The sequence below is a fragment of the Streptomyces sp. NPDC005070 genome (genome assembly GCF_053600395.1).
This window is the reverse complement of sequence record NZ_JBSFZS010000002.1, coordinates 1-57,671: the sequence shown is the minus strand read 5'-3', so window position 1 is coordinate 57,671 and position 57,671 is coordinate 1. Positions and strand designations below refer to the sequence as shown.

Sequence of the window (57,671 nt, the reverse complement as noted above, 5' to 3'; positions counted from 1 at the left end):
GCCGACTCCGTGATCCGCCGGGTGCGCTCGCGCAGGCCCGGAAGCCGGGTGGCGAGCGTGTTCCGGTCGGGCTCGGCCTCCAGACGCTTCAGCTCGGCGTCCAGCTCGTGCCCGTGGGTGCTGAGCCGCTCGAAGAGGCTCAGGGACTCCTTGAGGGACTCGTCCTCCGCGGCGCCCGCATCCAGCGCGTCCTGGGTGGCGCGCATCGATGTGCGCAGCGACAGTCTGAGCTGGGCGAGCTCGCCCTGGGGGCCGGGCTGGGCGAAGGTCTTCGCCCGCAGCGTGGTGTCCTCGACCGTGCGGCGGGCCTGCGAGATGGTGCGGTCCACACCGCGCTTGGCGGCGCCGATCACCTTCACCGTCGCATACGCGCCGAACACCACGAACAGCAGGAAGAGCAAGGCGATCACAGTGATCACGGTACCCATCACACTCCTCCTCCGACCGGCCGCGGCAGCTTTCGCCGCGCTCTCAACGGTAAACGCTGCGGGCAGGTTCGGGGTTCCGGAAGAACCCCGAACCTGCCCGTAGGGGACTACCCCGAGCCGCCGCGCGGCCCGGACCTGCGCGACTACGCCGTGACGATGTTGACCAGCTTCGGCGCGCGCACGATCACCTTGCGGATTCCCGCGCCGTCCAGCGCCGCGACGACCTTCTCGTCGGCCAGCGCCACCTTCTCCAGCTCCGCGTCGGTGATCGACGGGGAGACCTCCAGGCGGGCCTTGACCTTGCCCTTGATCTGCACGACGCAGGTCACGGCCTCGTCGACGACGTACGCCGGGTCGGCGACGGGGAAGTCCTGGTGGACGACCGAGTCGGCGTGGCCCAGCTTGCGCCACAGTTCCTCGGCGATGTGCGGGGCCAGCGGCGCGACCATCAGCACCAGCGCCTCGGCGACCGGGCGTGCCAGCGGCTCGCCCGTCTTGGTCAGGTGGTTGTTCAGCTCGGTGACCTTGGCGATGGCGGTGTTGAACCGCATGCCCTCCAGATCCTGGCGCACACCGTCGATCGCCTTGTGCAGGGCACGCAGCGTGTCCTCGTCCGGCTCGGAGCCGACGACCGTGACCTCGCCGGTCGTCTCGTCGACGACGTTGCGCCACAGCCGCTGCAGCAGGCGGTACTGGCCCACCACCGCGCGCGTGTCCCAGGGGCGGGACACGTCCAGGGGACCCATCGCCATCTCGTACAGGCGCAGGGTGTCCGCTCCGTACTCGGCGCAGATCTCGTCCGGGGTGACCGCGTTCTTCAGGGACTTGCCCATCTTGCCCAGCAGCCGGGAGACCTTCTCGCCCTGGTGGTAGTAGGCGCCGTCGCGCTCCTCCACCTCGGCGGCCGGTACGGCGATACCGCGGCCGTCGCGGTACACGTAGGCCTGGATCATGCCCTGGTTGAACAGCTTGTGGAACGGCTCGGCCGACGAGACGTGACCCAGGTCGAACAGGACCTTCGACCAGAAGCGCGCGTACAGCAGGTGCAGCACGGCGTGCTCGGCACCGCCGACGTACAGGTCGACGCCGCCCGTGGGCTGACCCTCGCGCGGACCCATCCAGTACTGCTCGATGGCCGGGTCGACCAGCTTCTCGTCGTTGTGCGGGTCCAGGTAGCGCAGCTCGTACCAGCAGGAACCGGCCCAGTTGGGCATGGTGTTGGTCTCGCGGCGGTACTTCTGCGGGCCACGGCCGTCGCCCAGGTCCAGGGTGACGTGGACCCAGTCGTCGTTGCGGGACAGCGGGGTCTCGGGGGACGTGTTCGCGTCGTCCGGGTCGAAGGTGCGCGGCGAGTAGTCCTCGACCTCCGGCAGCTCCAGGGGCAGCATCGACTCGGGCAGCGAGTGGGCGACGCCGTCCTCGTCGTAGACGATCGGGAACGGCTCGCCCCAGTAGCGCTGGCGGCTGAACAGCCAGTCGCGCAGACGGAAGTTGACGGTGCCCTCGCCGATGCCGCGGCGCTCCAGCCACTCCGTGATGCGCGCCTTGGCGTCGACGACGCCCAGGCCGTCCAGGGAGACGTCGTCGCCGGCGGAGTTGACGATCTTCGCCTCGTACGAGGCGAAGGCGTCGTCCCAGGTGGAGGCGTCGGTACCGCGGTCGTCCGAGGGTTCGACCACACAGCGCATGGGCAGCTCGAAGGCGCGCGCGAACGCGAAGTCGCGGCTGTCGTGCGCCGGGACGGCCATGATCGCGCCGGTGCCGTAGCCCATCAGCACGTAGTCGGCGATGAAGACCGGGACCTTCTCGCCGTTGACCGGGTTGGTGGCGAACACGCCGGTGAACACACCGGTCTTGTCCTTGGCCTCGGCCTGGCGCTCGACGTCGGACTTCGAGGCGGCCTGCGCGCGGTAGGCGGCGACGGCCTCGCCGGGCGTCGCGTGACCGCCGGTCCACACGTCGTGGGTGCCCTCGGGCCAGGCGGCCGGGGTGAACTTCTCGACCAGCGGGTGTTCCGGGGCCAGCACCATGTAGGTGGCGCCGAACAGGGTGTCCTGGCGGGTGGTGAAGACCGTGATCGCTTCGCCGTCGATCGGGAAGTCGACACGGGCGCCCTCGGAGCGGCCGATCCAGTTGCGCTGCTGCAGCTTGATGGCCTCGGGCCAGTCCAGCGCGTCCAGGTCGTCCAGCAGGCGGTCCGCGTAGGCGGTGATGCGCATGTTCCACTGGCGCAGTTTGGACTTGAAGACGGGGAAGTTGCCGCGCTCGGAACGGCCGTCCGAGGTGACCTCCTCGTTGGCCAGGACGGTGCCCAGGCCGGGGCACCAGTTGACCGGCGAGTCGGAGGCGTACGCCAGGCGGTAGCCGCTCAGGACGTCGGCGCGCTCGCCGGCGCTCAGTTCGTTCCACGCGCGCGAGGTGCCATCGACGGCGACGGCACGCTCACCGCTCTCGAACTGGGCGATCAGCGCGGAGATGGGGCGGGCCTTCGCGGCCTCGTCGTCGTACCAGGAGTTGAAGATCTGCAGGAAGATCCACTGGGTCCACTTGTAGTACTCCGGGTCGATCGTGGCGAACGACCGGCGCTTGTCGTGGCCCAGGCCCAGCGCGCGGAGCTGGACCTTCATGTTCTCCATGTTGGCCTCGGTGGACACGCGCGGGTGCGTGCCGGTCTGCACGGCGTACTGCTCGGCGGGCAGGCCGAAGGCGTCGAAGCCCAGGGTGTGCAGGACGTTGTGGCCCGTCATCCGCTGGAACCGGGCGTATACATCGGTGGCGATGTAGCCCAGGGGGTGGCCGACGTGCAGACCCGCACCCGAGGGGTACGGGAACATGTCCATGATGAACTTCTTGGGCCGGGCCGCCAGCTCGGGATCCCCGGCCAGGTCCCCGGTGGGGTTCGGAGCCTCGTACGTGCCCTCGGCGTCCCAGAAGTCCTGCCAGCGTGCCTCGATGTCGGCGGCCAGGGCGGCCGTGTAGCGGTGCGGCGCGGCCGACTCGGCGGTGGCGGCAGCGGTGTTCGTCTCGCTCATGTCCTCAAAGCTCCATCGATCGTCTCTGCCAGCAGAAATGAAAAAACCCCTCGCACAGGAGGGGACGCCGCGCTGATGCCGACCGCGATGCGTCAGCGGTCGGGACTGATCAGCGCGGCTCGCTAAGCAGAAGGCGTACGGCACGCATGGCGTCAGGGTACCGCAGCGCCCGCGCGAGCCGCGACGAACTTCCGGGCCCGCCGACGCCCCACGCCACCCCGGCAGGCAGGAAAAAGTTGTTGACCAATGTTCAAATTTTACTTCGCTTAACGGACGCTTGCGGACAACACAAAGACCTCATTGCCCTTTGGTAACAACGCAATAACTCAAACGTGGAGCTCGGCGCGTTTTCTCGACCTAGAGTGCGCCTTCGGGACCGCTTCCCCGAACCGTAGGGAGTACCCCTCATGAACCCTCGTCGTAACAACAGCTCGCTTCCCCGGGTGGGCCGTTCGGCCTACGGGACGGCCACGGCTGTCGTCCTGGTCCTCATACCGGTGTTCGTGCTGGTGGGAGGAAACGCAGTCCAGGACTTCCTGAACTTCGGCGCCGGCGTCCTGTCGCTGGTCTCCCTGTCCTGCTCGGTGATCTGGGGGCTGGTCGCGACCGACCGGATCTTCCTGAACACCCGCCAGCGGCTGGTGGCCCAGGCCGTGCACCGGACGACCGCCGTGTCCTCGGTCGCCTTCCTGTTGTTGCACATCACGGTGAAGATCGCGCTCGACCACACGAGCCTGCTCTCCGCCCTCGTCCCCTTCAGCCTCGGCGTCACGGGCATCGGCGGGCTCATCGGCCTCGGCTCCCTGGCCGGTCTGCTGATGATCTTCACGGCCGTCACCGGCGCCCTGCGCAGCGCCTTCGCCTCGCCGGCACCGGTCGCGGCCCGCTGGCGCGCGATGCACATGCTGGCCTACCCGGCCTGGTGCGCCGCGCTCGTCCACGGCCTCTACGCGGGTCGCGCGGCGAAGCCGATCTTCACGATCCTCTACAGCCTGTGCCTGCTCGCGGTCATGGGTGCCCTGGCTCTGCGGACCTCGCCGGCCCCCTTCAAGCACAAGGTCGCGGCGAAGGTCCTGGCGCTCATCGGCGGCGGCAACGCCCGCGGGTTCCGCGAGGACCTGGAGGCGTCCCGCGCCGCCGCGATGGAGTCCCCGCAGGGTCCGGGAGGCCGCTCCGACCGGCGTTCCGCGGGCGACGACGGCGTGCCGTCCCCGCGCACGGAGCGCAAGGAGTCCTCGTCCACGCTGTTCGGCGGCATGCAAGCCGGTGCGGACACGGCCGGCTTCGCGGCGGCCTACCGGACCGCCGCCGCGCCCGGCGACGCACCCGCGGCCTCCGGGACGCAGCAGTTCCAGATGCCCATGAACGCGCAGCCCACAGAGACGTTTCCCCGCGTCGGCAACGGCGGCGCGCAGAGCTGGCCCGTCCCTCAGTCGGCCCCCGTGGGCGAGGCCCCGGTATCGGCGTACGACCCGCTCAACGACACCGGATACACCACCCCCGTCTACGGCGCTCAGCCCGCCGGCGGCTACGGCACGAGTGATGTGTACAACACCGGTGAGACGAACACGTCCTACCGCACGTACAACACCAACGACACGTACGACAGCGGTCCCACGACTGACGTACTGCCGGGCGCCTTCGACGCTCCTGGCTCCGGTGAATCATGGAATGCCCCTTCCGGAGGCTTTTAGTGAACGAGGCCCTGCCCGACGTCCCGGAGGTCCGCGTAGTCGGACTTCCGCAGCTCACGTCGGGTTTCGACCTGGTTGAACGTCTTGATCTACCCATGCACCTCAAGGTGCACGGTCCGCTCGAACCGCTGGGCGGAGAAGAGCTCGCGAGCCTCGCCGAGGACATCAACCTGAAAGGCCGCGGCGGGGCGGGCTTCCCGTTCGGCAAGAAACTGCGCTCGGTGGCCGAATCGGCCATCAAGAAGGGCATCCGCCCGGTGGTGGTCGTCAACGGAAGCGAGGACGAACCGGCCTGCCGCAAGGACACGGTGCTCATCAACCGTGCCCCGCACCTCATCCTGGACGGCGCCCTGCTGGTCGCCGAGGCCATGGGCGCCCGCCAGCTCGTGATCGGCGTGACCCGTGAGTCGACCCAGCGCTCCATGGAGGCGGCGCTGGCCGAGCGGGGGCTGAGCAACCGGAGGGGATCACCCCTTCGCGCGCGCGTGCAGCGCAACCCGGTGCGGATGGTGACCGGCGCGGCCGCGTCGCTGATCCGCTCGATCGACGGCGGCCCGGCGGTGCCGCCCGGCCGCAAGGTCAGCGCCTCCCAGACGGGCGTCGGGGGCGCGCCCACCCTGCTGTCGAACGCCGAGACGTTCGCGCAGCTCGCCATCGCCGCCCGCATCGGCCCCGACCGCTACCGCAACACGGGCCTGTACGACGAGCCCGGCACCGTCCTGCTCACCGTCTCGGGCGCGGTCCCGCGCCCCATGGTGATCGAGGTCCCCACCGGCGTGCCCCTGCGCTACGTGCTGCAGCTCGCCGGCGCCCCCGCGATGCCCCAGGGCGTGCTGACCGGCGGCTACCACGGCAAGTGGCTGGACGCGGCGACGGTCAACGAAGCGATCGTCTCGCGGGACTCCCTGGCCGCAGTGGGCGGTGCGCTCGGCGCCGGCGCGATCCTGCCCATCACCCAGGAGACCTGCCCGCTGGGCGAGTCGCTGCGCGTGGCGCAGTGGCTGGCCGACGAGAGCGCCGGCCAGTGCGGCCCCTGCTTCCTCGGCCTGCCCGCCGCCGCGCGCGGCCTGGCCGACATCCTCAACGGCGGCGGCCCGGCCGCGCTGGAGGCCGTGAAGCAGGTCGCCAAGTCCGTGAAGCGGCGCGGCGCCTGTTCCCACCCGGACGGCTCGGCGATGTTCATCGAGTCGACCCTGAAGGCGTTCACGGACGACCTGGCCGCGCACGTCCTCGGAAACGGCTGCGGAAGGCCCGTGGAGGGCGTTCTGCCCCTCTTCGAGGACGGCCGGGTGCCCATGGGTGTCCTGAGCGGCCCGGGCGAGCAGGAGACGGGCACGAGCCGCCAGAAGATCTTCGTCGACTGGACGCTGTGCCGCGGGCACGGCCTGTGCGCCGACCTCCTTCCCGAGGTCTTCGAACTGGGCGCCGACGGCTTCCCCACCGTCGCGCAGGCTCCGGTGCCGCAGTTCGCCGAGGCGAAGGCCCTGCGCGCGGTGCGCCGCTGCCCGGCGCTCGCCCTGCGCATCGAGGAGGACACCCGGGGCTCCGCGCCCTCGCGCAACCTGCCGGTCCTCTCGCAGGGGCGTGGGCGCCGCGCGCTCGGCAGCGGCCGCTGACACGAAGGAGCGGGCCACCAGGAACCGGTGGCCCGCCTTCGGCATGTTCCGCGCGAGGCACCGGGAGAACGAAGAAGCGGACCACCCTGATCGGGTGGCCCGCTCTCAACGTCTGTGGAGCTAAGGAGAATTGAACTCCTGACCTCCTGCATGCCATGCAGGCGCTCTACCAACTGAGCTATAGCCCCTTGTGGCCACGCGGCGAGACCGCGTTTTCACCGTGTCCCCCGGTTTCCCCGGCGGCGACGCCAACATTACACGGTTCCCCTGGTGAACCACCAAATCGTTTCCCGTGTGTACCGATTCGGGCCTCATGTCGCATTTTTTCATGAGGTGTAGCCGCCGGCGGGCGACGGCCGAGGGTGCCTGCTGGACCACCGAGCCCTGGGGATCCCCGAACGCGGCCGGACGCGGCTCCTGGCGGGCTTCACGGGCCTCGTGACGGCCTCGTGGACCTCCGGGGCGCGAAGGGGGCGCGGAGGATGTGCGGAGGCCGTTCCGGGGCGGCCGCGGTGTCCCCGCTCGCGCGGACGCGCGGTGGCGGGGAGTCAGGCCGTGACGAACGAATAGAAGCGCTTGAGGGTGCAGAGTTCGTCGAGGAGCCGTGCGTAGATCGGCTCGCCCTCCAGCTCGCGGTACGTCTCGATCGGGTCGCCTTTTATGATCAGCGCCCGCGCGCATTCCTCGCACCAGTACTGGTAGTCGTGGTTGACCGGCTCCATGTCGCGGACGATCGGCGTACCACTGCCGCACCAATCGCATTTCCGCCTGTGCGCACCCATCAGTCAGCTCCAGCAGTGGCCGCAGGCCGTGCACACGTAAGAGATTCCACCGTTGTCACCGAGAACCTGGGCAACGTGGACCGATCCGCAGGAAGGGCAGTCAAGGAGGTTGGCTTTCATGCTGTTCGGTGCCGCTTCGAGGAGATCGTGGACCTCCTCGAGGATGCTGGCAGGCATCGCTACTCCCTCCCGTCGGGCCGCGCCCCCTTCCGGCCGTTTGATTCTGCCACGGCCGGAGCAATACGGTCAGCGACGCCTTCGTACCAGTCCGGACACGGGCCCACGGTGCGGCTCCGGCGACCGGCGCATACGAGCACGCCAGGAGCGCGTCCGCAAAGGTATACGCCCCAGAGACCCCAAGTGACTCAAGCGGGTTCGAGAAGAGTGTGCCCAAGACCACGGCACCCACGGGCCGGGAGAGGGCGCGCGGCTCCCGACGGCGTCACGGCCGCCGCCGTCTGCGACGCCTCCGGCGGGTCCACGACGCGGCTTTCGGCATCGATCCGCCCAACTGCGCCCGCTTCGGCACATTCTTCGGAGAAACGGCCCCAACTCGGCGATGAACAACGAAAAATCCCGCCCCCTTACGGGAACGGGATCTTTCATCACTCTGTCCGACAACTCGAGAGTGTCGATCTGTGGAGCTAAGGAGAATTGAACTCCTGACCTCCTGCATGCCATGCAGGCGCTCTACCAACTGAGCTATAGCCCCTTGCGTTCTTCCCGCCCTGCGGGCCGAACAAGAAGAACTTTAGCCTGCGACCAGCCGGAAAGTGAAATCCGGTCCCTCCAGGCCACCGCGGCCGGACGGAGAGCCGCCCGGCGCGCCTCAGTCGTCGTCGCCGAGGACCGGCTCCGGCAGCGTGCCGGCGTTGTGCTCCAGGAGCCGCCAGCCGCGCACGCCCTCGCCGACCACGGACCAGCAGCAGTTGGACAGGCCGCCGAGGCCCTCCCAGTGCCGTGATTCCAGACCGAGCAGCCGGCCGATGGTGGTGCGGATCGTGCCTCCGTGGCTGACGACGACGAGGGTGCCGTCGTCCGGGAGCTTGTCCGCGTGCCGCAGCACCACGGGGGCCGCGCGGTCGGCGACCTCGGTCTCCAGCTCGCCCCCGCCGCGCCGCACCGGCTCACCGCGCTTCCACGCGGCGTACTGCTCGCCGTGGCGGGCGATGATCTCCTCGTGCGTCAGCCCCTGCCAGACGCCCGCGTAGGTCTCGCGCAGGCCCTCGTCGTGGGTGACGTCGAGGCCGGTGAGGACGGCGAGCTCGGCGGCCGTGTCCGCGGCGCGCTTGAGGTCCGAGGCCACGATGGCGTCGGGCTTCAGGGAGGCGAGCAGCCGGGCGGCGCGTCGGGCCTGCCCGATGCCCGTCTCGGTCAGCTCGACGTCCGTGGAGCCCTGGAAGCGGCGGTCCACGTTCCAGGATGTCTGGCCGTGCCGCCACAGGATGACGCGACGGCCCCTGCCCGGCTTCGTCTCGGTCGCGCCGGCGGCCCCGCGGGCCTCGGCGGTCACCGCAGTTCCTCCACGCCGGCGGAGTCCTCCTCGGCCCGGAACTTGGCGTGCTCGGCGGCCTTGCCGCGGGTCGCCTTGGCCTCTTCGGGCAGGTCGAGCTCCGGGCAGTCCTTCCACAGCCGCTCCAGGGCGTAGAAGACGCGCTCCTCGCTGTGCTGGACGTGCACCACGATGTCGATGTAGTCGAGCAGCACCCAGCGGGCCTCGCGGTCGCCCTCGCGGCGCACCGGCTTGGCACCGAGCTCCTTGCTCAGGCGCTCCTCGATCTCGTCGACGATCGACTTGACCTGACGGTCGTTGGGCGCGGACGCCAGCAGGAAGGCGTCGGTGATGGAGAGCACATCGCTGACGTCGTAGGCGATGATGTCGTGCGCGAGCTTGTCTGCGGCCGCCTGTGCGGCGGTGTTGATGAGCTCGATGGAGCGGTCCGTGGCGGTCACTACGCGGCTTTCCGTCGGCGGTCGGTTACGACTCAAGGGTCTCACGGACCGCCGAGGACACCCCACGCGTTTCTCCGGCCACGCCCCGGGGACGGCCCCCGGGGCGTGATGCCGGTCACCCGCGGGTCACCCCGTCGAGCTGCTGGTGATCTTGTAATCCTGGCCGAGGACGACGGACACGTCCGCGTTGCCGTTGGCCTTGCCCTTCTTCACGCTGCTGGTGGGCAGTCCCAGGGTCTTGGCGACCTCGACCGCGTCCTCCTTCTTGGCGGCGTCACCGTAGGTGATCGAGGACACGCTCCGGGCGGCGGAGGTGCCGGAGTCCAGGAACGTGTAGCCGCCGTTGACCAGGGCGACTCGGGCCTGGCCGGTGGCCGCCTTCTGGCCGGTGGCGTTCTCGATGCCGACACGGACCGCGGAGCCCGCCTCGGGGCTCTTCGCCGTACCGCCCAGGACGTCCTTGATCACGCTGTTGGAGGTGCTCGCGGTCAGCGTGCCGTCCTGTTGCATGGGCAGCAGCGCGGTCTTGTAGTCGCCGCCCTTGGCGAGGTCGGCGAGTTTGGCGAGGAAAGCGCCGAGGTCCTGGTCGGTCAGGGACGGGTCGAGGATCTGGGCGAGGGTCTGCACGGTGGTGGTCGCGGCCTGCTTGTCCGAGGACAGCTTGCGCATCACGCCCTGCATGACCTGGCCGAACCGCTCGAGCTGCGCGTTCTGGGCCTCGTCCGGGGCGCGGTAGGTGGCGTAGGCGACGGCCGTCTTGCCGGTGAGGGTCTGGTCCTCGCCCTTCTTGACGAGCGGGGCCTCGCCCTTCTTCTTGGCGTCGGGGTCCGGCACGTCGGTGTCGGTGGTGACCTCGATGTTGCCGACGAGTTCGACGAGGTTGTTCAGGTAGGGGGTGTCGAGCCGCCAGGTGCCCTGGATGCTGGTGCCCAGCACGGTGTCGAGGGCGTCCCGCGTCCCGGAGGAACCGTCCGAGTCGACGGACTTGGCGAGGGTGGTCGTCGAGCCGTCGTCGTCGGTCAGGGCGAGGGAGTTGGGCAGCAGGACGGTGGTGCCCTGCTGGGTGGTGGTGTTGTCGACGAGCAGGGCGGTGGAGGTGCCGCCGCCCTTGGTGTTGTGCAGATGGACGACGATCACGTCGCGCTTCTGCGCGGCGACGGGCGTCGTGACCCCGGGCTTGGCGTCCGAGGCGGTGCCGGGCAGCTTGCCCGCGTACCAGAGGTAGCCCGCGCCACCGACCACCGCGAGCGCCATGACGACGACAAGGGCGACGATCCGACTGCGGGCGCGGCGCTTCGCCTCCTCACGGCGCTCGGTGCGGTTCTCGGTGAACGCCAGCCAGTCGATGACGTCCTCGGACTCGGTCTCCTGGTCCTCGACGAAGGCGAACTGCTCGGTGCGGTAGTCCCGGTCGGTCCCGGGGGCGTCGCCGTTCGCGGGCCCGGCCTGCTGCGGGATGCGCGGGGTCTGCTCGGCGACCCGGGGCTGCCGGCCGGTGCTCGCGGCGCCGGCCGTGTCGGCACTCCGCCCATAGCCGTCGTACGGCGCCTGGGTGGTACCGCTCCCGCCGGCCGGGGGCGTCTGGGTACCGAACGGGTCGAAGGAGTCGTACGAGGCGACGGAAGGCTGCTGACCGGTGTCGTAGGGCGACACGGGCTCCTGCCTGCCGGTGTCGTAGGGCGACACAGGCTGCTGGTGGCCCGTGTCATAGGGCTGGACGGGTTCCTGACGGCCCGTCGCGTAGGGGTCGTAGCCGTAGCCCTGCTGCTGCCGGGCGTCGTAGCCGTCGTACCCCTGGGCGGGCTGCTGCGGGACCTGCCGGTACACAGGCTGCCCGTACTCGTCGTAGCCGACGAGCTCGTACGGCTGGTCGCCGCCCGCGTATCCGTCGTATCGGTCGTTCACCGGGTGCCCCTCTCGGCTCACTGGCCGCGGTACAGCTCACGCTTGTCGATGTAGCGCACCACACCGTCCGGCACCAGGTACCAGACGGGGTCGCCCTTGGCGACTCTCGCACGGCAGTCTGTGGACGAGATGGCGAGTGCGGGAACCTCGACCAGCGAGACACCGCCCTCCGGGAGTCCCGGGTCGGTCAGGGTGTGACCGGGCCGGGTGACCCCGATGAAGTGCGCGAGGGAGAACAGTTCTTCCGTGTAGCGCCAGGTGAGGATCTGGCCGAGCGCGTCCGCGCCGGTGATGAAGAAGAGATCGGCGTCGGGGTTGAGCGCGCGCAGGTCGCGCAGGGTGTCCGTCGTGTAGGTCGGACCGCCGCGGTCGATGTCGATCCGGCTGACCGAGAACTGGGGGTTCTCGGCGGTCGCGATGACCGTCATCAGATAGCGGTCCTCGGCCGGGGTGACCGCGCGGTCGGTCTTCTGCCACGGCTGCCCGGTCGGCACGAACACCACCTCGTCGAGGTGGAACTGCGCGGCGACCTCGCTGGCCGCGACCAGGTGTCCGTGGTGGATCGGGTCGAAGGTGCCGCCCATGACGCCGAGCCTGCGCTTGCCCGGATTCGAGGGGCCCTTGCCGGGGCCCGTCACGGGGCGCTTCGCAGCACCGCCGGCCGCCGCGCCCGCACCGCCGGAGGCGTCGCCGACGGCGCCGCTCTCCGTGTCACTCGCCGGACCGGTAGGCATGTCCTGCTCTCCCATGCGTGCAGACCCTACCGGCCCGGTCGACGGGCTCCGGCCGACAGGGGCCCCGAGCGGGCCCTCGGGGCTCAGCGGTCGCGGTTGAAGCGCGTGGTGATCCACAGCAGCAGGAGCAGGATGAACAGGGCCCCGCCGCCGGTCAGGTACGGGCTGAGGCTCTCGTGGTTGCCCCCGTTCTCGCCCTCGGCGACGACGGTGACCATCTGTGCGGCGGTGTGCTGGAAGCTCATCTCGGCAGGACCTATCCAGTGTGTGCGGGATAAAGATGTCGGCCCATCGTATGCGGGCGCCCACACAGCGAACACGCCGACTCCGCCGTTGGGGACGGCACTCCGGCCGCCGCTCTCCCGCTGCGGCCGTCGCTCCCCCGCCGGTCGCGCGCGCCGGTCGTCAGGCGTCAGGGGTCAAGGTTCAGTCGTCGCGCTTGTAGCCGCGCAGCAGGAACCAGGCGGTCAGGACCACGCCGATGACCATGACGATCAGCACGACGCGGAGCAGATTGCCCGGACCCTGCTTGTCTGCGGCCGCTGCGGCCTCCGTGAGCCACGCGGCCGCGGGGATGTGCTCCATGTCGTACGACTCCTTCTCTGTACTGCCCGTCAACGGTATCTCCGCCTAGGCTGGGCTCTGCCTTGGGGGCACAAAGGGCACTCAGACGCACATGGGGGAACACATGTCCGATGGCGACCACCAGCGGAACGGACACGAGAACGGGCACGAGAACGTGCCGAGCAGGCAGCGCAGGCGCTTCGAGGGGATCTCGTCCCGGGCCTACGAGCACCCGGCGGACCGCTCGGCCCTGGTGGCCCTGCGCAAGCTCAGCGGTTTCGACACGGTCTTCAAGGCACTCAGCGGCCTGCTGCCCGAGCGCAGCCTGCGGCTGCTCTTCCTGTCCGACTCGGTGCGCGTCTCGGACGCCCAGTTCGCGCACCTCAACGCCATGCTGCGGGACGCCTGTTACATCCTGGACCTGGAGAAGGTCCCGCCGATGTACGTGAACCAGGACCCGCAGCCCAACGCGATGTGCATCGGCCTGGACGATCCGATCATCGTGGTGACGACCGGGCTCGTCGAGCTCCTCGACGAGGAGGAGATGCGGTCGGTCATCGGCCACGAGGTCGGCCACGCGCTGTCCGGGCACGCCGTCTACCGCACGATCCTGCTCTTCCTGACCAACCTCGCGGTCCGGGTCGCCTGGATCCCGCTGGGAAACCTCGCGATCATGGCGATCGTGACCGCGCTGCGCGAGTGGTTCCGCAAGTCGGAGCTGTCCGCGGACCGGGCCGGGCTGCTGGTCGGCCAGGACCTGCGGGCCTCGATGCGCGGCCTGATGAAGATCGCGGGCGGCAATCATCTGCACGAGATGAACGTTGACGCGTTCCTGGAGCAGGCCGAGGAGTACGAGTCGGCGGGCGACCTGCGGGACTCCGTGCTCAAGATCCTGAACGTGCTGCCGCGCACGCACCCCTTCACCGCGGTCCGCGCGGCCGAGCTGAAGAAGTGGGCGGAGTCCCGCGACCACCAGCGGATCATGGACGGCCACTACCCGCGGCGCGACGCGGACAAGGACACCTCGGTGTCGGACTCCTTCCGGCAGTCGGCGGCCAGCTACGCCAGTGACGTGAAGAACTCCAAGGACCCGCTGATGAAGCTGGTCAGCGACATCGCGGGCGGCGCCGGCGACCTCGGCGGCCGGGTGCGGCGCGGCTTCGGGGGCTTCGCGGGCGGCACGCCGGGCGGCACGCCCAAGGACGGCGCGGCCGGCCCGGCCGACGGGGACACCGGGGACGCGGGGGCCGGCGGCACCGGACAGACGCCGCGTGAGGACCGTCCCGAGGACAAGGGCACCGACGGCCGGGACTGACCGCCCCGCCGGGGGGCGCGCCGGGCACCATCGGACGGCCGGGCTCGCCCCACCACCCGATCGCCGGGGCGCGCCGCCCACCACCGGAGCGCCCGGGACCGCCGGGTGCCGCCGCCCACCGCCGGGCGGCGGCACCCGGCGGTCCTGTTACAGCTTCGGCTGCGCGCTCCCGGCCAGCGAACCGCAGACGGCGGTGGCGCTGCCGGTGGCGTACGGGTCGGTACCGGCCGGGCCGCCCGCCTTGGCCGTCTCCCCCGCGAGCAGCGGCCGCAGCCGGCTCACCGGGTCGTCGGAGCAGGACAGCGGGCCGGCCTGGACGTAGGACACCGTCATTTCGGCCTGGTGCATCCGCAGGTCGTCACGGTCGAAGCGGAAGGTCAGCTCGCGCCGGACGGTGAAAAGGGAGGCCTTGGCCTGGGCACTCGCGCCGGCCGGCTTCAGCGCGTAGACGAAGGTGTGGTCGGCGACGACCTCCAGGGTGTTCGCGTCGGTCTCGGCCGCCTGGAGGGTGCCCTGCACCCGGATCCCCTTGTCGGCGAGCTGCGTCCGGGTCGCGTCGAAGCGGATCAGCCAGCCGGTCGGGGCGTGCCGTCCGTCGGCAGCCGGGTGCTCGAAGCTCCGGTCGAACTGGTCGAGCTGCCGCGGGTCGAGCAGGATCCGTACGGGCCGGGTGGCGCCTCCGGTCAGGACGCTCGGGTCGAGGGACGACTCGACGAGGTAGTCCTTGGCGGTGGTCAGGGCGGTGACGACCTGGCTGTCGGAGAAGTGCGCGGTGCGCCGGACGGCGGGCAGGGTGATGCCGTCGGCTCCGGTGCGGAACTGGGCGGCGGGGCTGCCGGTGTACAGCGCATCGGTGCTGGCCGAGCCGGGGACGGCGGTCCGCGGGGCGAGCGGGATCACCGTCATGCGCAGCGGTTCGGCCGACCGGGTGGCGGGGGTCGTCGGGTACGGGTGGCGTACGCCCATGTAGATCGCGGTGCCGAAGGCCATGGCTATCAGCAGGACGAGGATCAGTGCCTGCCGGGACAGTCCGCGCTGCAGGGGCGGGCGGCGGCGTACGGCCGGGCTGTGGTCGGCCATGCGTTCCTGGGCGGAGAACTCCTGGAGGCGGGCAGCGCGGACGAACGACTCGTCGAAGACGACGGATCGGTACTCGTCCTCGCCACCGGCGGGAGCACCCTCGGGTGTCCCCTCAGGTGGGTCTCCAGGCCCGCCCATACCTTCAGAGTAGGTCTCCTGAGGCTCCGGTAAACGCTGTGGTGCGCGACAAGTTCTGACAGGTTCCCACCATCACCGTCACGCTGTGCGACGGACGTCGGCGCTCCGGCGGCGGGACCGGTGTCAGGGTGTCCGCGGCACCACGGACACCGTCGGCCGGGGAGGGCCGACGGAGGCGGAGGGGCCCGGTCCTGTGACCTTCTCCCGGCCCTGTTCGAGGCCGGAGGAGGCGGGTGAGGGGATCTGGTCCCGGCTGCCGGAGGAAGCGCCCCGGTAGACGGCCGTGAAGGCGAGGGCGACCATGCCGATGCCCATGACGAGGGCGAGGAGCCAGGCCACGGGGCGGTGCCAGCGGGTGTGCTTGCCGTAGGGCCGGCCGTACGGTCCCGGGAAACCGTGGCGCCCCTCCAGGACCTCGGAGTCGTCGGGGTCGTCCAGGTCGGGATCGTGGGCGAAGCCGTCGGGGCCGAAGCCGTCGTCGTAGCGCTCGTCGTCGCCTCGGGCGCCGCGGGCGTGCGCGCGGCGCGCCTCGGCCTCGGAGGCCTCCGCGCGGGCCTGGGCCGCCGCGAGCAGCCGCTCCACGGCGGTCGGTTCGTGGAACGCCGCCGCCCGTACGAAGTCCTCGTCGAAGACCACGGAGGCGAACTCTTCGTCCGCGCCCCCGCGGTCGTGGTCGTCGTCGGGCTCCCAGCCGTCAGGGAACGGCGTGCCCCCCACGTCCTCCGGCACGGATCCAGAGTAGACCTGAGGGGTCAATTTGGGCAGACGGTACGGAAATTCGTCCGCAGGAGGGGCGGCGCCTCAGTGGACCGCGGGCCGTGAACCGTCCGCCGCGCGCCCCCTCCGGTGTCTCAGCGGCGGATGTGGCCGTCGCCCGTGACGATGTACTTGGTGCTCGTCAGCTCCGGCAGTCCCATCGGACCGCGCGCGTGGAGCTTCTGCGTGGAGATGCCGATCTCGGCGCCGAAGCCGAACTGGCCGCCGTCGGTGAAGCGGGTCGAGGCGTTCACGGCGACGGTCGTGGAGTCGACGAGCTGGGTGAAGCGGCGGGCGGCCTGCTGCGAGGTGGTGACGATGGCCTCGGTGTGGCCGGAACTCCACAGCCGGATGTGCGACACGGCCTTGTCGAGCGAGTCGACCACGGCCGCCGCGATGTCGTAGGAGAGGTACTCGGTGTCCCAGTCCTCCGCCGTGGCCTCCACGACGGTGGCCTTGGAGTCCTTGGCGAAGGCGAGGACCCGCTCGTCGGCGTGCACGGTGACCCCGGCGTCCGCGAGGGCGTCCAGGGCGCGCGGCAGGAACTCGGCGGCGATGTCCTGATGGACCAGGAGGGTCTCGGCGGCGTTGCAGACGCTGGGCCGCTGGGCCTTGGAGTTGATCAGGATGTCGACGGCCATGTCGAGGTCGGCCTGGGCGTCGACGTAGACGTGGCAGTTCCCGGTGCCGGTCTCGATGACCGGGACGGTGGACTCCTGGACGACCGTACGGATCAGAGAGGCGCCGCCGCGCGGGATGAGGACGTCGACCAGGCCGCGGGCGCGCATCAGCTCACGGACCGACTCGCGGCCCTCACCGGGGACGAGCTGGATCGCGTCGGCGGGCAGTCCGGCGCCGCCCACGGCGTCGCGCAGGACCCGGACGAGGGCCGTGTTCGACTCGTAGGCGGAGGACGAGCCGCGCAGCAGGACCGCGTTGCCGGACTTCAGGCAGAGGGCGGCCGCGTCGACGGTCACGTTCGGGCGGGCCTCGTAGATGATGCCGACGACGCCGAGGGGGACGCGGACCTGGCGCAGGTCGATGCCGTTCGGGAGCGTCGAGCCGCGGACGACCTCGCCGACCGGGTCGGGCAGCGCCACGACGTCACGGACGTCGGAGGCGATCGCGCGCACCCGCTCGGGGGTGAGCGTGAGCCGGTCGATGATGCTCTCGCTGGTCCCGGCCTCGCGGGCCTTGGCGATGTCCTTCGCGTTGGCAGCGACGATCTCGCTCGTACGGACTTCCAGCGCGTCCGCGATCGCGAGCAGCGCGTCGTCCTTCTCGGCCCGCGGCAGAGGCGCCAGGTCGGCGGCGGCGGACTTCGCGCGATAGGCGGCCTGGGCCACCGGGGACATGGAGTCGTACGGCGAGAGCGTGGTCATGGGGGAAGGGTAGTGGGCGCGGCGGGCCGGTCCGGCGGTTGTCCCATTCGGCGAGACGGGCTCAAAAGGGATGAACCCCGACAGGGGTCGCGGGCAGCGGTCCGTATCCTTCGGCGATCCGCTGGTGGTAGGTCTCGCGGTCGATGACCTCCAGGCCGACGATCTCCCAGGGCGGGAGTTTGGCGGTCTGGCGGTGCTCGCCCCACAGGCGCAGCGCGACGGCCGCCGCGTCGTGCAGGTCGCGGGCCTCCTCCCAGTAGCGGATCTCCGCGTGGTCGTTGGCGTAGCGGCTGGTCAGCAGGAAGGGGTGGTCGTGGGCGAGCTGCTCCAGACCGCGTCGCACCTCGGTCAGCGGGGCCTCGCCGCCCGACACGCTCAGCGTGACGTGCCAGAGCCGGGGCTGGTCGGCGGGCTGTTCGCCGCTGTAGGTGTCGCCGGCGGCGACACTGGTCAGGGCCCGCTCCTCGCCCACCGCGCGGGAGGCGGTACCACCGCGGGACGCCGCCACCCCAGGGCGCACTCGTCTCACGACGGCCTCCTTTACCCGATGGTCGTACCGAATCCCGGACTCTCCCTGCCACAAAGTTGAGCAGGTGAGAAGCCGCCGTGTGGCGGTTTTACGGAACGTCCACCGGTGGGGGCGGGGGATTCGGCCATTTACGGATGTAGTGGACAGCCGTTTCGGCGATGCGCCTGGGACACCGGTACCGGTGCCAGGCGGATGGGGCCGCTGTGACATCCACCGGCCGGGACGCGCGTCTCACGAGCGCGCCCGGCAGGACGCGCGTTCCACGGGTCCGGCGGGCTACGGGTTCAGCAGGACGAGGTCGTCGCGGTGCACGACCTCGCGCTCGTACGCGGGGCCCAGTTCGCGCGCCAGCTCCCGGGTGGAGCGGCCGATGAGCTGGGGGATCTCCTTGGCGTCGAAGTTCACCAGCCCCCGTGCGACGGCCCGGCCCGTGCCGTCGCGCAGCTCGACCGGGTCGCCCGCGGTGAACTCGCCCTCGACGCCCGCGATGCCCGCGGGCAGCAGCGAGGTGCGCCGCTCGACGACCGCGCGTACGGCGCCGTCGTCCAGGGTGAGCGCGCCCTGCGGTGTGGAGGCGTGCTGGAGCCACAGCAGCCGGTCGGCCGACCGCTTGCCGGTGGCGTGGAAGAAGGTGCCGGTGTCCCGGCCCGCGAAGGCGTCGGCGGCGTGGACGGCGCTGGTGAGCACCACCGGGATGCCGGCCGCGGCGGCGATCCTGGCGGCCTCGACCTTGGTGACCATGCCGCCGGTGCCGACACCCGCCTTGCCCGCGCTGCCGATCTCGACGCCGGCGAGGTCGGCGGGCTCGCGCACCTGGGCGATCCGCGCGGTGCCGGGCTTGCTGGGGTCGCCGTCGTAGACCCCGTCCACGTCGGAGAGCAGGATCAGGAGGTCGGCGCGTACGAGATGGGCGACCAGGGCGGCGAGGCGGTCGTTGTCGCCGAAGCGGATCTCGTCCGTGGCCACCGTGTCGTTCTCGTTGACGACCGGAAGGGCGCCCATCGCGAGGAGCTTGTCCAGGGTGCGCGAGGCGTTGCGGTGGTGGGCGCGCCTGCTGGTGTCGTCGGAGGTGAGGAGCACCTGTCCGACGCGGATGCCGTAGCGGGCGAAGGAGGCGGTGTAGCGGGCCATCAGGAGGCCCTGGCCGACACTGGCGGCCGCCTGCTGGCGGGCGAGGTCCTTGGGGCGGCGGCGGAGTCCGAGCGGCGCGAGGCCCGCGGCGATGGCACCGGAGGAGACGAGGACGATCTCCTTCTCGCCTCCGTCACGCGCCTTGGCGAGGACGTCCACGAGGGCGTCGACCCGGTCCGCGTCGAGGCCGCCGGAGGCGGTGGTGAGCGAGGAGGAGCCCACCTTGACGATGATCCTGTGGGCCTGCGCCACAGCGTGCCTGTCGGCGTGCGTCTCGGTCTGCCTTGCCGCTGCCACCTGCGGTGTGCCCCCTCGCGTCGGTCTCGGTGCCCCGCCCGCAATCTACGCGAAGAGGAAGCCCCGCGGCCCGCCGGTCCAGCAGACGGACGGCACCGCGTAGTCGCGTGATCACAGGTCGCTCACATGCAAAAAGGTTGTATGGATTGCGTATGTGAATCGACGGCAAAGTAAAGATAAGTTGAATCCTGTGACACCTACCGTTCCCCCCGCTAAGCGCATACTCCTCAGATCGGGGAAGAGCCCCTACGACGTCGTCTCCCTGGAGCAGGCCCTCCATAAGGACGTCATCGCCACCAACGCGGGCAATCTCATCTTCAGCGACGCCGCACACAAGATCCTCGAGACACCGCGCACCGAGATCGTGTCCAACGGCATGCGTACCGACGCGGCCTCGGCGAACCGGATCAACGAGGAGTACGACGCCTTCGTCATCCCGCTGGCCAACGCGTTCCGGCCCTCCTTCGAGGCCCCGCTCAGACGGCTTACCCGACTCATCAACAAGTTGAAGATCCCGGTGATCGTCCCCGGCGTCGGTGCGCAGGCCGGCCTGAACTACGACCCGGCGCGGCTGAAGCCGATCGAGCCCGCCGTGCGGGAGTTCGTCTCCGCGGTGCTCGACCACAGCGCGTCCATCGGGGTGCGCGGCGAGTTCACCGAGAGCTATCTGCGGGACATGGGCTTCAAGGACGTCGAAGTCATCGGCTGCCCCTCCCTCTTCATGTACGGCGACCAGCTCGACGTGCGCAAGGGGACCGACACGCTCGGACCCGACTCCCGGATCGCGGTCAACGGCTCGCACAGCGCGATGCGGACGCAGGGCCTGGACCGTGTCGTCCGGAACGCCCACGCGCGCTATCCGCATCTGCGCTTCATCGGCCAGAACCTCAGTGACGCACAGCAGTTGCACTGGCGCGATCTGTCCCACCCGAACGGTGCCGTGACCGCGATGCCCACGCATCCGGACCACCCGATGTACCGGGAGGACAAGGTCCGCGTCTACGTCGACCCCGTCACCTGGATCGACGATCTGCGCGACTTCGACTTCTCCTTCGGCTCCCGCATCCACGGGAACATCGCGGCGCTGCTCGCCGGAACACCCGCGACGGTGCTGTGCGGCGACTCCCGCACGCTGGAGCTGTGCCGCTATTTCGGCATCCCGCACCGGCCGATCACCGACCTGCCCGCGGACCTCGATCCGGCCCAGCTCTACGCAGATGCCGACTTCGGCCCGCTGACCCGCGGGCACAAGGAGCGCTTCGAGCGCTTCACCGGATTCCTGGACCGCAACGGCCTGGAGAACACCTTCACGCACGGCGACGGAGGCGCGGCCTACGAGAAGCGCGTCCGCTCCCTGGCCCTCCCGCCCGGCGTCCGCCCCTGGAACGACACCGACGTCACCTCCCTCACCACGCGCTTCGGCTGGCTCCAGAGCCGTCTCACCGAACTGTCCACGGAGAACGTCCAGCTGAAGCGGGAGCTGAAGCGGGCGCCCAAGCCGGCCACGCCCACCCCGGGCCCCGCGGCCGCGCCCGGACGCTCGGTCTACCGGCTGGCACGGCGTGCGGTGGGCCGGCCTCTGCGCAAGGCGCTGCAGCCGGGCCGCAACTAGTGGCGGGCGCCTCCGGGCGGGCCGTCTCGATGACGGACTCCAGGAGGCGCCCCCCCGGGGGGGCTCAGGCGGGGCGCAGGACCCCGAGCATCCGCCGGGCCACCCGGCGCAGGCGCCCGAGGAATGCGGGACGGGGCTGGAAGCCCCCGATGGTGACCGTCTCGCGGGACGTCGGGACGTAGCAGCTGTCCGGGACACCCGCGGCCCGGTCGCGGAAGTGCGGGTAGGCGAGATAGGCCTTGCGGCCGCTGGACTCCAGCACGACCTCGGGGGCCTTCTTCGACTTGACGAACTCCACCACGTCGAGGAGGAGATCGCCCCGGCCCTGGGCCACCAGGTGGAGTCGCAGCCGCTCGTGGACCTTGAGGCGGGTGGCGACGCCCTCGTGCCAGTAAGCGTCCATCAGCGGCTTGGCCAGGTCGAGTTTGTGACTCCGCACCTTCTCGCTCTGCTTCAGGAGACCCGGGCCGAACTGTGGGAGCAGGGTGATCAGGAACGGCCGGACCATCAGATTGTCGCGGCGCGGGCCGGCGGGTACGTGCTCGGCTATGAGGCCCATCAGTGCGCGGGCCGAGTCGAAGCGCAGGCTGTAACTGCCGCTCTTGGTCATGTGCTTGCCGTCTTCGCGGCCGACCAGGTGGTAACAGTCGTAGTCGGCGACCACGGAGACGCCGTCGGCGCGGAGGTAGGCCTCCATCGTGAACAGCGCGTCCTCGCCGGTCTTCAGCGACTCGTCGAAGGCCATCCCGTGCCGGGTGAGCAGTTCGCGACGGAAGAGCTTCTGCGCGCTGAGCGTGAACTTGATGCTCGAGGAGAAGACATCGGTACGGGGCTGGTTCTTGCCCCACATCGTCTTCGGAGCCGTCCTGTTGATCCCGACGACCTTGCCGAGCACGACATCCGTGTGCTGCTCGTCGGCCATCGCGACCATGCGCTCCAGTGCCTCCGCGCCGAAGTAGTCGTCGGCGTCGAGGAAGAAGACGTAGCGCCCCCGCGCCTTGCCGAGACCGACGTTGCGCGGGCCGCTGGGGCCGCCCGAGTTGGCCTGCCGGATCACCGTCACGGACATGGCCGCCCGCTCGGCGAACTTCTCCAGATACTCCCCCGTGCCGTCCGTGGACCCGTCGTCGACGGCAATGACCTCGATGCGTTCGGGGCCGAGCGTCTGGTTCTCCACGGATTCCAGGCACTTGACCAGGTACGGCATCGCTTCGTACGCCCCGATGACGATCGTCACATCAGGTTGCGTCACGTTTCCCCCTTGTTCGGGAAATATAACAAAGACATTTCCCCCCTATCACCTCAATCGCTACCTAGAAGACGGCCGAGGGCGCGAACCGGTTGCCCTGAACCACCCATTTCGTGACCCAGCTCACAGGAACGGCGGGTGACCTACCCGTGAAGGTTCGCGGAAAACTGTAAGAGAAAAGGCGATAAGCGTAAGAAACGGGCATGGCCCCGGAGAGAACTTCTCCGGGGCCATGCCCGTGTCTTCATGCGGACCGGATCAGCCGGTGACCGCTGCTCCGTCCGTCTCGCCGGCCACCCGCTGGCCGGGCACCGCAGCCGCGAGGTCGGCGACGGCGGCCGAAGTACCGCTCTTCTGACCGAGGTTGCGCCGCTCGGCCTCGCGCGCCAGCGCCCGCACCGCGGCGTTGAACTGGTCGATGGAGGTCGGCTCGTCCGGGCCGAGCAGGTAGCGCTTGAGCTCCTGACGGTCGGCGGCCTGTGCGTCCGCGGCCGAGTCGGTCACCGCTTCGAGCAACTCACCGAGTTCGGCAGCCGAGTTGGACAGGATCACGGCACCGCGCACGGCGGTGTTCTGACGCTTGAACTCCTCGGCGCCGAGTTCCGCGGAGTCGGTGACGGCGTACGGCTTGCCGCTCGCGATGAAGTCGGAGACGACACTGGAGATGTCCGAGACCATCGCGTCGGAGACGTTGAAGCAGTCGTACAGGCGCGGTTCGGCACCCGTGATGACCCGGTGTTCGGCGGTGCCGAAGGAACGCCAGTGGTTTTCGTTCCACTCCGCGCGCAGCCGGGCGACCTCGGTGTGGAGGCCCATGTCGACGAGACCGTCACGGGAGACTTCGGCCTCGTCACCGTTCTCGCCGGAGCCGGTCAGAACGGCGATACGGGCCTCGATACGGACAAGCTGCTCCTTGGCCGCCGCCCGTCCGGCGGGGTCGGAGGCGAACCGCGGGTCGGCGGCGCGCCCGGCGCCCGCACTCTCCACCATCGCGGTGATCCGCTTGTGCGCGGCCTTGGCGGCCCCGCTGCGGGTTCCGGTGAACGGGTGCGGCTTGTAGAGGACACGGACCGGAGGCTCGGCCTCCAGCAGGGAACGCACGATGTTCTCGCCCGCGAGCAGGATCGAGGTGTTGCCGGGGTTGTCGTCCCAGCCCTCCCACGTTGGGGCGTACAGCACGGTCGGGATACGGCCCTCGGGCACGCCCTGCCAGGACTGGATCGGGGCGAGCTGCGGGCGGCCGACCTCGACGATGTCGTCGTCGCGGACGCCTACGTCGGCTATCGCGTAACGGTCGCGCCCCGCGCGGCCCGCGGTCCACACCTCGTCGTACGCCTTGCTGAACGGGTTGACGCTGGCGAGCTTGTCGCTGTCGCCGTGGCCGATGAAGACGTGCTGCATGGTGGGTACGCGCAGCATGTGGATGTTCTTGCCGACGTTCGCCGCGTAGAGCGCGACCCGCACCGTCGACAGGTTCATGTTCATCAGGTGCACCCCTCCGGGCACGCAGATGACCGGCACCGTGGTGGGCGCCACACTTTCCAGGACCGCCCGCTCACGGAGGATGATCAGCGGCCGGGTGTCCAGCTGCTCCATCGTCTCCAGCCACATGTTGACCTGGTAGGCGGAGTCCTTGGAGCCCGAGAAGTAGAGCACCGTCTCCGGACGGTACTCGCGCAGCCAGTCGTCGACGGCCGCGAGGACCTTGTCGGCGTTCGGCGGGATCCTCCGTCCGCGCGCGAACGGGAAGAGGGCCATGACGTAGCCGAAGGCCAGCAGCAGGGACACCGCGATGCCCGCGAAGCCGTAGGTGTCGTTGTCGGTGGCAGCAGTGGCCAGGAGGCCGACGACTGCCAGCAGGTCGAGGTGGAGCATCTTCTCGGCGGACCGGTCGAGCAGCCCGGGCGGCGGCGCGTCCGGGATGCGTACGCGCGAGCCCAGGTCCACGTTGCGCGTGACGACGGGCAGCCTGCGGCGCAGTTGGATCATCGTGATCAGTGCGCTGTGCGGTGCCTGGAAGCCGTAGAAGGCCAGGAAGGACGCGATGGCCACGTTGACGACCATGTTGCCGGACAGGTCGAGCCGCGCCAGGAGCAGCACGAGCAGAAGCTGCCGGATCAGGAACCTGATGGACAGGCCGGCCCGCACCTTGCTGAGGCGGTTGACCAGATAGCTGCCGCGCCGGTGCAGATAGTGGTCTGCCAGATACGTCACGGCGGCCGCGGCCGCGAAGGCGCCGACGCTCGGCAGGAGCGCGGCGAGCATCAGGCAGGGGAAGCCCAGCATCATGAGGGCCGCCGCCGCCAGCTCGGCCGCGCTGCCCACCCGGGCAACGCGAATAGCGGTGGAAATCACGGAGAAACCTGCTCTTGAGGGGGTGAGTGCCGGTTTGACACCAAAAGCTCTTTTGATGCCGAAGATGAACCAAAAGCGAAAGGTAAGCCTTACGGATTCAGGCCCTTGTGAATACGCGATGAAGACGCGGACACAAAGGCCTGAATTCCGAAAGGCTATTCGTTTTTGATTATGCCACGCCGTCCTGTCGGTCCAGGACGCTGGCCAGAGCCGCCTCGAAACCGGAGGCACGGCCCGCGCCCGCCGTCGGGTCCTGCTGACGGACGTCGATGACGTGACCGGTGAGTTCGGAGAGCAGAACGTCCAGCGAGGTGCGCGCCACGGCCTCGGAGGACAACAGCGAACCCGCGGGCTCCTGGCCGAACGCCTTGGTGCGCATGGGGGTCGCGGTGCGCTCGGGGTTGATGCAGTTGACGCGGATGGCGTCGCCGGCCCACTCGTCGGACAACGCCTGGGTGAGGTTCACCATGGCGGCCTTCGTGGAGGAGTAGAGGCTGTACTCGGCGCGGCCGCGCGTGTAGCTGCTGGAGGTGTAGAGCAGCAGCTGGCCCTTGGTCTCGGCCAGGTACTTGTAGGAGGAGCGGGCGATCTGCACCGGGGCCAGGTAGTTGACCTTCAGCGCTTCCTCGATGGTCGCGTTGTCCGTCTCGGCCAGCTTGCCGATGCGCAGCACGCCCGCGGTGTTGATGACGTAGTCGATACGCCCGGTCTCCGCGTACGCCGTGGAGAGCGCGTCGTCGACCTCCTCGGGGTTCTCGACGTGCGTGCCGGTGGTGGAGCGGCCGAGCGCGTACGTCTTCGCGCCGTAGCTCTCGGCGAGCTCGGCTATGTCCTTGCCGATGCCGTACGAGCCGCCGAAGACGACGAGGGTCTTGCCGGTGAGCAGCTCGCGGTAGGCGGCCTCGTCGGCCTGCTCGGGCGCGGCGGTGGAGGCGAGCTGGAAGAGCTTGTCGGCGATGAAGACGTCGACGGGCTGGGTGACCTTCATGTTGTACTCGTCGCCCGCGACGACGTGGATCGGCACGTCCGGCAGGTACCTGAGCACGACCGAGCAGTCGTCCGTGGCCTGGAAGTTGGGGTCACCGGCCGCGACCTGGTAGGCGCGGCGGATCGTGGACAGCTTGAACGCCTGGGGCGTCTGGCCGCGGCGCAGCCGGGAGCGGTCCGGGATCTCGGTGATGAACTCGCCGTCCTCGCCGTGCGTGCGGGTCACGATGATCGTGTCCGCGGACGGGATGGCGACGTCGACGGCCTGATAGCGCTCCAGGGCCGTGACGCAGTCGTCTATGACGCGCTCGGACAGCAGCGGGCGCACGGCGTCGTGGAAGAGGACGTTGGCGTCCTCGCCCTCGGCCAGGCCCTCGCCGAGGGCGGCGATGGCGCGCTCGGTCGTCTCGTTCCGCGTCGTACCGCCCTCGATGACGCGGGTCACCTTGGTGAAGCCCGCCTTCGCGACGATCTTCTCGACGTCCGGCACATAGCCCGGGGCCATGAGCACGATGATGTCGTCGATCGAGTCGGCCTGTTCGAAGGTGGTCAGCGTGTGCTCGATGACCGCCTTGCCGGCGATCTTCAGCAGTTGCTTCGGAATCGACAGACCCACACGCTGACCGGTGCCGCCGGCCAGGATCACTGCGGTGGTACGGGGCTTGGCAATGTGCTCAGACACAGGTGACCTACCTTGGGACGACAGGGAACCCGGGAATGGTCCCACCTACGGTTACTGCCACGCAAGGTGAGCGCCGCCTGCCGCATATGTGCACGCAACCGGCTATTCACCTTGCAGGCAGGCTACTTCCAGGGCGCCGGACGAATTGCCCGGATTTGCTGTGAGTAACTGCACACGTCTCGTGCGCGATTCTCACCTTCGCTTCATGCGCTTGAGCATCCGGTGACCCAGGACACGCACGAGTTCCCCCGACGGCGTCTGGGGGACCGACCGGATCGCGGCGGCACGCCCGGACTCCGCGGCGACCACGGCGAGCGCTCCGTACAGCGCCTGGGCGGCGGCCTCGGGGTCGATCCGCGGCGTACCCCGCGCGGGGCCGAGCGGTGACGACGGTGACGGTGGTGGTGACGACGGTGACGGCGGGGCGGACAGCAGAGCCTGGTCGCCCAGAACCCGTACACCCGTGGCGCCGATCCTTTCGGCCATCTCCTCGCCGATGGCCGCGGCGGCCTCAAGGGCCCACACCGGAGTACTGATCCGGACGTCGTCCGATGACGGACGGCAGGAGTTCTTCATCCGCGGGACCGCGCCGTTGCGCACGAGATTCGAATAGATCTCGTCCGGAAGTCCATTTCCGCGGAATTCCCGGTTGAGTATCCGCAGCATTTCGGTCTCGGCCGACGTGAGGGAACGATTGAAGGTGTCCGGGGCCTCCGCCAGCAGACCGCAGGGCAGAGCGAGCAAGGACTCGAACGTGCGCATCAGGCCACCGCGGTCCCGGTCGTCGACCACCGCGACCGTGATGTTCCCGGCGCCCGCGACCCGGGCCCAGCGCTCGACGAGCCGGTCGTGCCGGTGCCGCCGCCAGAAGCTCGGGTTGGGCTTCTCGTACGGAGCCCTGCGCAGCATGTGGTCGAGCCAGTCCTCGTATCCCATGCGCAGCCCGTTCTGGACGTACTGCTGCCACTGCGAGGGCATGATCTTCGCCAGCGGGCGCAGCGTGACCAGGACGTGCACGCGGTCGCGGCCCAGCTCGTCGACGATCCGCGCGACGGTCGCGTCGTCGGGGGCGTCCGCGAAGAACTCGCTGCTGATCAGCGAGGTCCGGCCCCCCGTGGCGTGCACCGCGTCGACGAGCCGCCGCCAGTGACGCTCGGCCGGCCGGGCGTCGCCCATCATTCCGGGCCGGCCGCAGACCGCGAGGGCGGCTTCCATCGGGTGTCTGCTGTGCGCGGGGAAGTCGACGCCCCGGGCGGCCATCGCGTCCTTCGCGGCGAACAGCGCGCCCTGGATCGAGGTGGTCCCGGTCTTGTGCGGGCCGATGTGCAGCAGCCGGGTCCCGGCGGGCAGCGGCTCGGGCGTCGCGGGAGCTGTCGTTTCAGGTGTCGAACAGTCGGTCTCCATGGTGAGAGGACGGTAAGGACCGATGCTGAGCGCAGCCTGAGAATGCCCTGGGACTCCGGTGAGTCCCTGGGTTCTCCGTTCCGGGACCGCTCACGGCGGGCCCGGGCGCACGCCGGTGCGCCGGGCCCGGATCACGGCACCGGCCCGCGCACCGGATCACACGAGCCGCACGCCCGGCCTCCCGGCGTCGACCCGCAGGCGGGCCAGGGTGCTGGAGGCGGCGTCCGGTTTCAGCACCGTCTCCGGAACGCGCACCTGGGCGTCGATCCTGTCCCGCCGGATGTCGAAGAGGTGGTAGCCGCGGTGGGCGTCGACGAACTTCCAGTGCGGGTTGTCCGGCCTCCGCGGGTCCCACTGCTTGTGGAAGGCCACCTGGTCCTGGTCACCGCCGCTGGAGATGGAGGTCCCGACGAACTCGGCGCCGACGACATCCGAGTCCGGGTCGGCGAAGTCCTTCTTGAGGTCGCTGATCATGGTGAGGTGCCGGTCGCCGGTGAGGACGACCGGGTTGCGGATGCCCGCGAACTCCGTCATGAGGGCGTTGCGTTCGGCCTGGTAGCCGTCCCAGGCGTCGTAGTACCAGAGCTTGCCCTCGCCGACCTGGAGGTCGGTCTCGGCCATCATGATCTGCGAGGCGATGAGGTTCCAGCGGGTCGGTGAGTTGTGCAGGCCGCCGAGCAGCCACTTCTTCTGTGCCGCGCCGAGCATGGTGAGCGACGGGATCCGGGCGCCCTCCTGGCCGGTCGCCTGGTCGCTGCGGAACTGCCGGGTGTCGAGGACGTTCAGCCGGGCGAGGCGGCCGAAGTCGAGCCGCCGGTACATCCGGATGTGCGGTCCGTCCGGGATCGCGGTGGCCCGGACCGGCATGTGCTCGTAGTACGCCTGATAGGCGGCGGTCAGCCGGACCACGAACGCGTCGTGCGTCTGCTTGTCCGGGTCCTGCGGGATCTGCCCGGCGAAGTCGTTGTCGACCTCGTGGTCGTCGAAGGTGACCACCCAGGGGGCGTTCGCGTGCATCGCCGCGAGGTGCGGGTCGCTGCGGTACTGGGCGTACCGGTTCCGGTACTGGGCGAGGGTGTACGGCTCCCCCGACCCCTCATGCCGACGCACGGCCGTCGCCGACGGTGAGGACTCGTAGATGTAGTCGCCGACGAACAGGACGACGTCGGGGTCCTGGCCGAGCATGTCGGCGTACGGGGTGAAGTAGCCGTTCTGCCAGTTCTGGCAGGAGGCGAGCGCAACGCGCAGCGAGCCGCCCGCGCTGTTGGGGTGCGGCGCGGTTCGGGTGCGGCCGGTCGGCGAGAGCCGGCCGCCGGCGCGGAAGCGGTACCAGTACACGCGGTCCGGGCGCAGCCCGCGTACGTCGACGTGGACGCTGTGGCCGTACTCCGGACGCGCCTGCGTGGTGCCACGGCGCACCCGCTTGCGGAAGCGGGCGTCCTCGGCGATCTCCCAGCCGACCGGTACCACGCGGTCGGGCATGCCGCCGCCGTTCAGCGGGTCGGGGGCGAGCCGGGTCCACAGCACGACGGCGTCCGGCAGCGGGTCGCCGGAGGCGATACCGAGGCTGAACACGCCCTCGGGCAAGGAGGGTTCGGCCGCGCGCGCGGTGCCGGGCAGCCAGAGCTGGGTGGAGGCGGCGGCGCCGAGCACGGCGGCCGAGGCGGTGAGAAAGCGGCGTCGATCGCGTGAGGCTGCTTCGGACATCGGCGAACTCCCTTGCGTCGGTTGCCTCTTGGACACCGAAAAGCTCACACGGAGCAGCAGCCCGCCTCCTGAACAAAACGCATCATAGGCATGACAAATGCACGAGCAACGAACGACTCGCCACGGCAGGGGGCTTTGACGTTCCCGCAGCGGACTCCGCGGACCTCCCCGGCGTCTCCGGCGTCTCCGGCGGCCCGGCGATCCTGACGCGCCCGGTGATCCTGACGGCGGCCGGTGTTCCTGACGGCCCGGTGATCGCGACGCGGCCGACGGGCCCATCCTCGGTCATTCGGTCATACGAACCCGGGCACGTCGGCTCCAGGGTCCGGCCCGGACGCGGAACGGGCGCGGAGAGGAAGATCCTCTCCGCGCCCGTCACATCTCTCGGCCGGGTCGGCCGACCGCCTAGAACGGCTCGAAGTCGTCGTACTCCTTCTCCGACTCGTCCCGTTCGGCCTGCTGGTCACGGCGGCGCTGTGCGGCGGGGCGCGGGGCGTCGAAGCGGTGGTCCTCACCGCGGCGGCCCAGCATCTCGGCGCCGGCCATGACGGTGGGCTCCCAGTCGAAGACGACCGCGTTCTCCTCGGGGCCGATGGCGACGCCGTCGCCGGAGCGGGCGCCAGCCTTCATCAGCTTGTCCTCGACACCGAGGCGCGCGAGCCGGTCGGCGAGGTAGCCGACGGCCTCGTCGTTGTTGAAGTCGGTCTGGCGCACCCAGCGCTCGGGCTTCTCGCCGCGCACGCGGTAGAGGCCGTCCTCCTCCTGCGCCACGGTGAAGCCGGCGTCGTCGACCGCCTTCGGACGGATGACGATGCGGGTCGCCTCCTCCTTGGGCTTCGCGGCCCGCGACTTGGCGACCGTCTCGGCGAGCGCGAAGGACAGCTCCTTCAGGCCCATGTGGGCGACCGCGGACACCTCGAAGACCTGGTAGCCGCGCGCCTCCAGGTCGGGGCGCACCATCTCCGCGAGGTCCTTGCCGTCCGGTACGTCGATCTTGTTGAGGACGACCATGCGCGGACGCTTGTCCAGACCGCCGTACTGCTTGAGCTCCTCCTCGATGATGTCGAGGTCGGAGATCGGGTCGCGCTCGGATTCGAGGGTGGCGGTGTCCAGGATGTGGACGAGCACGCTGCACCGCTCGACGTGGCGCAGGAACTCCAGGCCGAGGCCCTTGCCCTGGCTCGCGCCGGGGATGAGGCCGGGCACGTCGGCGATGGTGTAGACGGTCTCGCCGGCGGTCACCACGCCCAGGTTAGGGACGAGGGTCGTGAAGGGGTAGTCCGCGATCTTCGGCTTGGCGGCGGACAGGACCGAGATGAGCGAGGACTTGCCGGCGCTCGGGTAGCCGACGAGGGCCACGTCGGCGACGGTCTTCAGCTCCAGGACGATGTCCTGGAGGCCCCCGGGCACACCGAGCAGCGCGAAGCCGGGCGCCTTGCGGCGGGCCGAGGACAGTGCCGCGTTGCCGAGGCCGCCGCGACCGCCCTCGGCGGCGGCGTACGTGGTGCCCTCGCCGACGAGGTCGGCGAGGATGTTGCCCGCCTTGTCGAGCACGACGGTGCCGTCCGGCACGGGCAGGATCAGGTCCTGGCCGTCCTTGCCGGAGCGGTTGCCGCCCTCGCCGGGCTTGCCGCTGGTGGCCTTGCGGTGCGGCGAGTGGTGATAGTCGAGCAGCGTGGTGACGGACTGGTCGACGACCAGCATCACGTCACCGCCACGGCCGCCGTTGCCGCCGTCCGGGCCGCCGAGCGGCTTGAACTTCTCCCGGTGTACGGAGGCACAGCCGTGACCTCCGCTACCCGCGGCGACGTGCAGCTCGACGCGGTCCACGAAGGTGGTCATGTGGGGTGCCTCCAGCACTTCGGTTACATCGGTTACTTCAGCGCGTACGTACTTCGGATACTTCAGTACGTACGGGAATGTCTCTTGCGTAACACGCGAAAGGCGGACCCTCTTCCCGTGGGGGAAGTGAGGTCCGCCTCGCGAAGAACTTCTGTTCTACGGAGCCTGGGCCCCGAGGCCTGCGATCCGGTGCGCGTGGAACCGGGTCAGCCTCGACGGGACTGGATCAGGCGACCGGAACGATGTTCACGACCTTGCGGCCACGGTGCGTGCCGAACTCGACCGCACCGGCGGCCAGCGCGAACAGCGTGTCGTCCTTGCCACGGCCGACGCTGACGCCGGGGTGGAAGTGGGTGCCACGCTGGCGGACCAGGATCTCACCGGCGTTGACGGTCTGACCGCCGAAGCGCTTCACACCGAGCCGCTGAGCGTTGGAGTCGCGACCGTTCCGAGTGGACGATGCGCCCTTCTTGTGTGCCATGTCTCAGTCCCTACCCTTACTTCGCAGCCGCGGGGATCTCAGTGACCTTGATCGCCGTGTACTGCTGGCGGTGGCCCTGACGACGGCGGTAGCCGGTCTTGTTCTTGTAGCGAAGGATGTCGATCTTGACGCCCTTGTGGTGGTCCACGATCTCGGCCTGGACCTTGATGCCCGCGAGGACCCAGGGGTCGCTCGTCACGGCTTCGCCGTCGACGACGAGCAGGGTCGAGAGCTCGACCGTGTCGCCAACATTGGCGGTGGGAATCTTGTCAACCTCAACGATGTCGCCGACAGCAACCTTGTGCTGGCGACCACCGCTGCGCACGATGGCGTACACGCGGATCTCTCTTTCGCTCGGAACGGATCCCCGCAGTCCAGCCGCCCGGCAACGAACACGGGCGAGCCTCTCCCAGCCACTACGGCAACCGAAGCGACCGGGAGGAAGAGGTTTACGGGGGTGCGGCAGGTCATTCGACATGCCGACGATCCAGGTTACGGGGCCCGGCTTGAGGGGTCAAACCGGGCCCGTATCAGCTTCCGCCGACCAGGCCTATCCCTCGCCGTCGTCCAGTCGGCGAGGTTCTGCCTGGATGCCATGCCGCCGGGCGACCGCGACGACTCCCTCCAGCGCGTCCGCCAGCGAGGCTTGGAGGTGCGCCCCCGACACCTACCACCTCATCCGCACCGGCCTCTCCGGCGGCAAGACCGTCCCCGACACCGTCCGCACCCACCCCCACGTCTTCGCCACCCTCACCGCCCCCTCCTGCGGCCCCGTCCACAACCGCCCCACCACCCCCGGCGGCGACATCCGGCCCTGCCGCTGCCGCAGGCTCCACGAACCCACGGACCCCTTGCTCGGCATTCCGCTGAACCCCGCGACGTACGACTACGCGGGCGCGGTCCTGTTCAACGCCCACGCCTCCGCCTTGTGGGCGCGCTTCACCATCTACCTGCGCCGTGAGATCGCCGCCCGGCTCGGCATGACGCAGAAAGCCGCCCGCTCGGTCCTGCGCGTGTCCTTCGCGAAGGTCGCCGAGTACCAGAAGCGGGGCTTGGTCCACTTCCACGCGGTGATCCGGCTCGACGGCCCGGACGGCAACACCCAGCCCCACCTTCGTACACCACCGTCGCCGTACTCGCGGACGCCATCAGGGCCGCCGCCTCACGGGTCCGCGTCACGGTCGAGTCAAGCGCGGTCGGGGACCGCGAACTCGTCTGAGGCGAACAGCTCGACGTGCGCGAGATCGCCGCCTTCGGCACCCTCGACCGCCCCCTGTTCTGCCGCCCCTGCCAGGGACGCGGCGCCACCCTCCTGCCCCCGGACCCCGCTCCTGTGCACCGCCTGCGACGGCACCGGCCAGGCCCGCCTCCAGCTCGGCCGCTCCGCCGTCTACGACCTCCTCCGCACCCGCCAGCTCGCCTCGATCACCCTCGGCCGCGCTCGCCGCATCCCAGCCCGGGCGCTCACCGACTTCATCCGCACCCGCCTCGACCAGGAAGCCGCCTAATGACCACGCCCCGCGACAACCCCGCCTCCCGCCGCAGCCGTGCGAACGGCGACGGGACCGTGTACAAGCGCAAGGACAGCCGTTGGGAAGCTGCCAGATACGTCCTCGCCCTCAGCAAGACTCGCCGCCGCGTCCGTGTCTACGGCACCACCCAGGCGCAACGAAGCCCTGGCCAAGCTCACCGAGAAGATCGCCGCCAGCAACCGCGGCCTTCCCGTGCCCTCCGCGCAGGGCAGCGTGGCCGTGTACCTGACGTACTGACTGGAGAACGTCGCCGTCCACCACCTCCGTGAGAACACTCACACCCGCTACACCACCTGCGTCGACCGGTACCTGATCCCCGGCCTGGGCAAGAGAAGGCTCACCAAGCTCACCGCCAAGGACGTCCGCACCTGGCTCAACCAGATCCGCACCACCTGCCAGTGCTGCTCGCGCGGTATCGATGCCCGGCGTGATGAGCCCCGCTGCTGTGCCGCCGGCCAGTGCTGCCACAAGGTGCTCTCCCCGCTGACGCTCACCTACATCCATTCTGTGCTCAAGTCCCCGCTGGAGCATGCCGTGCGCGAGGAAGAGATCCCGCGCAACGTCGCCCCCAACGTCCGCACCGGCACCCCGCGCCCCGACGCTTCGAACCCCTCACCACCGCACACGGTCACCGCTGCACGCGCTGTTCGAACTCGCTCTCCGCACCGGGCTCCGCAAGGGCGAACTCCTCAGCCTGCTCTGGGAAGACCTCGACCTCGACGCCGGCACCGCCGCCATCCGCCGCACACTCCAGCGCACCAGCACAGGCGGGCTCACCACGCTGCCTACCAAGACGCGGGCCTCCGAACGCCGCATCGCCCTCCCCGCCCGCTGCCTCCAGTCGCTGAAACTCCACCACGAACAGCAGCAGCGCGAACGTGAGGCTGCGGGCACGGCATGGCAGCACAGCGGGCACGTCTTCACCACTGCCCAGGGCAGAGCGATCGACCCGACCAACCTCACCCGGACCTTCACCACGCTCCTCCACCGCGCCAGCCTCCGCCGCATCCGCTTCCACGACCTCCGCCACTCGACAGCCACGCTGCTGCTGGAACAAGGCGTCGAACTCGTCGCGATCAAGGAACTCCTCGGCCACGCCCACGTCGGCGTCGCCGCCACCGTCTATGCCACGTCCGGCTCCGCCTCCAACGAGACGCCATCGACACCCTCAGCACCGCACTCGGCAGCCCGGAGAACACCAAGACAGCACGCTCCGACAGCGACAAACCGCCACCCTGCGCCGCCCTCGTCCGCTGGCGTTGCCGTCAACTACTGCCGTCACCCCACGCAGAAGCCCCGCCAGGACGCATCTGACGGGGCTTCATACTTGCTGCCGAAATCCCAGGGAACTCGAAATTCGGCTCTGGGCACGACCATCACGGGAGCAAACTCGAAACGAGCGAACCCTCTAGAACTGTGAACCCTGACCAAGCATTCAGCTTAATCTGGGGAAGAATCACGACACAGAGTTCCCTACCCCCTGGATAGCCGCACAGATCGCCCAGCCCACAGCCTGGACATTCTCACTGTAGAAGCCGTATCTGTTATGAAACGCCTCCTCCGACGAGCGATTCAAAAAGGCGAACGCCAAGGCTCCATACAACGCCCGAAGATCGGAGTGGCTCAACGCCACCTCAATGTTCGAGCGCGACTGGAAGTCTACCTCTCGATCCCTCAGTTCGAGGAGTTCCGCCGACGCGTCACCAGCCACGACGGCCACCACCTCCGAAGAGTGACTGCCGCCATAAAGATCCACAAGCACCCTTCTGACCAATTCGAATTGGGTCGGAGTGAGGCTGACTACATAGCTTTCACCCGAACGCCTGAGGCGAACCCTCCGATACATGCGACCTCACCCCAGCGAATTGAAGATGCTGTTGAACTCGTCCAACGACTGATGATAAGCGTGAACCATGTAGGAGTTTTGGACGATCGTCACGCCCCTATCACTTGAATCCACCCTACTCTCATCGCGTCTGGCAGTTGTTCCTGGCTTCCTCCGATCGACATGAGTCATGCCCAAGTCGCGCTGACCAGCCAGATACCGACCCAATTCGTCTGTGTCGCCGCCGATTCCATTGATGGTGTGATCGGCCGCCTCACTGGCCGAGTTGCAGGCCGTACACATGCGCTGGAGATTGTAGTCAACCCCATCGGCAATATCAGTCCCATGGCGATCCTGAATTGCCTCGTGTGCGGCATCGTCGAGTCCTCCGCAGTTGTGAACGAGGACCGGCGTCTGCTCCGCCAGCACATAGTACGTATGGACACTCTCGACCGTTAGGTCGTGCGTGCGCTGACGCTCGTCGAAGGATCGGACGGCGGTGAGTTCGACCGTGTCGCCGTTCACCGCGTGCAGGCGCATGCCCGGTTTCAGGTCACCGGCCTCGATCCAGGCCTGCTCGGAATCGGACCAGAACGGGTGGGTCGTGGTGGAGACCAGGTTCTCGTCCTTACCGGACTTCCCCTTGATCGTGAGGTCGACGAAGTGCTTGTCGTCCTCGGTGACGATTGTGCCGACGACCTTGCGAACCGTCGTTCCGCCACGCTTCGGGTCGGTCACCTTGACCTTGTCGCCGAGCCGGATCCTTTCGATCGGCTTGGTCTTGCCATTGGCGAGCAGGACTTTGGTGCCGGGGAGGAAACTATGGAGATCCTTACAGGAAGTCTTACCCCTCTTGAGCGCCGCCGCCGCCTTCGCCCTGGCCTCTGCCAGTTTCTCCGTGGCCTTGGCCAGGCCCATCCTGGCCTTGCCCAGGGTCTTGCTCGCCTTGAAGAAGCTCCTCGCGCCGCCGATCAGATCCTTGACCAGCCCGGTGACACGCTTGACGAGCTTGAGGCCCTTGGCCCACTTCCACGGGGCGCCGTACTTGGCCATGATCTTGCCCGCGAGGCCGCCCGCGAAACTGCCGGCGATGTTGAGCAGGGTCTCGCCGCAGGCTCCTAGGTCGCCGCTGGATATACAGTCCAGGGCCGCGTCCACGCCCAGGATGTCCCGGGCGATCTTGATCAGTATCTTGCCCGCGGACGTGATGCGCTTCTTGGCGGAGGACTGCTGGCTCTCGGCGTCACTGACCTCCTTCTTCGCCTTGTTGACCTCACTAACTTCGGGCGCGCACAGAGTGCCGCAGCCGGCGCAGCTTCCCGGGAAGAGGCTGCACTGTGTCGACGTCAGTCCGCTCGGGTCGGACTCTGTGACCGGCGAGTTGTTGGCGTAGGTGTAGCCGTTAATCTGCTGCGGCTGGGTGTAGTCGATGACCGGGTCGACCGAGATGAACTTGCCGATCCCCGGGTCGTACTCGCGCGCTCCAAGGTGTGTCAGGCCGGTCGAAGCGTCGATCGTGCCACCGACAAAGCCCTTCTCCCCCGGCCAGACACCGGTCTTGTCGCCGCGGTCGACACCGAAGGGGTCGAAGCGGCGCTGGGTGACCGCGCCGGTGGCGGAGTTGATGGCCAGCTCGCCCGTGCCGTGGTGGTCGGAGGCGGTGAAGGAGAGCTTCGCCGCCGTACGGACCGCGATGGTCTGGCCCGCGTAACTGTAGTAGCGGGTGGCCTCCTTCTTGGTGCCGTCCGCCGACAGCTTCAGCTCCGTGCCGGGGAGATAGACCGTCGTACCGGTCGGGTCCTTGCGCACGAGACGGTTGCCGGAGGCGTCGTACACGTAGCTGGTCTTGGAGCCGCTCGCCTCGGTGACCTCGCCGACCTTGCCCTGGTCGTTCCAGAGGAGGGCCTGTGCGTTGCCGCCGATGGTGCGCTTGGTGGTGTTGCCGGCGTCGTCGTACTCGTACGTCGACTGCTTGTCGCCGGTCGGGGTCTTCTCGGTGACCTTGGTGACCTGGTGCGGTCCGTCTCCGAGGGCGCCCGCGCCGCCGTACTCGTAACTGCGGGTGATGTTGTTCGCCGCGTTCAGAGCGGTGTCGTGGTTGGTCTCGGAGACCCGGTTGCCGATGGCGTCGGTCTCGTACGACTTCCAGTAGGGGGCCGGACCGCCCAGCGGGCTCGACCCGGCGGCGGAGTCACAGGCCGTGGGGCCAGTGCCGTCCACAGGGGTGGTGGAGCCGCGAGTGCCCGAGCCGGCCGCGGTCGTCTCGGTGGCCGCCGGGGTCCAGGCGTCCGACAGGCGCTGACGGCTGTCGTAGGCGAAGCACTGCACGTCCGGTACGGCCGCGTTGGCCGTGTCCGCGATCGACAGGACGTTGCCCGCCTGGTCGTAGGAGTACCGGGAGTCCTTCGCGGGGGCGGTCGTGCCGTAGACGCCGACCGTCGCACGCGTCAGCCGGTCGGTGCCCTTCTCGTAGAAGAACTCCTGCCCCACCTTCTTGCCGCTGCCCGTGGACAGTTCCAGCTGCTGCAGCTGGCTGGTCCTGGAGTAGACGGTGTTGGTGACGTACGAGTTGGCGGAGCCCGTCATCGTCATCGGACGCTGCAGGGCGTCGTACGTGTAGGTCAAGCTCTCCGCCGGCAGGTCGCCCGTGGCGGGCATGCCGGTGGTCCGGACCGTTCCGTCCGAGTTGTACGTGGAGGTGAAGGCGTACGTGCCGGCCAGCGAACCCTGGGAGGCCGGGACCTGGTAGGCGGTCTGCAGCGGGCGGTAGAGCGAGTCCATCGACTGGACGGCCGTGGCGAAGTACTCCGTCGCGGAGGTGTAGCTCAGCGTGCCGTAGAGCTGGCCCAGCCAGCCCGCCTTGTCGTACTTGTTCTCGCTCAGCTTGGTTCCGGTGCCGGCCGCGCCCTGCCAGGTCGTGAGCACACGTCCGAGCTTGTCGTACACCGTGGAGGTCTGCTTGTTGCGGCCGTCGTACTCCACGACCGGGCGGTCGAGTTCGTCGTACTCGGTACGTGAGGTGCCCGCGTCGGGGTCGACCGACTTGGTCTTGCGGCCCAGCTGGTCGTACTCGTAGCGCCACACGTTGTTCTTGGCGTCGGTGACCGTCTCCAGCAGACCGGCCTTGTTGTACGTGTACTTGGTCGAGTCGTACGGAACCCCCACACCCGGCGAGGCGCCACGGTAGTGCCGGATCTCCGAGGCGTTGCCCTGGGCGTCCGTGATCGTGGTCGTGGGCACACCGCCCACGGGCGGGTCGACATGCGTCAGCTCACCGTCGTAGGTCGTCGTGCTGCGCCACTGCTCCGCGCCCGAGACCGCGAAGATCTCCGCGGTGGCACGGCCCAGACCGTCGTGCTCCAGCAGGCTCTGCGCACCGACCTGGCCGTTGCTCACCAGCAGCAGCTCGTCCGAGGCGGCATCGGCCGCGTTGTAGGTCGAGTTGGTCTTCCGCACGTTTCCGGTCGCGTCGTACCAAGTGTCGGCGACCATACGGGTGGAGTCCGGACCCTCGGTCTGGATCTGACGAGCCCGCAGCATGCTGTCGTAGAGCTGGTACTCGGCGCCGTAGGTGCCGTCGTTCTCTATCTTCTCCGTCTTGATCGAGGTGACCTTGTCCTTGCGGACGTTGTACGAGTACTTGATGCTCGGCGTCTGGGTCGAGGCCCGGTCCGGCAGCCACACCGACGTCAGACGGCCCAGCGCGTCGTAGGCGAGGTCCGTCCGCTTGCCGTTGGGGTCGGTCTGCCCCGTCGACATACCCCATGCCTGGGCGTAGTCGGTGATCGTGTTGTGGCCCAGCGCGTTGGTGACCGTCGTCCTCGACAGCAGGCCGTTGGTCTCGGCGTAGACCGTCTTGGTCTGGTCCGCCGTCCCGTACTGCTTGGCGTCCTGCTGGGTCAGCGGGCGGCCGAAGCCGTCGTAGGTCGTGGCACCGGTGATCTGGTAGGTCGCCGTGGTGCCGTCGTGCGAGGTCAACCGCTCGGTCTTGGTCGCGTCACCCTTCGTGGGCGCCGCCCCGAACGCGCCGAGGTCGTACGAGGTGCGCTCGTCCCCCAGGACCTGCGTCTTGCGGTCGGGCGTCGTCGCGCACTTCACCGACACGACCTCGCTGCGCGAGGGCAGCGCCAGGATGTTCTTGGCCGTGTTGTCCGCGTACGTGGTGCGGGTGCAGGTGTCGTCCGTGGCCGTGGAGACGTCTCCGAGGTCGTCGACGGTCAGGACGCGGCCGGTGCCGTTGTCCGTGTCGTACGTCGTCGTGGACTTCGTCTCGTTCCAGGTCCCGTCGGACTTCAGGCTGAAGCCCCGGGCGACCTGAGGCTTCACGATCGCGGAGTGGGTGGTGCCCCAGCTCTGCGTCTGCGTCGCCGTGTAGTGCTTCCAGGGCACGTCCATGGTCTTGGAGACGAGCTTGCTTCCGTCATAGGTCGCCGCCTCCAACTGATGGCCGGTGAACTCCTCGTCGTCCGTGTACGACGCCCCGGTGGAGTCCTTGACGGTCACCGAGCGGGTGTTGCCGTCGGCGTCCTTGTCGCCGTCCATGCCCTGCATGAACGTGTAGTCGACGCGCGTGGTCTGGTTGTCGGACGAGCCGCTGGTGACCTTGACCTTGCCGTAGCCCTGCCAGCCGCCCCAGGTGAGGTACTTCTCATCGGTGATGCCGTCCGGCTTCGCCTTCCGCCAGGCCGCGTCGCCCTGGTAGTCGTAGCGCGTGACCATCGAGTCACTGCCACCAGTGCGGTCGGTCTCGATGACCGCCGAGACAACGTACTTGTGGAACCAGTCCGTGATCGGATCGGTGTAGCCCGGCGGGGCCCACTTCACGGGGTAGCAGCGCTTGGTCGACTCCCCCGGCCTGGGCAGCGAGGCCTTCGCACAGTCGGCCGGCGCGTAGGTGACGTCGAGCTGCGCGCCGGTGTCACTGAGCACCATCGACAGCCGGTAGCGGTAGAAGGGCGCGATGTTGTCGCCGATCGCGTCGACGCGGTTGGCGAGCTGCTCACCGAAGAGGTCCACCGACGGCAGCTTCACCGCCGTGCCGACACGGCCCTCGTGGTCGATCTTCGACAGCCACAGCGTCTTGGAGTCGTCGCCGTTGTCCGTGAACAGGTGCGTGAACGTCCAGGCGTCCACGTCCTGGTAGTTGGTGGCGTCCTTGCGCATCTGGGTGACGACCGACGTCAGCCGCTTGGTGGTGAAGAAGGTCGGTACCGGTGACGTGCACTTGGTGGCCGACTTGCACTCCTGGTCGACCGGTACGTCCGGCCAGTAGGAGGCGTTCGCCTTGGTCCGCTTGCTCTCCGCACAGTCGAAGTCGGAGGTGGTCAGGCAGCGTTCGGCGGTGTTGAACACGATCCGGGCCGGAGCCTTCGCCGCGTAGACCTTGGTGTCCTGCTGGCCGTAGTCGATGCGCTTCAGCCAGCCGCCACGGTGGTAGGCCGTGCCGTTGACGTCCGTCTTGCCGTTCAGCGCGTAGTAGTTGGTCTCACGGTCGTAGAAGTAGGACATCACGTTGCCGTGCGTGTCCTTGACGTAGTCCAGGCTCCAGCGCCACGCCTGCTGGCAGTACGCGCTGGTGAACGTCGCGTTGTAGCAGGGCTCACCGGAGTCGTCGCCGAAGACCGGAGTCGTCCAGGTGGAGTTGGTCTCCTCGTTCCCCGTCGCCCAGCCCGGCAGCCGGTTCAGGCCGAAGGAGTACTCCGTGCCCTCCGAAGTCGTGATCCTCCAGTACTCGCCCTTGTCGCCCGTGCTGCCGTCGTCGCCGTTGGTGGCGCCCGTCAGCCGCTCGACCTTCGCGCCGTCGTCGGACGACAGGTGCCACTTGCCGGTCGTGTCGTCCTTGATCAGTTCACCGGACGAACCGTCGAGCATGACCGTGGCGTTCTCGAACGCCCAGCACTGCTCGGCCGAGCCGGCATGGCCGTCGTCGGAGCACGGCTTGTAGCGGCGCTCGATGTAGCCCGGGTCGTAGGAGAAGCCCTCGCCGATCCAGGAGCCCTGGTTGTTGGTGGTCGAGGTACGGCCGTCCGCCGACTGGGAGGAGTAGCCGAGGCCCACGGTCGGCGTCAGGCCACCGGGGGTCGGAACGGACTTCAGCGGGTAACTCCAGCTGAACCCGCCGGAAGAAGGAGCGACGCTCCAGCTTGAGGACGGGGACAGGGCCGTCGCCTTGTACGTGCCCTGCGCGCTCGACGGACCCGCGGCCACCGCCACGAGGGAGGTCGCGGTGCCCGCCATCGTGGAGACGCCGTCGGCGGGAGCCGCGGCGGCCGTCACATCGGCGGAGACCGTGCCCGACTCCACGTCGTTCACCGTCGGCAGCACCTTCGGCTGCTCGGGGCAGGCCTTGCTGCCCGGAGTCGCGACCACGGCACACGCCGGGAGCTGCACCAACCGCAGACGCGAGGCATAGGAGCCGCCGAAGCCCTCGGCGAACTTCGAATAGTCCACCGTCAGGCGAATCTTCGCGGCCGCGTCCTCGCCATCGGCGCGCTCCACGCCCAGAAGGACGCCGGCACCGAGCTTCGCGGCGCGCTTCGGATCGAGGACGTCGACTCGCACCTTGTCGACGGTCCCGGTCGCGTCGGCCGCCGCAGCGCCCTTCACCGCCTTGGACGCCTTGGACGCCTTGGACGCCTTGGTTGCCTTGAGCGCCTTGCCGACCTTGACCGGCAGGCCTCCGGTCTCGGTCGCGCCGGCCGCGCCCACTGTCAGATCGGCGCCGCCCTGCTTCGGCCACACCGCCTTGTCCAGCCCCTTGACCGCGGCCTTGCGCGCCGGATCGGAGGGACGGGACTTCGCTTTCGCGTCGGATCCCTTGGCGGGATCCCCGTCGTCCCGGACGCCGGGGCGGCCGATGCGGCCCCGATCGCCATCGTCGAGCACCGATGCCTGGACAGACGAAGCGGACAGCGCGAGCGTGAGCCCGAGCACTGTCGCGACAACCGTCTGTCTGGGCATGCGGCGGCTCAGTGAGCGGCCACGCATGAACATTCGGCAACTTCCTGAGAGTAAGGGAACATCATGAGAGAGAGGGAAGAGGGGGACGGAGCAGGTGTGCCGGGCCCTCAAAGGGCCCGGCACACCTCATTTGTGACGGATCGTCACATGTCCGGGGTCGCCGTCAGGCTGGACATCAGCTGCACCGCGATCTGGTCGGCGGCGCCGCTGTAGACGCGGACCTCGTCGATCGCGCCGGCGAAGTACTCGCTCGCCCCGCGCAGCGAACGGCCCACCTGGAGGCCGCCGGTGGCGGGCCACAGGGTGTTGTCCGTGCCGTAGGCGCCGGCGACGAGCTCGCCCTCCACGTACAGCCGGATCGAGTTGGCGAAGGCGTCGTAGACGACCGCCAGGTGCTGGCCGGAACCGCCGGTCTCGGGCAGTTCATGGTCGTTGGTGAAGGTGACGACCTCGGCCGCGGCCGCGTCGGTCTTCGCGACGGCCAGTTCCCACTGGCCGGTGGCCGCCTGGTAGCGGACCTGGACGCGGTTGGCGTTGGCGCCCGGCAGCGACAGCACCGTCTGCGACTTCACCGGGTCCAGCGAGGTGAGCTGGGCGCGGACGGTCACGGTGAAGCTGGTGTTGCCGGTGACCGGGGCGGTGGCGGTGGACGCGTAGTCCCCGTCTCCGTCCAGGACCAGGTTGCCGTCGCCGACCAGGGCCGCATTGTCGAACAGGTCGGCCGGGCGGTAGACGGAGGCGTTGCCCGCCAGGGTCAGCGCCTGGCCGCCGCCGGTCTCGGCGGAAGCGCCGCCGACGGCGTCGTCGAGCTGCCAGTAGCCCTTGCGCGTGGGCTTGACGGTCATCAGCTCGGAGACCTCGGCCGCCGTGAGGACCCGCTTGAAGGCCCGGACCTCGGCGAGGTCACCGGTGAAGTTGTCGCGGTAGCCGCTCTTGGCCGTGACACGGCCGATCTGCAGCGGTCCGTACGACTTCCAGGTGGAGCGCCGCGCTACGGAGCCCTTGAGATCCTTGTTGATGTAGAGCTGGAGCTGCGGGCCGCCGGTCTTCTGCGCGTCGTACACACCGGTCAGCAGCACCCACTGGTCCTTGACCACGGAGATTCCGGTGGAGAGGGCCTTCCACTCGCCGAGCGAGTCCACGTCGTTGACCGGGACGGAGAACTTCCAGGTCTGCGCGGACGCGTCATAGCCGAGGAAGAAGCCGGGCTCACCGGTACCGTCCTGGCTGATCACCGCCATGTTCTTGTCCAGCGCGGTGGGCCGCACCCAGGCGCTGACACTGAAGCTCTTGGCGGTGTCGAGGACACTCTCGCTGACGTCGAGGTAGGACTCGGCGGTGCCGTCGAAGTTGGCGGCCTTGTCGGCCTTGCCGCCCGGGCCGTCCACGCCGAAGCCGACGGCGCTGCCGGCGGTCGCGGAGTAGTCACCGCTCTCGTCGTGCGCTTCGCCGCCCGCCTCGTCGGCGAGGTTCCACTGGCCGACGGCCGGGGCGCCCTCGGCCACCAGGAAGTCGTAGGAGTTGCTGCTGGCGTGAGTCGCCTTGTCGATGGCGATCACCTCGAGCACATGCCGTCCGGCGCGGGTCGGCACCCACGGCGGCGTGGTGACGGAACCGCCCCCGGTGGTCGGGTTGAGGGGGCTCAGCGCCGCACCGTCGAAGGAGTACTGGTACTTGACGACATCGGTGTCCGGGATGGAGTCGTTCGGGTTGGGCGAGAAGGTGAAGGTGCCGTACGTACCGACGCCGTCGTGGTAGACGGTGTCCGACGGGTACTGCTCCGACTTCACGAGCGGCTTGCCCGGCCACGTCTTGTCGTAGATGAACTCGCAGCGCTGGGGGGTGTCCCCCTCCGAGCTCCACGGTCCGTTGCCGTCGCCGTCGTTGGCTCGTGCGCTCCAGTAGATGACGGTGTTCTGCGGGATGGACGACTTGACGGTGTGCTCGAACCTCGTGCTGGCCGCCGGGGAGAGCGCGTCCTTCGTGATGTAGGTGTACGAGCCCGGGGTGGTCCCGCCCCACTCGATCTTGAACTCGACCTTCACCTTGTCGGTCTGGCCGTTGCCGTGGTCGGGGTCGCTCGCGATGGCCCGCAGCTTCGGCGGAGTGTCGACGTAGGCACGGCTCGTGCCCCACTTGCACACGCCACCGGGGTCGGTCGACATGTCGGACGTCTTGATCTGCCGCGGCAGGTTGTTGTACTTGACCGACAGGAACGCGTTGCCGCAGATCCGCTTCCACTCGGCGAAGCGGGACTCGTCGGCCGCGCGCAGGCCCAGCGTCATCGAGTTCCAGCCGCCCGCGGCGGCCGTCTTGACCTCACTGGTCAGCTCACCGGTCGCACCGCTCTCGAAGTGCAGGTTGGGCTCGCTGGAGCAGGAGGTCGGGGAGATCGCCTTGTCGACGGTCTGGAGGTAGTCGTCCCAGTCGTCCGAGGTGTTGGACCAGTTGCTGGACGACGTGACGTTGTAGTTCTGGCCGCCGATCCGGTAGAGCTGGATGGGCTCCGCGGTCGGGGTGGCGCTGTAGATGAACTCGACCCGGGCGGAGAAGGTCGCGCCGAGGATCTGCTTCCCCTTGTAGAAGGACAGCGGCATCGTGAACATCACGCGCCGGGTGCCGACCCCGTTGCAGGAGACCGGGTTGTAGTCGGTGGGGCACTTGCCGACGCCCGCGCTGCCCGAGTACTTCCAGTCCTGCTCGCTCGGCATCCCCGACATGACGCCGGTCCAGGCGGAACGCGAGGTGGCGCGCTGGATCGGGTCGATGACGACGGGGAAGACCGTGTCCTCGCCCTTGAGGAGTTTCTGGTCGGGGACCAGGCTCAGCTTGCCCTTGCCCACCTCGACGTCCAGCGGGGCGACGTGCCCGCCGCCACCGGGGCCTTCGAGGGCGGCGGCGGGGGCCGCCGTGGTCCCGGGCGCCCCCGCGGCCGCGGCGGTCAGTGCCTTCGCGACGGCCTTCGGGCCCTGCTTCCTGGCGGTGGCCTCCTTGACGGCGGCCGAGTCCCACATCGCCGGCTTGCCCGCCTCGAAGACGGTGCCGCCGACCTCGGCGTCCTTCGCGACGATCGCGCCGGAGGCGTTCTCCGCGACCTTCAGGCCGTCGGTGGTCATGCCCAGGTCGAGTCTGGCCAGCTTCGGGTCGGCTGCCGCCTCGGGCGTCTTGACCACCAGGAGGTGGCCGAAACCGTCGGCCTCGGCCCGGACGGTCAGGTCGACGCCGGGAAGGGCGTCCACGTAGGTGGCGGTGTCCCCGTCGACCGCCGGCGCGGGCAGCTTGCCGTACGGCCAGCTCAGGGCGAACTCGCGGCCCGCCCGCTGCATCGTCACGAACGGCTTGCCCGCCTGCCCGGCGGAGAAGGCCAGGTCGACGGTGGCCGCCTTCGGGGCCCAGCCGCCGTCGGAACGCTTCACCAGCGTCGCGTCGATGTCGACCCACTTGCCGCCCTTGACCGTACGGACGGGCTCCGTGTACTCGCGGGCCGTGAAGGTGCCGTCGGGCTCGGCGAAGATCTCCCTGCGCTCTGTGCGCAGTCCGACGACCTCGGTCTTCTTACCGCTGTCCTGCGCGGCGGCCATGGCCTGCTGCTCGGTCTGCATCGGTTGGTCGGCGGCGACCGGCGCCTGCGCCTGACCACCACCGTCGCCCGGCAGGACCGCCAGGGTGCCCGCCACCACCGCTCCGGTGACGGCCGCCGCAGCGGCGGCACGCACCATGCGCCGCCGTATCGGTCTGTGTCTGTCTGCGGACACGCGTCCACTCTCCAGTCGGTTCATGTCTGTGTCGAAAGGCCGGTTGCCGGAAAGCCGGGTCCGGCGAAATGTGCTGATGCGCGGAGTGGTTGACGTGTCGCCAGCGAACGGTCGCGCCGGGCGCGGTGCCCCCCGCCGCCCCGAGCTGTGGAAACCGGGACGCGTGCGGGAGGACGGGCGGGAGTACGCCGCCGCCCGTCCGCCTCTTGCGGCGACCGTCGCGGGGCGCCGCTCGGCGCCCTGACGTCGTCGGCGAACCGTCAGCGAACCGTGGCCCCGAAGGCGACGCCGGCCGCCGGAATGCCGCCCTGACCGGGCTTGAACGTCTGGGTCGGCGCCCCGCCCGAGGCGACACCCCATGGGAAGCCGTAGACCGCCTGTCCGTCGGCCGCACCGTAGGGCGTGCCCACGTACAGCAGGGAGGGGGTGGCGGCCAGGGAGAGGCCGGTGAGCATGCGGGGTGCGGGGGCGGACGGGATGCCGTACCCGGGGTCGATCCACTGGTCGGAGGCACCGGGCGCGCCGACCAGCGGGACGATCTGGACTCCTCCCACCTCCGGGTTCTCCTCGGTCGACTCCTCGCCGGGCACGCCGATCGCGACCCTGGTGGTCGTGCCGGTGGAGGTGGTGTTCGGAGAGGTGTTGACGGCGGCGAGCCGTCGGCCGAAGAAGTCGCCGGCCTCGGCGCTCTGCTCCACGTCGGCGCCGTTCTGGTCGATCCAGGCGGTTTCGGTGAAGGTGCCGTTGGCGGCGAGCTTGAAGACCTGCACGGCGCCCGCGTCGACGGTGGTCTTCAGGTCCTCGCCGGGGATACCGACCACGAGCAGCGACTCGGTGGTGGAGGTGGCGCCGGAGGCCCGGTAGGGGACCATGGCGAGCGCCGCGCCGAACTGGTCGCCGACCTCCTCGTCCCCGTTGATCGCGTCCTGGTCCTGGGCGAGTCCGCCGAGCGGCTTGGGGTAGCCGGAGGTGAGGGTGTGGTTGAAGTAAGCCACGCCGCCCGCGAAGGTCGTGGTCCCGAGCGCCTCACCGGGCGTGCCGACGGCGAAGTGGGTCGGGGTCGCGGCGATGCTGGAGCCGAAGCGGTCGTCCTGCTCCGCGATACCTGCCACGGCGCCGCCGGTCTCGGTGTCCTGAGTGACGCAGACGACCGTCAGCGCGGTACCGCTCACGTAGTAGAAGTCGCCCGCGTCCTCGACGCTGCCGATCGACTCACCGGGGGCGCCGATGAGCAGGTAGGGCGTGCCGGCCGAGGTCTTTCCGGCCGCGACCGCGTAGCCGACCCAGTCGTCGGCCTCCGGGGTTCCGCCCAACGGCTTGTCGCTGCCCTGGTACAACTCCGAGACGGCCTTGGTGCCGGCGCCCAGCCCGGCCGTGGCGCCGTAGATCACGTGCACCAGGCCGGATTCGGGCGCGGTGCCGATGGCCTCGTACGGGGCACCGACCACCAGGTCGCTGCACCCGTCGAGGTCGGCGTCGTAGACGGCCAGCGCGGAGCCGTACTGGTCTCCCGTCTCGGGAGTGCCGGGTATGCCGTCCGTGGCCTGCGAGAGGGCGAGGGTGCCCTTGCCGCCGCCGTAGACGACGTGCACCACACCCGCCTTCGCGACGCCGTCGACGGTCGCCTCCGGGTCGGCGATCGCCGTGTCCCTGATTCCGTCGCCGTTGAAGTCCGACTCAGTGCTTGAGGGGCACGCCACGGCGGCTGCGGCAGGTGTTCCGCCGGTTCCGACGCCCCAGATGAGCAATGCCCCTGTCAACACGCTGGCAGCACTGTGCCGCCACGTGTTCCTTGCGTAAGACACAGATCTCCCACAACTAAAGAAAACCTAAAGAAGGTCAAGAGATCATTTCTTTACGTGAAGTGCACATGCAATACCAACAGCGTTTCCCGCTGCGTGAAGTCAGTCACAGGAGTCACACACATAACCCACAGATGGTTGCGCGTCGCGCGAGGGAGCGACGCCCCGGCCGTCCGATCGATCGTCAATTGCGAATCCTTGGAGCGCGGTTCGAGGCTTCAGGCTGCGGTGACGGGGTGTCATGCAGCGACCGGCACACACCTCGCTCCGCCCGCCTCGACACCCTCATCCGGCCCCAACGCCAACGTTTGCGTTCTTTGCTATCACGATGCCCATGCAGTCGTCGCGCGCCTCGGCGGACCGAAGCCCCGGACCTAATCCTCATCAGCGCCCCACTTGTTCAGGCGGGAGCGCTGCAGCACGGGTGCATGGGCCTGCCGGAAGCGGTGAGGGGAGGGAGCCATCCTGTCCGGGTCAGGGCCGCGAGATCGCCCGGTGGATCCACTGAAGCCGGTGGACCCACCGGATACGACGGGGTTCGGCGCAAGGCGAACGGTCTGCCCTGGCACGTATGCTCACCGGGCGTAGTCGTCACCCCGGAAGCGAGAACGAAGTGAACTACAGGGTCCAGCCCAGCGCCCAGGTCGACGAGACCGCAGAGATCGGCGCGGGAAGCAGCGTCTGGGACCTCGCGCAGATCCGCGACGGTGCCCGCCTCGGCGAGGGCTGTGTGATCGGTCGTGGCGCGTACGTCGGTTCGGGCGTGCGTATGGGCGACAACTGCAAGCTGCAGAATTACGCGCTCGTGTACGAGCCCGCCGAGCTCGGTGACGGCGTCTTCATCGGCCCGGCCGTGGTCCTCACCAACGACCACAACCCGCGCTCCGTCGACCCCGAGGGCAAGCAGAAGAGGGGCGGCGACTGGGAGGCCGTCGGCGTGAAGATCGCCGACGGTGCCTCGATCGGTGCCCGCGCCGTCTGCGTCGCGCCGATCAGCATCGGCCGCTGGGCCATGGTGGCCGCCGGTGCCGTCGTCACCAAGGACGTGCCGGACTTCGCCCTGGTCGTCGGTGTTCCCGCGCGACGGGTCGGCTGGGTCGGCAGGGCCGGCGTCAAGCTGATCGAGCACACCGGCGAGGCCGACGTGTGGGAGTGCCCGCAGACCGGCAGTCTGTACGAGGAGAAGGACGGCGTCCTCGTCGAACGCGGCGCCTGAGGTCGGGGGAACCGGCTGGACGTCGGCCCCTTCGTCGCGGACGGGGGTCTCCCCCGCTCTCTCCCGGCGCGCGGTCAGCCGTTCCGGTGGCCGCTGAGCAGGAGCTGTCCAAGTCGCCGCGTACGACGGTCGAGACGTCCGGCTCAGCGGCCTCGACCCGCAGGCCGGTCTCGGCCCGCAGGCCGGTCTCGGCCCGCGCCCCTGGACGCTGTGGGCGACGCGTTGAGCGGCCGGGCCGGGGACCGGTACTCCTGCCCTCCCCTGGCCGGGCCGGAGCTCACCGGCCGGTCGAGTCCGCTCAACCGCTCAACCGCTCAACCGCTGCAGCGGCACCTCGAAGCTGCTTCTCTGTCATCGGAACCTCTGCCACCGATACCGAGGACCAGTGACGGTCGACGACGAGGGGCAGGCCGAGGACGACGGGCATCCACATCAGGACGCCGAGACGGTCGGCTTCCTGGACGAGCGGATGGGCCGCGACCGCGCACGCTCCGGTGACCGCGGCGCCGAAGGCCGGCAGGCCGAGTCCGTTGCCGTAACGAACCAGGGCCCAGACCGCGAGTCCCGTAAGGACCAGGAAGTAGGGCATCCCGGCCTGCCGGGCGATCCAGTCCGGCCAGAACCGGGCGTCGAGATCCAGCAGCGCGCTCCAGGGAGCGGCGATCTCCGGGGTGTCGAAGTGATGGGTGAAGGTGTCCTGCAGGGTGACCTGTGAGGACGGCAGGCCGAGCATCCGCATGGCGAGCGCGACTCCACCGGCGGCCGCCAGGGAGGACGCCACGAGAACGGCCGTACCCCGGTGGCGCCACGGAGGGCGGAGACACAGAGCCCACGTCGCGGCCGCGCCGAGGACCACCGCCAGCACCAGGGCCGACGAGTAGCGGGTGACCCCGCCAGCCACGTACCCGAGGGCCACCAGAGCCGTTCCCTTCACCAGGGAACGGCGCCTGAGCAACAGCAGACCGCCCCAGAGCACGCACAGGACGCACACCGTGAACAGCCCCTCGCCGAGAGCCTGGGCGCTCCACCAGCCGAGCGGTGTGGCAAGGAACGCCACCTGTCCGACGGCGGCGGCCCGCCGGTTCAGCCCCGCACCGCCGAGCAGTCCGTACACGAGCAGCGAGCCCCCCGCGGCCAGGAGCACTCCCAGCAGCCTCATCCCGTCGAGCACCCCGAAGGCGCCGACGAACGGCGCCGCGAGCAGGGGATAGCCCGGTCGGCCGGAGAAGATGGCCTGATAGCGCGGGTCACCGGTGGTGATGTCGGGGGCGTCGGTCCACCGCTTGAGGCAGGCACGTTCGGCGGCGGTGCCGAGGGCGTTCCGGCTCTCGTGGACCATCGGCTGAAGCCGCTCGTCGTGCGCCGCGCGGTCGGCGCGGCTGACGCAGAAGGCGGCCAGCGCCGTGCGATGCGCCTCCTCACGCGGGACACCGAGGTACTGCTCCGCCGCCCGCGCGTACCGGTAGGAATCCGGGAACATCGTCCACTGCGGCGCCGCGACGAGTTGGAACACCGCGTACAGCAGGCAGATCGATAACGGCAGAACGTACCTGCCGCGGCGTGCACGGACAGCGATCCGTGCCGTGAGGGACGGGGTGACGACGGTGGGGACAGCGGGCACGTGAGGATCCTGAGCAGTGAGCGGCCGACCCGTGCAGCATCGCCAGGGCCGGATCGTACGACGGCTTCCGGGCGGACCGAGGCGTCGGCCCCGAGGACCTGTTCCGCCCGCTCTTCCCCTCCGTGTCATGGCAAGGGCCCGTCCAGTATGCCCGGACGGGCCCTTGCGGTGCGGGTGGGGTGTCAGCCGCCGATGACAACCCGACGGACGCCCTTCCAGGCCTCCGCGTCGGTCGTACGGCGTCCGTCGACCAGGACCGTGACGTCCGGCAGGTCCGCCGGGGTCAGCGTCCGGTACTCGGCGTGGTCGGCCTGGAGGATCGCCGCGGTGACCTTCTCACCGGCGTGCGGGGGCAGACCGTGCGCCGACAGCTCGTCGGCCGTGTACATCGGGTCCGAGACGAACGGGACGGCGCCACGGGCCCTGAGCGCCTCGACGGTCGGGAAGACGCCGGAGAACGCCGTCTCCTTCACGCCGCCCCGGTAGGCCGCGCCCAGCACCAGGACGTTCACCCCGGTCAGGTCGCCGTAGGCGGCCGCCAGCAGGTCCACGGCGTACTCCGGCATCGCCGCGTTCGCCTCGCGTGCGGAGCGGACGACGGTCGCGGTCGGGTCGTTCCACAGGTACATCCGCGGGTAGATCGGGATGCAGTGGCCGCCGACGGCGATGCCCGGCTGGTGGATGTGGCTGTACGGCTGCGAGTTGCAGGCCTCGATGACCTTCTTGACGTCGATGCCGTTGCTGTCCGCGAAGCGCGCGAACTGGTTGGCCAGACCGATGTTGACGTCGCGGTAGGTGGTCTCGGCGAGCTTGGCGAGCTCGGAGGCCTCGGCGGTGCCCAGATCCCAGACACCGTTCGGCTGCGCCAGGTCGGTGCGCTCGTCGAAGTCGAGCACCTGCTCGTAGAACTCCACACCCCGGGCGGTCGACGCCTCGTCGATGCCGCCGACCAGCTTGGGGTAGCGGCGCAGGTCGGAGAAGACCCGGCCGGTGAGGACCCGCTCCGGCGAGAAGACCAGGTGGAAGTCCTCGCCCGCGGTCAGGCCCGAGGCCTCGGCCAGCATCGGCGCCCACCGGGTGCGGGTGGTGCCGACCGGGAGCGTGGTCTCGTAGGAGACGAGCGTGCCCGGCTTGAGGCCCTGGGCGATGGCCTTCGTCGCGGAGTCCATCCACCCGAAGTCCGGCGTGCCCTCGACGTCGACGAACAGCGGAACGACGACGACCACTGCCTCGGACTGCGCGACCGCTGCCGCGGTGTCCGTCGTCGCGCTCAGGAGACCGGCGTCGACGGCCTGCTTGAGCTTGACGTCCAGGTCGTGCTCACCGGGGAAGGGCTCGGTGCCGGCGTTGACCAGCTCGACGACCTTCTCGTTGACGTCCGCGCCGATGACCCGGTGCCCCTTGGACGCGAACTGCACGGCCAGCGGGAGCCCGATCTTGCCGAGGGCTACTACACAGATGTTCATGGACGGTCGCTACTTCCTTTTCGAACGGCTCGTGGGGGAACCGCTCGGCTTGGGGCCGGCGGATCGGATGGTCAGTCGCTGGGCGAGGGCCGACTTCGCCTTCGAGAGCAGTGACCGCTTCGACGGGTACAGGGGACCCGTGGCGATCACCACACGGCCCTTGGGGTTCACCGTCGCACGCGCGTAGTGCGGGTCCTCGCGGGCACCCCAGCGGCGGGCCAGCGGCATGGGCTTGCCCTTGCCGCGCACGGGGATCTCGTACGTCGAACCGGCGACGTCGAGGTAGAGCCGGACGCCGAGTTTGACCGGACGCCGCTCCAGCGGGACGCGTGCGTGCAGCACCGTGGTGGCGCCGTCGTCGGTGAGCTCGATCGTGAACTCACCCACAGGAGCCGGGAGTTCGTGGCCCGCCGGGAGCGCTCTGGCTCCGGGCTTGTCCGCCGACTTCGGCATGGCGCCGTGGGCGAGGCGCAGGACGGCTCCGTCGACTTCGCCGAGGACCGGCAGCCGCAGGGTGGCCGTGTACGTGATCTCGTCGTCCGCCTGCTCCCAGGTGGAGGCGAGCAGTTCGGTGCCCTTGGCGAGGCGGCCGGGAACCGCCTCCCCGACGAGCTCGTAGCAGCGGTCGGACAGTCCGATGCGGGGATCGCGGAAGCCCGGGTAGCGGGCGTAGGCGCGCTCGCCCTCCACGACGAACGGCGGCGCCCCGTTCGCCTTCTCCGAGGCGATCGCCTCGGACAGCTCGTCGACCGCGCCTGCCTGCGCCAGACAGATACGCACCCGGCGCTTGACATCCATGGCGTCGCGGATGCCGTCGTTGAGGTAGGCGTCGGCGAGCCGTGCGACACCGGCGCAGAGGCCGCGCTGGAGTTCGCGGTCGAGCGTGGGGAAGTCGTCCTGGACGAGCTTGGCCACTTCCCAGGTGAAGTGCCGGCGCAGTACGGCGTCGCGCTCCGGGCCCGCCTCGAGGAGACCGGCGGTGAAGTCCATGATCTCCACCGCGCACTGCAGCCGCGCCAGGTGGTCGGCGCGGTAGGTGATGTTGCTGGCGTCGCCCCGCTTCACCGCGTAGTAGCAGGTGTAGTCGGCCACCACGGAGATCTTCCGTGCACGCACGCAGGCCTCGATGGTGAACGGCTGGTCACTGCCCACGGGCAGGTGCTCGGGGAAGCGCAGCTTGTGCTGTTCGACCAGATCGCGCCGGAACAGCTTGGTATTGGCGAGCGTCCACGGCAGGGCGGAGTCGGCGAGGCCGACGTCCGGGTTGTTCTCCTTGTAGAGAGCCTGGTGGACGTACCGGCCGTTCGTGCCGACCATCTTGCCGACGACGACGTCGGAGTCGTGCTCGTCGGCACAGGCCACCATGCGCTCCAGCGCTTCCTCGCCGAGGTAGTCGTCGGAGCCGATGAAGTAGACGTAGCGGCCCGTGGCGATGTCCAGCGCTCGGTTGCTGGGGGCGGCCGGGCCACCGGAGTTGGCCTGGTGAAGCACCTTGACCGTGCCCGGGTACCGCTCCGCGAAGCGGTCGAGTTCGGCACCGCTGTCGTCGGTGGAGCCGTCGTCGACCGCGACGATCTCCAGCCTGTCACGGCCGATGCTCTGCCCGATCAGGGAGTTCAGACACTCCGTCAGATAGGGCATGGTGTTGTAGACCGCGACGACGACGCTGACGTCGGGTGTGCCACTCATGTCCGAGCCTCCACCGGTCTCCGCTCGGCCGCCTTCCGGGTCCCGCTGCCGGGCAGCAGCCCGCTGTAGACCTCGTCCAGCAGGTCGGCCTGGGCCTCCCAGGTCCACTGGTCGAGGAGCCCCGGCTTGTCGTAGACGCTCCGGTAACGCTCGGCGTCGCCCAGAACAGACTTCACCGCGCGGACGTAGTCCTCCACGTCCTCGGCCCGGAACACCTCGCCCTGGCCGGTCTGCTCGACCATGGAGCCCATCGTCTTCACGTCGCTGACCACCAACGGCAGCCTGGCGTGCGAGTACTCGAAGAACTTGGTGATGAGCGCGATCTCGTGGTTCGGCCAGTGGTGGATCGGAATGACCCCGAGGTCCGCGGCCGCGAGGAAACGCACGACCTGGTAGTGCGGCACGTACGGCACGATGTGCAGCCGGTCGCCGACACCCAGCTCCTCCGCGCGCGCCCGAAGGGCCCGCATGTACTCGGAGTCGGTGTTGAGCACGACGAACGCGGTGTGCACGTCCGGAAGCTGCGGCAGCGACTCGACCATGGTGTCGAGGCCGCGCTGCGGAGCGGCGGCGCCGCTGTAGACGGTCAGGGGCACGTCGTACCCGATACCGCACAGCTCGCGCAGATCCGGAACCGGCTCGGCCGCCTGCTCCGGCGAGACCTCGGCGTCGGGCGCGTTGAGGACGACGGTGGGACGGGCCTTGAGGCCGTGCCGTTCCTGGAGCATCCCGGCAAGGGTGTCCGAGACCGTCGTCACGGCGTCGGCGTGCCGCGAGTACTCCAGCTCGTGGGCGCACTGGGCGACGTGCCAGCGCGGGTGCGGGCTCCACGGCTTGATCCCGGGCAGGAACTCGTGGGCGTCCCAGACGAGCTTGACCTTGCGGCCCTTGGCGCGGGCGCGCAGCGTGGCGCGGGCTCCGACACCCAGCATGCGGAAGTCATTCGCGTGGACGAGGTCGGGCTTCAGCTCGTCGATGACCTTGCCGTACGCGAGCTCGAAGTCCCAGAGATGGGGGTCGAGCCTGCGCCAGGCGCGGGTGCCCATGGTCTTCTTCCAGAACGCGGTGGTGAACCTGTCCAGAGCGGAGTCCATGTCCTTGCGCCGCTTCTCCAGCGCCACGGTGCTGCGGTGGCGCAGTTTCACCCAGGAGTACAGGAGGCGGGCCAGGAAGCGAGGCGCCAGGAGCCTCAGCCGGCCGAGGGCCGAACCCTCCTGCTTGGCGAGGATCAGCCGGATGTTCAGGTCGGTGCGCCAGGCCTTGATCTTCTGACGCCGGTACGCGGCCAGCGGACCGGGCCGGTACGCCAGCGGGGCACGCAGCACGGCACGCCGGTACTCGTGTCGTCGGCGGGACATCGGACCGGGTACCGGCAGAAGCCGGACCTCGGCGTCACCGATCTGCCAGGTCTGCTCCTTCTTCCCCTTGGCCCTGCCCAGCAGTACGACGTCCCAGCCCGCTTCGGCGGCCGACCTGGCCTCCTTCTGCACGCGCGAATCGCCGTTGACCCCGTTGTCGACGAGCATCACGATCCGCCCGCGCACGGGCTGGTTCGTCGACGTGTTGTTCTCAGCTGCCATGGATGGCCAGGTCCTCCGAAAGAAGCGAAACGCTGCGGTTGTCCAACGCCGACTCCAGCACAGCCGCCGCCACTTCCACCGTCCGCGTGCCCTGGCGCAGGGTACAGATGTCGGCCGGCTTGCCGAGCACGGCGTCGCGGAACAGCTCGTGTTCGACGAGGAGCGGCTCGCGCTTCGGGATGGCGTAGCGGATCATGTCGCCCTCGGAGACACCGCGGAAGGCCTGGAGCGCCTCCCACTCCGTGGAGATCGAGGCGTTGGAGTGGAAGGTCAGGTCGGCGGTGAGGGTGTCGGCGATGAAGCAGCCGCGCTCGCCGGTGACCGAGGTGAAGCGCTCCTTGAGCGGGCTCAGCCAGTTGACCAGGTGGTTGACCATCGTGCCGTCGTCGAGACGGCCGACCGCGGAGACCATGTCCTCGTGCTCACGGCCGCTCTTGGAGACGGTGTGCGCGGCGATGGAGACGTACTCGCGCCCGGTCACCCAGCCGGTGAGGTCGATGTCGTGGGTGGCGAGGTCCTTGACCACGCCGACGTCCGCGATGCGGTGCGGGAAGGGACCCTGGCGGCGGGTGACGACCTGGTAGACGTCGCCGAGCTCGCCGGCCTCCAGCCGGGCGCGCAGCGAACGCAGCGCCGGGTTGCACCGCTCGATGTGGCCTACGCCGGCCACCAGGCCGCGCGACTCGAACGCCTCGATGAGACGGTGTGCGCCCGCCACGGTGTCGGCGACCGGCTTCTCGATCAGCGCGCAGACACCGGCCTCGGCGAGCTGCATGCCGACCGGCTCGTGCAGCGCCGTGGGGCAGGCCACGACGGCGTAGTCGATGCCGAGGCCGATGAGCTGGTCGACGGTGTCGAGAACCGGCGCGCCCTGGGCGGCGCCGAACGTGTCGCCCATCGGATCGACGACGCCGACGAAGTCGACGCCCTCCAGCCCGGACAGGACGCGGGCGTGGTGACGCCCCATGGAACCGAGACCGACGAGCCCGGCCCGCAGCTTCTTCTCACTGCTCACAGCTGAGCCTCCAGCGCGTTCACGGCGGACACGATGCGCTCCAGGTCCCCGGCGGACAGACCCGGGTGGACGGGCAGCGAGACGACCTCGGCGGCGGCGCGCTCCGTCTCGGGCAGGTCCCACGTGCGGCCGGCCTTCTGGTCCGGCTCCCAGTACGGCTTCAGCCGGTGGATCGGCGTCGGGTAGTACACGGCGTTGCCGATGCCGGCCTGGGTCAGGGACGCCATGGCGGCGTCGCGGTCGCCCCGGATCCGCACGGTGTACTGGTGGAAGACGTGACGCGCGCCCTCGGCGACGCTCGGCGTGACCACGGACGGCGCGCTGATGTGCTCCGTCAGGTACGCGGCGTTGGCGATGCGCTGCTCGGTCCAGCCGTGGAGCTTGGCGAGCTGCACCCGACCGATGGCCGCGGAGACGTCCGTCATGCGGACGTTCGCGCCGACGATCTCGTTGGCGTAGCGCTGCTCCATGCCCTGGTTGCGCAGCAGGCGCAGGGTACGGGCGATCTCCGCGTCGGCGGTGGTGACCATGCCGCCCTCGAGGCTGTGCATGTTCTTGGTCGGGTAGAAGCTGAACGTTCCCGCGCTGCCGAAGGCGCCGACCGGCGTTCCGTGCAGGGCGGCCGCGTGCGCCTGGCAGGCGTCCTCGACCACGGCGAGTCCGTGCCGCTCGGCGATCGCCATGATCCGGTCCATGGCCGCGGGGTGGCCGTAGAGATGGACGGGCATGATCGCGGCGGTGCGCGGCGTGATGGCCGCCTCGACCGCTGCCGGGTCCAGACAGAAGCTGTCCGCCTCGATGTCGACGAAGACCACGTCGGCACCGACGAGGCGCACCGCGTTGGCGGAGGCCGCGAAGGAGAACGACGGCACGATGACCTCGTCGCCCGGGCCGACGCCCAGAGCGAGCAGCGTCAGGTGCAGCGCGGAGGTGCCGGAGTTGACGGCGACGCAGTGCCGCCCGTCCACCACATCCGAGAACTCCGCCTCGAAAGCGGCAACCTCGGGGCCCTGTACGACCCGGCCGCTGCGCAGCACGCGTACCGCGGCCTCGATCTCCTCCTCGCCGATCACGGGTCTTGCGGCGGATATCAACTCATGGGCGTCGGTCATCGACATCCCTTCCTCATCAGCGACCTCTAGGGCGCACTACGTCGTGCAGGGGTCGGGAAGGAACGGTGTCGAGCGTGGCACGTCCGCATCCCTGGAAGTCCGCTGACGCCTTTGCGACGGCGATCGCTTCCCGCAATACCCTGCCCCCCGGGGGTACCTCGCGTGGTCTACGGCCCGCGTGGCGACCAGCAGCCGAGTCCACGGTGAGATTACCAGCAGAAGTGCAAAGCTTTTCCTCAGGGTTACAACAAGGAAACCCTAGATTGGCGTGCTGTCCGTCACATGATCCATCTGGAGGGGTCGCATCCGCCGCCCGGCCGGCGTGGGAACAGCCGGCGGCGTGCACGGAACGCCGAAGCGGGGGGGGCGGGGGCGGGGGGGGGGGGGCCGCGGGGGGGGGGGGGGGGGGTTGGAGCAGGGGTGAGTCCGCTGGGGAGGAAAAA

The 57,671-nt window shown here is 69.5% G+C and carries 37 protein-coding genes, 2 tRNA genes and 2 pseudogenes (1 of these 41 running past the window's edge); 7 read left to right on the top strand and 34 right to left on the bottom strand.

All coding sequences use genetic code 11. From position 1 onward, the window contains the following. Together ACWEBX_RS01035 and leuS are read right to left on the bottom strand one after the other, a co-directional pair. Window positions 1–428: the 5' portion of a hypothetical protein gene (locus tag ACWEBX_RS01035; RefSeq protein ID WP_451882792.1), read on the bottom strand. 304 nt of this gene lie to the left of the window's left edge; the window shows 428 of its 732 coding nt (coding positions 1–428); it begins with the start codon at window positions 426–428; its stop codon lies beyond the left edge, outside the window. A gap of 143 nt (window positions 429–571) precedes the next feature. Next, window positions 572–3,460 carry a leucine--tRNA ligase gene (gene leuS / locus ACWEBX_RS01030; RefSeq protein WP_451882791.1) on the bottom strand — a complete coding sequence of 963 codons (2,889 nt, stop codon included), beginning with the start codon at window positions 3,458–3,460 and terminating at the stop codon, window positions 572–574. Window positions 3,461–3,867: 407 nt separating this feature from the next. On the opposite strand from leuS, the gene ACWEBX_RS01025 reads away from it, so the two are divergent. Both ACWEBX_RS01025 and ACWEBX_RS01020 read left to right on the top strand, forming a co-directional pair. Then, window positions 3,868–5,154, top strand: a complete 1,287-nt coding sequence (locus tag ACWEBX_RS01025; protein ID WP_451882790.1) for a cytochrome b/b6 domain-containing protein — start codon at window positions 3,868–3,870, stop codon at window positions 5,152–5,154. Next, a complete protein-coding gene (locus tag ACWEBX_RS01020) occupies window positions 5,154–6,770 on the top strand; it encodes an NADH-ubiquinone oxidoreductase-F iron-sulfur binding region domain-containing protein (protein ID WP_451882789.1) in 1,617 nt (538 codons plus the stop codon). The genes ACWEBX_RS01025 and ACWEBX_RS01020 overlap by 1 nt, the downstream gene beginning before the upstream one ends. A gap of 115 nt (window positions 6,771–6,885) precedes the next feature. Here ACWEBX_RS01020 and ACWEBX_RS01015 read toward each other — a convergent pair. From ACWEBX_RS01015 to ACWEBX_RS00975, 9 genes are all read right to left on the bottom strand, one after another. Continuing rightward, window positions 6,886–6,958: transfer RNA gene (locus ACWEBX_RS01015), tRNA-Ala, on the bottom strand. A 360-nt stretch (window positions 6,959–7,318) separates the two neighbouring features. Next, window positions 7,319–7,552 carry a hypothetical protein gene (locus tag ACWEBX_RS01010; protein ID WP_355774604.1) on the bottom strand — a complete coding sequence of 78 codons (234 nt, stop codon included), beginning with the start codon at window positions 7,550–7,552 and terminating at the stop codon, window positions 7,319–7,321. Between the two features lie 639 nt (window positions 7,553–8,191). Beyond that, window positions 8,192–8,264 (bottom strand) — tRNA-Ala (locus ACWEBX_RS01005). 117 nt (window positions 8,265–8,381) lie between these two features. Continuing rightward, complete coding sequence (locus ACWEBX_RS01000) at window positions 8,382–9,065, bottom strand: histidine phosphatase family protein (RefSeq protein ID WP_451882788.1); 684 nt, start codon at window positions 9,063–9,065, stop codon at window positions 8,382–8,384. Then, window positions 9,062–9,505 (bottom strand): ribosome silencing factor, encoded by a 444-nt coding sequence (gene rsfS, locus ACWEBX_RS00995; RefSeq protein ID WP_451882787.1) that lies wholly within the window; start codon window positions 9,503–9,505, stop codon window positions 9,062–9,064. The genes ACWEBX_RS01000 and rsfS overlap by 4 nt, the downstream gene beginning before the upstream one ends. 126 nt (window positions 9,506–9,631) lie before the next feature. After that, window positions 9,632–11,410: a LytR C-terminal domain-containing protein gene (locus tag ACWEBX_RS00990; protein WP_451882786.1), complete on the bottom strand. Its 1,779-nt coding sequence runs from the start codon at window positions 11,408–11,410 to the stop codon at window positions 9,632–9,634. 17 nt (window positions 11,411–11,427) lie between these two features. Beyond that, a complete protein-coding gene (nadD, locus tag ACWEBX_RS00985) occupies window positions 11,428–11,994 on the bottom strand; it encodes a nicotinate-nucleotide adenylyltransferase (RefSeq protein WP_382782773.1) in 567 nt (188 codons plus the stop codon). A 233-nt stretch (window positions 11,995–12,227) separates the two neighbouring features. Further along, on the bottom strand, window positions 12,228–12,389 hold the full coding sequence (locus ACWEBX_RS00980) for a hypothetical protein (protein ID WP_355774590.1): 162 nt from the start codon (window positions 12,387–12,389) through the stop codon (window positions 12,228–12,230). Window positions 12,390–12,570: 181 nt separating this feature from the next. Next, window positions 12,571–12,762 (bottom strand): hypothetical protein, encoded by a 192-nt coding sequence (locus tag ACWEBX_RS00975; protein ID WP_451882884.1) that lies wholly within the window; start codon window positions 12,760–12,762, stop codon window positions 12,571–12,573. Between the two features lie 70 nt (window positions 12,763–12,832). Between ACWEBX_RS00975 and ACWEBX_RS00970 the strand changes: the two genes are divergently transcribed. Continuing rightward, complete coding sequence (locus tag ACWEBX_RS00970; protein ID WP_451882785.1) at window positions 12,833–14,023, top strand: M48 family metallopeptidase; 1,191 nt, start codon at window positions 12,833–12,835, stop codon at window positions 14,021–14,023. A 147-nt stretch (window positions 14,024–14,170) separates the two neighbouring features. Here the strand turns inward: ACWEBX_RS00970 and ACWEBX_RS00965 are convergent, their stop codons facing one another. From ACWEBX_RS00965 to proB, 5 genes are all read right to left on the bottom strand, one after another. Next, window positions 14,171–15,241, bottom strand: a complete 1,071-nt coding sequence (locus tag ACWEBX_RS00965) for an SCO2583 family membrane protein (protein ID WP_451882784.1) — start codon at window positions 15,239–15,241, stop codon at window positions 14,171–14,173. Between the two features lie 123 nt (window positions 15,242–15,364). Beyond that, window positions 15,365–15,970, bottom strand: coding sequence for an SCO2584 family spore wall biosynthesis protein (locus ACWEBX_RS00960; protein WP_451882783.1), 606 nt, complete (start codon window positions 15,968–15,970; stop codon window positions 15,365–15,367). 122 nt (window positions 15,971–16,092) lie between these two features. Next, entirely contained in the window at window positions 16,093–17,379 is a 1,287-nt protein-coding gene (locus tag ACWEBX_RS00955; protein WP_451882782.1) for a glutamate-5-semialdehyde dehydrogenase, read from the bottom strand. A 61-nt stretch (window positions 17,380–17,440) separates the two neighbouring features. After that, window positions 17,441–17,899, bottom strand: a complete 459-nt coding sequence (locus ACWEBX_RS00950) for a hypothetical protein (RefSeq protein ID WP_451882878.1) — start codon at window positions 17,897–17,899, stop codon at window positions 17,441–17,443. Between the two features lie 285 nt (window positions 17,900–18,184). After that, window positions 18,185–19,291: a glutamate 5-kinase gene (gene proB / locus ACWEBX_RS00945; RefSeq protein WP_451882877.1), complete on the bottom strand. Its 1,107-nt coding sequence runs from the start codon at window positions 19,289–19,291 to the stop codon at window positions 18,185–18,187. Between the two features lie 235 nt (window positions 19,292–19,526). On the opposite strand from proB, the gene ACWEBX_RS00940 reads away from it, so the two are divergent. Further along, window positions 19,527–20,948, top strand: a complete 1,422-nt coding sequence (locus ACWEBX_RS00940) for a polysaccharide pyruvyl transferase family protein (RefSeq protein WP_451882781.1) — start codon at window positions 19,527–19,529, stop codon at window positions 20,946–20,948. 64 nt (window positions 20,949–21,012) lie between these two features. On the opposite strand, the gene ACWEBX_RS00935 is transcribed toward ACWEBX_RS00940, so the two are convergent. The 8 genes from ACWEBX_RS00935 to rplU form a co-directional block, all read right to left on the bottom strand. Next, window positions 21,013–22,155: a glycosyltransferase family 2 protein gene (locus tag ACWEBX_RS00935; protein ID WP_451882876.1), complete on the bottom strand. Its 1,143-nt coding sequence runs from the start codon at window positions 22,153–22,155 to the stop codon at window positions 21,013–21,015. A gap of 300 nt (window positions 22,156–22,455) precedes the next feature. Beyond that, on the bottom strand, window positions 22,456–24,552 hold the full coding sequence (locus ACWEBX_RS00930; RefSeq protein WP_451882780.1) for a hypothetical protein: 2,097 nt from the start codon (window positions 24,550–24,552) through the stop codon (window positions 22,456–22,458). Window positions 24,553–24,721: 169 nt separating this feature from the next. Next, a complete protein-coding gene (locus ACWEBX_RS00925) occupies window positions 24,722–26,221 on the bottom strand; it encodes a D-ribitol-5-phosphate cytidylyltransferase (protein ID WP_451882779.1) in 1,500 nt (499 codons plus the stop codon). A 192-nt stretch (window positions 26,222–26,413) separates the two neighbouring features. Beyond that, entirely contained in the window at window positions 26,414–27,625 is a 1,212-nt protein-coding gene (locus tag ACWEBX_RS00920) for a hypothetical protein (RefSeq protein WP_451882778.1), read from the bottom strand. Between the two features lie 156 nt (window positions 27,626–27,781). After that, window positions 27,782–29,332, bottom strand: coding sequence for an alkaline phosphatase D family protein (locus ACWEBX_RS00915; RefSeq protein WP_451882777.1), 1,551 nt, complete (start codon window positions 29,330–29,332; stop codon window positions 27,782–27,784). A gap of 405 nt (window positions 29,333–29,737) precedes the next feature. Continuing rightward, window positions 29,738–31,174: a GTPase ObgE gene (obgE, locus tag ACWEBX_RS00910; RefSeq protein WP_451882776.1), complete on the bottom strand. Its 1,437-nt coding sequence runs from the start codon at window positions 31,172–31,174 to the stop codon at window positions 29,738–29,740. Between the two features lie 226 nt (window positions 31,175–31,400). After that, window positions 31,401–31,655: a 50S ribosomal protein L27 gene (rpmA, locus tag ACWEBX_RS00905; RefSeq protein WP_037618784.1), complete on the bottom strand. Its 255-nt coding sequence runs from the start codon at window positions 31,653–31,655 to the stop codon at window positions 31,401–31,403. Between the two features lie 16 nt (window positions 31,656–31,671). Continuing rightward, complete coding sequence (gene rplU / locus ACWEBX_RS00900; RefSeq protein ID WP_356139571.1) at window positions 31,672–31,992, bottom strand: 50S ribosomal protein L21; 321 nt, start codon at window positions 31,990–31,992, stop codon at window positions 31,672–31,674. A 139-nt stretch (window positions 31,993–32,131) separates the two neighbouring features. On the opposite strand from rplU, the pseudogene ACWEBX_RS00895 reads away from it, so the two are divergent. Both ACWEBX_RS00895 and ACWEBX_RS00890 read left to right on the top strand, forming a co-directional pair. Continuing rightward, window positions 32,132–33,121: pseudogene (locus ACWEBX_RS00895) on the top strand (replication initiator); the annotation flags it as partial. A 41-nt stretch (window positions 33,122–33,162) separates the two neighbouring features. Continuing rightward, window positions 33,163–34,441 (top strand): annotated as a pseudogene (locus tag ACWEBX_RS00890) (tyrosine-type recombinase/integrase); the annotation flags it as partial. Window positions 34,442–34,643: 202 nt separating this feature from the next. Here the strand turns inward: ACWEBX_RS00890 and ACWEBX_RS00885 are convergent. The 4 genes from ACWEBX_RS00885 to ACWEBX_RS00870 form a co-directional block, all read right to left on the bottom strand. Next, complete coding sequence (locus tag ACWEBX_RS00885) at window positions 34,644–34,910, bottom strand: hypothetical protein (RefSeq protein ID WP_451882775.1); 267 nt, start codon at window positions 34,908–34,910, stop codon at window positions 34,644–34,646. A gap of 129 nt (window positions 34,911–35,039) precedes the next feature. After that, window positions 35,040–41,972 carry a polymorphic toxin-type HINT domain-containing protein gene (locus tag ACWEBX_RS00880; RefSeq protein ID WP_451882774.1) on the bottom strand — a complete coding sequence of 2,311 codons (6,933 nt, stop codon included), beginning with the start codon at window positions 41,970–41,972 and terminating at the stop codon, window positions 35,040–35,042. A gap of 143 nt (window positions 41,973–42,115) precedes the next feature. Beyond that, window positions 42,116–45,727: a LamG domain-containing protein gene (locus ACWEBX_RS00875; RefSeq protein WP_451882773.1), complete on the bottom strand. Its 3,612-nt coding sequence runs from the start codon at window positions 45,725–45,727 to the stop codon at window positions 42,116–42,118. A 260-nt stretch (window positions 45,728–45,987) separates the two neighbouring features. After that, window positions 45,988–47,427 carry a VCBS repeat-containing protein gene (locus ACWEBX_RS00870; protein ID WP_451882772.1) on the bottom strand — a complete coding sequence of 480 codons (1,440 nt, stop codon included), beginning with the start codon at window positions 47,425–47,427 and terminating at the stop codon, window positions 45,988–45,990. Between the two features lie 715 nt (window positions 47,428–48,142). On the opposite strand from ACWEBX_RS00870, the gene ACWEBX_RS00865 reads away from it, so the two are divergent. Beyond that, on the top strand, window positions 48,143–48,745 hold the full coding sequence (locus ACWEBX_RS00865; protein WP_451882771.1) for an acyltransferase: 603 nt from the start codon (window positions 48,143–48,145) through the stop codon (window positions 48,743–48,745). Window positions 48,746–49,043: 298 nt separating this feature from the next. On the opposite strand, the gene ACWEBX_RS00860 is transcribed toward ACWEBX_RS00865, so the two are convergent. The 6 genes from ACWEBX_RS00860 to ACWEBX_RS00835 form a co-directional block, all read right to left on the bottom strand. Further along, window positions 49,044–50,366 (bottom strand): hypothetical protein, encoded by a 1,323-nt coding sequence (locus ACWEBX_RS00860; protein ID WP_451882770.1) that lies wholly within the window; start codon window positions 50,364–50,366, stop codon window positions 49,044–49,046. Window positions 50,367–50,548: 182 nt separating this feature from the next. Then, complete coding sequence (locus ACWEBX_RS00855; protein ID WP_451882769.1) at window positions 50,549–51,832, bottom strand: nucleotide sugar dehydrogenase; 1,284 nt, start codon at window positions 51,830–51,832, stop codon at window positions 50,549–50,551. 9 nt (window positions 51,833–51,841) lie between these two features. Then, complete coding sequence (locus ACWEBX_RS00850; RefSeq protein ID WP_451882768.1) at window positions 51,842–53,521, bottom strand: glycosyltransferase family 2 protein; 1,680 nt, start codon at window positions 53,519–53,521, stop codon at window positions 51,842–51,844. After that, window positions 53,518–55,101 (bottom strand): glycosyltransferase family 4 protein, encoded by a 1,584-nt coding sequence (locus tag ACWEBX_RS00845; protein WP_451882767.1) that lies wholly within the window; start codon window positions 55,099–55,101, stop codon window positions 53,518–53,520. Before ACWEBX_RS00845 ends, ACWEBX_RS00850 begins: the two co-directional genes overlap by 4 nt. After that, the gene (locus tag ACWEBX_RS00840) at window positions 55,091–56,116 is read right to left on the bottom strand and encodes a Gfo/Idh/MocA family protein (protein WP_451882766.1); all 1,026 of its coding nucleotides are present in this window, start codon (window positions 56,114–56,116) and stop codon (window positions 55,091–55,093) included. The genes ACWEBX_RS00845 and ACWEBX_RS00840 overlap by 11 nt, the downstream gene beginning before the upstream one ends. Then, complete coding sequence (locus tag ACWEBX_RS00835; RefSeq protein WP_451882765.1) at window positions 56,113–57,228, bottom strand: DegT/DnrJ/EryC1/StrS family aminotransferase; 1,116 nt, start codon at window positions 57,226–57,228, stop codon at window positions 56,113–56,115. The genes ACWEBX_RS00840 and ACWEBX_RS00835 overlap by 4 nt, the downstream gene beginning before the upstream one ends. Window positions 57,229–57,671: the final 443 nt, after the last annotated feature.

Bases quoted from the DNA above. Each gene is read 5' to 3' on its own strand.
- ACWEBX_RS00935 (WP_451882876.1), bottom strand. From the start codon at position 22,155: ATGCCGTACCTGGTCAAGTGCCTGGAATCCGTGGAGAACCAGACGCTC.
- nadD (WP_382782773.1), bottom strand. From the start codon at position 11,994: ATGGGCGGCACCTTCGACCCGATCCACCACGGACACCTGGTCGCGGCC.
- ACWEBX_RS00850 (WP_451882768.1), bottom strand. From the start codon at position 53,521: ATGAGTGGCACACCCGACGTCAGCGTCGTCGTCGCGGTCTACAACACC.
- ACWEBX_RS00980 (WP_355774590.1), bottom strand. From the start codon at position 12,389: ATGAGCTTCCAGCACACCGCCGCACAGATGGTCACCGTCGTCGCCGAG.
- ACWEBX_RS01010 (WP_355774604.1), bottom strand. From the start codon at position 7,552: ATGGGTGCGCACAGGCGGAAATGCGATTGGTGCGGCAGTGGTACGCCG.
- leuS (WP_451882791.1), bottom strand. From the start codon at position 3,460: ATGAGCGAGACGAACACCGCTGCCGCCACCGCCGAGTCGGCCGCGCCG.
- ACWEBX_RS00845 (WP_451882767.1), bottom strand. From the start codon at position 55,101: ATGGCAGCTGAGAACAACACGTCGACGAACCAGCCCGTGCGCGGGCGG.
- ACWEBX_RS00970 (WP_451882785.1), top strand. From the start codon at position 12,833: ATGTCCGATGGCGACCACCAGCGGAACGGACACGAGAACGGGCACGAG.
- ACWEBX_RS00955 (WP_451882782.1), bottom strand. From the start codon at position 17,379: ATGACCACGCTCTCGCCGTACGACTCCATGTCCCCGGTGGCCCAGGCC.
- ACWEBX_RS00920 (WP_451882778.1), bottom strand. From the start codon at position 27,625: ATGGAGACCGACTGTTCGACACCTGAAACGACAGCTCCCGCGACGCCC.
- ACWEBX_RS00965 (WP_451882784.1), bottom strand. From the start codon at position 15,241: ATGGGCGGGCCTGGAGACCCACCTGAGGGGACACCCGAGGGTGCTCCC.
- ACWEBX_RS00835 (WP_451882765.1), bottom strand. From the start codon at position 57,228: ATGACCGACGCCCATGAGTTGATATCCGCCGCAAGACCCGTGATCGGC.
- ACWEBX_RS00915 (WP_451882777.1), bottom strand. From the start codon at position 29,332: ATGTCCGAAGCAGCCTCACGCGATCGACGCCGCTTTCTCACCGCCTCG.
- ACWEBX_RS00855 (WP_451882769.1), bottom strand. From the start codon at position 51,832: ATGAACATCTGTGTAGTAGCCCTCGGCAAGATCGGGCTCCCGCTGGCC.
- ACWEBX_RS00880 (WP_451882774.1), bottom strand. From the start codon at position 41,972: ATGCCCAGACAGACGGTTGTCGCGACAGTGCTCGGGCTCACGCTCGCG.
- obgE (WP_451882776.1), bottom strand. From the start codon at position 31,174: ATGACCACCTTCGTGGACCGCGTCGAGCTGCACGTCGCCGCGGGTAGC.
- ACWEBX_RS01025 (WP_451882790.1), top strand. From the start codon at position 3,868: ATGAACCCTCGTCGTAACAACAGCTCGCTTCCCCGGGTGGGCCGTTCG.
- rpmA (WP_037618784.1), bottom strand. From the start codon at position 31,655: ATGGCACACAAGAAGGGCGCATCGTCCACTCGGAACGGTCGCGACTCC.